At 43.0% G+C, this 57,027-nt stretch carries 58 protein-coding genes, 3 tRNA genes and 1 pseudogene (2 of these 62 cut by a window edge); 50 read left to right on the top strand and 12 right to left on the bottom strand.

All coding sequences use genetic code 11. The features are described from left to right. From DW738_RS02075 to DW738_RS02105, 7 genes are all read left to right on the top strand, one after another. Positions 1-352: the 3' end of a phosphopentomutase gene (locus DW738_RS02075; RefSeq protein WP_123160199.1), read on the top strand. It extends 860 nt beyond the left edge of the window; 352 of the gene's 1,212 nt are visible here — the last part of the coding sequence; its start codon lies beyond the left edge, outside the window; its stop codon occupies positions 350-352. A gap of 1 nt (position 353) precedes the next feature. Then, positions 354-896 (top strand): DUF1697 domain-containing protein, encoded by a 543-nt coding sequence (locus DW738_RS02080; protein WP_123159245.1) that lies wholly within the window; start codon positions 354-356, stop codon positions 894-896. Between the two features lie 13 nt (positions 897-909). After that, the gene (locus DW738_RS02085; protein ID WP_123159244.1) at positions 910-1,719 is read left to right on the top strand and encodes a purine-nucleoside phosphorylase; all 810 of its coding nucleotides are present in this window, start codon (positions 910-912) and stop codon (positions 1,717-1,719) included. 5 nt (positions 1,720-1,724) lie between these two features. Continuing rightward, positions 1,725-3,005 carry a chloride channel protein gene (locus DW738_RS02090; RefSeq protein ID WP_207801595.1) on the top strand — a complete coding sequence of 427 codons (1,281 nt, stop codon included), beginning with the start codon at positions 1,725-1,727 and terminating at the stop codon, positions 3,003-3,005. Positions 3,006-3,361: 356 nt separating this feature from the next. Beyond that, positions 3,362-4,072, top strand: a complete 711-nt coding sequence (deoD, locus tag DW738_RS02095; RefSeq protein ID WP_042507506.1) for a purine-nucleoside phosphorylase — start codon at positions 3,362-3,364, stop codon at positions 4,070-4,072. Next, positions 4,072-4,830 (top strand): hypothetical protein, encoded by a 759-nt coding sequence (locus DW738_RS02100; RefSeq protein ID WP_123159242.1) that lies wholly within the window; start codon positions 4,072-4,074, stop codon positions 4,828-4,830. The genes deoD and DW738_RS02100 overlap by 1 nt, the downstream gene beginning before the upstream one ends. A gap of 10 nt (positions 4,831-4,840) precedes the next feature. Next, positions 4,841-5,572 carry an NAD-dependent protein deacylase gene (locus tag DW738_RS02105; protein ID WP_123159241.1) on the top strand — a complete coding sequence of 244 codons (732 nt, stop codon included), beginning with the start codon at positions 4,841-4,843 and terminating at the stop codon, positions 5,570-5,572. Between the two features lie 72 nt (positions 5,573-5,644). On the opposite strand, the gene DW738_RS02110 is transcribed toward DW738_RS02105, so the two are convergent. Continuing rightward, the gene (locus DW738_RS02110) at positions 5,645-6,553 is read right to left on the bottom strand and encodes a LysR family transcriptional regulator (protein ID WP_120701981.1); all 909 of its coding nucleotides are present in this window, start codon (positions 6,551-6,553) and stop codon (positions 5,645-5,647) included. 142 nt (positions 6,554-6,695) lie between these two features. Between DW738_RS02110 and DW738_RS02115 the strand changes: the two genes are divergently transcribed. The 20 genes from DW738_RS02115 (at position 6,696) to DW738_RS02210 (ending at position 25,775) form a co-directional block, all read left to right on the top strand. Continuing rightward, positions 6,696-8,063 (top strand): DUF6688 family protein, encoded by a 1,368-nt coding sequence (locus DW738_RS02115; protein WP_123160506.1) that lies wholly within the window; start codon positions 6,696-6,698, stop codon positions 8,061-8,063. Positions 8,064-8,249: 186 nt separating this feature from the next. Then, on the top strand, positions 8,250-9,056 hold the full coding sequence (locus DW738_RS02120; RefSeq protein WP_123160200.1) for a dihydroorotate dehydrogenase electron transfer subunit: 807 nt from the start codon (positions 8,250-8,252) through the stop codon (positions 9,054-9,056). A gap of 10 nt (positions 9,057-9,066) precedes the next feature. Continuing rightward, positions 9,067-10,005 (top strand): dihydroorotate dehydrogenase, encoded by a 939-nt coding sequence (locus DW738_RS02125; RefSeq protein ID WP_123160201.1) that lies wholly within the window; start codon positions 9,067-9,069, stop codon positions 10,003-10,005. A 376-nt stretch (positions 10,006-10,381) separates the two neighbouring features. Continuing rightward, positions 10,382-11,074, top strand: a complete 693-nt coding sequence (gene pyrF, locus DW738_RS02130) for an orotidine-5'-phosphate decarboxylase (RefSeq protein ID WP_023023089.1) — start codon at positions 10,382-10,384, stop codon at positions 11,072-11,074. A 439-nt stretch (positions 11,075-11,513) separates the two neighbouring features. Continuing rightward, on the top strand, positions 11,514-12,146 hold the full coding sequence (gene pyrE / locus DW738_RS02135) for an orotate phosphoribosyltransferase (RefSeq protein ID WP_023023091.1): 633 nt from the start codon (positions 11,514-11,516) through the stop codon (positions 12,144-12,146). Positions 12,147-12,279: 133 nt separating this feature from the next. Continuing rightward, positions 12,280-12,657: a hypothetical protein gene (locus DW738_RS02140; protein WP_243634241.1), complete on the top strand. Its 378-nt coding sequence runs from the start codon at positions 12,280-12,282 to the stop codon at positions 12,655-12,657. 407 nt (positions 12,658-13,064) lie between these two features. Then, positions 13,065-14,570 (top strand): glycosyltransferase family 39 protein, encoded by a 1,506-nt coding sequence (locus tag DW738_RS02145; protein WP_123160202.1) that lies wholly within the window; start codon positions 13,065-13,067, stop codon positions 14,568-14,570. A gap of 129 nt (positions 14,571-14,699) precedes the next feature. Continuing rightward, complete coding sequence (locus DW738_RS02150; protein ID WP_123159236.1) at positions 14,700-15,353, top strand: uracil-DNA glycosylase; 654 nt, start codon at positions 14,700-14,702, stop codon at positions 15,351-15,353. A 9-nt stretch (positions 15,354-15,362) separates the two neighbouring features. Then, the gene (locus tag DW738_RS02155) at positions 15,363-15,827 is read left to right on the top strand and encodes an 8-oxo-dGTP diphosphatase (RefSeq protein WP_123159235.1); all 465 of its coding nucleotides are present in this window, start codon (positions 15,363-15,365) and stop codon (positions 15,825-15,827) included. Between the two features lie 11 nt (positions 15,828-15,838). Beyond that, the gene (locus DW738_RS02160) at positions 15,839-17,107 is read left to right on the top strand and encodes a dihydroorotase (RefSeq protein WP_123159234.1); all 1,269 of its coding nucleotides are present in this window, start codon (positions 15,839-15,841) and stop codon (positions 17,105-17,107) included. Positions 17,108-17,164: 57 nt separating this feature from the next. Continuing rightward, positions 17,165-18,004, top strand: a complete 840-nt coding sequence (locus DW738_RS02165) for an SGNH/GDSL hydrolase family protein (RefSeq protein ID WP_123160203.1) — start codon at positions 17,165-17,167, stop codon at positions 18,002-18,004. Further along, positions 17,976-18,632, top strand: a complete 657-nt coding sequence (locus tag DW738_RS02170; protein WP_023026764.1) for a YpmS family protein — start codon at positions 17,976-17,978, stop codon at positions 18,630-18,632. The genes DW738_RS02165 and DW738_RS02170 overlap by 29 nt, the downstream gene beginning before the upstream one ends. A 314-nt stretch (positions 18,633-18,946) precedes the next feature. Then, positions 18,947-20,509, top strand: a complete 1,563-nt coding sequence (locus DW738_RS02175) for a 2-isopropylmalate synthase (RefSeq protein WP_023026765.1) — start codon at positions 18,947-18,949, stop codon at positions 20,507-20,509. Between the two features lie 11 nt (positions 20,510-20,520). Further along, positions 20,521-21,558 carry a 3-isopropylmalate dehydrogenase gene (leuB, locus tag DW738_RS02180; RefSeq protein WP_023026766.1) on the top strand — a complete coding sequence of 346 codons (1,038 nt, stop codon included), beginning with the start codon at positions 20,521-20,523 and terminating at the stop codon, positions 21,556-21,558. Further along, on the top strand, positions 21,555-21,824 hold the full coding sequence (locus DW738_RS02185; protein ID WP_023026767.1) for a DUF1294 domain-containing protein: 270 nt from the start codon (positions 21,555-21,557) through the stop codon (positions 21,822-21,824). Before leuB ends, DW738_RS02185 begins: the two co-directional genes overlap by 4 nt. Before the next feature lie 2 nt (positions 21,825-21,826). Continuing rightward, the gene (leuC, locus tag DW738_RS02190; protein WP_123160204.1) at positions 21,827-23,209 is read left to right on the top strand and encodes a 3-isopropylmalate dehydratase large subunit; all 1,383 of its coding nucleotides are present in this window, start codon (positions 21,827-21,829) and stop codon (positions 23,207-23,209) included. Between the two features lie 10 nt (positions 23,210-23,219). Then, on the top strand, positions 23,220-23,810 hold the full coding sequence (leuD, locus tag DW738_RS02195; RefSeq protein WP_123160205.1) for a 3-isopropylmalate dehydratase small subunit: 591 nt from the start codon (positions 23,220-23,222) through the stop codon (positions 23,808-23,810). Between the two features lie 95 nt (positions 23,811-23,905). Then, positions 23,906-24,691 (top strand): Sua5/YciO/YrdC/YwlC family protein, encoded by a 786-nt coding sequence (locus DW738_RS02200; RefSeq protein WP_123160206.1) that lies wholly within the window; start codon positions 23,906-23,908, stop codon positions 24,689-24,691. Positions 24,692-24,942: 251 nt separating this feature from the next. Continuing rightward, a complete protein-coding gene (locus DW738_RS02205) occupies positions 24,943-25,308 on the top strand; it encodes a hypothetical protein (protein ID WP_123160207.1) in 366 nt (121 codons plus the stop codon). Positions 25,309-25,364: 56 nt separating this feature from the next. Beyond that, complete coding sequence (locus tag DW738_RS02210) at positions 25,365-25,775, top strand: hypothetical protein (RefSeq protein ID WP_042507507.1); 411 nt, start codon at positions 25,365-25,367, stop codon at positions 25,773-25,775. A 610-nt stretch (positions 25,776-26,385) separates the two neighbouring features. On the opposite strand, the gene DW738_RS02215 is transcribed toward DW738_RS02210, so the two are convergent. Together DW738_RS02215 and DW738_RS02220 are read right to left on the bottom strand one after the other, a co-directional pair. After that, positions 26,386-27,018 carry a DUF421 domain-containing protein gene (locus DW738_RS02215; protein ID WP_123160208.1) on the bottom strand — a complete coding sequence of 211 codons (633 nt, stop codon included), beginning with the start codon at positions 27,016-27,018 and terminating at the stop codon, positions 26,386-26,388. Then, entirely contained in the window at positions 27,015-27,467 is a 453-nt protein-coding gene (locus DW738_RS02220) for a DUF3290 family protein (RefSeq protein ID WP_023023123.1), read from the bottom strand. Before DW738_RS02220 ends, DW738_RS02215 begins: the two co-directional genes overlap by 4 nt. Before the next feature lie 164 nt (positions 27,468-27,631). On the opposite strand from DW738_RS02220, the gene DW738_RS02225 reads away from it, so the two are divergent. The 4 genes from DW738_RS02225 to DW738_RS02240 are packed head-to-tail and all read left to right on the top strand — an operon-like array spanning position 27,632 to position 31,442. Beyond that, positions 27,632-28,408 (top strand): SDR family NAD(P)-dependent oxidoreductase, encoded by a 777-nt coding sequence (locus DW738_RS02225; protein WP_123160507.1) that lies wholly within the window; start codon positions 27,632-27,634, stop codon positions 28,406-28,408. Further along, entirely contained in the window at positions 28,408-29,550 is a 1,143-nt protein-coding gene (locus DW738_RS02230) for a glycosyltransferase (protein WP_123160508.1), read from the top strand. The genes DW738_RS02225 and DW738_RS02230 overlap by 1 nt, the downstream gene beginning before the upstream one ends. Continuing rightward, positions 29,543-30,199 carry a hypothetical protein gene (locus DW738_RS02235; protein ID WP_123160209.1) on the top strand — a complete coding sequence of 219 codons (657 nt, stop codon included), beginning with the start codon at positions 29,543-29,545 and terminating at the stop codon, positions 30,197-30,199. The genes DW738_RS02230 and DW738_RS02235 overlap by 8 nt, the downstream gene beginning before the upstream one ends. After that, entirely contained in the window at positions 30,159-31,442 is a 1,284-nt protein-coding gene (locus DW738_RS02240; protein WP_123160210.1) for a glycosyltransferase, read from the top strand. Before DW738_RS02235 ends, DW738_RS02240 begins: the two co-directional genes overlap by 41 nt. Positions 31,443-31,670: 228 nt before the next feature. Here DW738_RS02240 and plsY read toward each other — a convergent pair whose 3' ends face one another. Beyond that, positions 31,671-32,315, bottom strand: a complete 645-nt coding sequence (gene plsY / locus DW738_RS02245; RefSeq protein WP_174705356.1) for a glycerol-3-phosphate 1-O-acyltransferase PlsY — start codon at positions 32,313-32,315, stop codon at positions 31,671-31,673. Positions 32,316-32,503: 188 nt separating this feature from the next. Here plsY and parE point away from each other — a divergent pair, with 188 nt between their 5' ends. From parE to DW738_RS02300, 10 genes and pseudogenes are all read left to right on the top strand, one after another. Further along, entirely contained in the window at positions 32,504-34,453 is a 1,950-nt protein-coding gene (gene parE, locus DW738_RS02250; RefSeq protein WP_117744216.1) for a DNA topoisomerase IV subunit B, read from the top strand. Between the two features lie 53 nt (positions 34,454-34,506). Then, positions 34,507-34,911: a YkvA family protein gene (locus tag DW738_RS02255; RefSeq protein ID WP_023023138.1), complete on the top strand. Its 405-nt coding sequence runs from the start codon at positions 34,507-34,509 to the stop codon at positions 34,909-34,911. 122 nt (positions 34,912-35,033) lie between these two features. Beyond that, the gene (locus DW738_RS02260) at positions 35,034-35,852 is read left to right on the top strand and encodes an aminoglycoside 6-adenylyltransferase (RefSeq protein WP_123160211.1); all 819 of its coding nucleotides are present in this window, start codon (positions 35,034-35,036) and stop codon (positions 35,850-35,852) included. A gap of 218 nt (positions 35,853-36,070) precedes the next feature. Next, positions 36,071-38,524 (top strand): DNA topoisomerase IV subunit A, encoded by a 2,454-nt coding sequence (gene parC / locus DW738_RS02265; RefSeq protein ID WP_123160212.1) that lies wholly within the window; start codon positions 36,071-36,073, stop codon positions 38,522-38,524. A 169-nt stretch (positions 38,525-38,693) separates the two neighbouring features. Beyond that, positions 38,694-39,722, top strand: a pseudogene (locus DW738_RS02270) (branched-chain amino acid aminotransferase); the annotation flags it as partial. Positions 39,723-40,027: 305 nt separating this feature from the next. Further along, a complete protein-coding gene (locus tag DW738_RS02280) occupies positions 40,028-40,258 on the top strand; it encodes a DUF2969 domain-containing protein (RefSeq protein WP_123160214.1) in 231 nt (76 codons plus the stop codon). Positions 40,259-40,310: 52 nt separating this feature from the next. Further along, positions 40,311-40,391: transfer RNA gene (locus tag DW738_RS02285), tRNA-Tyr, on the top strand. Between the two features lie 9 nt (positions 40,392-40,400). Continuing rightward, positions 40,401-40,472 (top strand) — tRNA-Gln (locus DW738_RS02290). A gap of 167 nt (positions 40,473-40,639) precedes the next feature. Beyond that, positions 40,640-41,839, top strand: coding sequence for a 30S ribosomal protein S1 (gene rpsA / locus DW738_RS02295; protein ID WP_006596419.1), 1,200 nt, complete (start codon positions 40,640-40,642; stop codon positions 41,837-41,839). 76 nt (positions 41,840-41,915) lie between these two features. Next, a tRNA-Arg gene (locus DW738_RS02300) sits at positions 41,916-41,987 on the top strand. A gap of 144 nt (positions 41,988-42,131) precedes the next feature. On the opposite strand, the gene DW738_RS02305 is transcribed toward DW738_RS02300, so the two are convergent. After that, positions 42,132-43,118: an L-lactate dehydrogenase gene (locus DW738_RS02305; protein WP_061563935.1), complete on the bottom strand. Its 987-nt coding sequence runs from the start codon at positions 43,116-43,118 to the stop codon at positions 42,132-42,134. A 194-nt stretch (positions 43,119-43,312) separates the two neighbouring features. Between DW738_RS02305 and gyrA the strand changes: the two genes are divergently transcribed. From gyrA to radC, 4 genes are all read left to right on the top strand, one after another. Then, entirely contained in the window at positions 43,313-45,769 is a 2,457-nt protein-coding gene (gene gyrA / locus DW738_RS02310; protein WP_123160215.1) for a DNA gyrase subunit A, read from the top strand. 8 nt (positions 45,770-45,777) lie between these two features. After that, positions 45,778-46,524 carry a class A sortase gene (locus DW738_RS02315; protein ID WP_023023150.1) on the top strand — a complete coding sequence of 249 codons (747 nt, stop codon included), beginning with the start codon at positions 45,778-45,780 and terminating at the stop codon, positions 46,522-46,524. Between the two features lie 153 nt (positions 46,525-46,677). Then, complete coding sequence (locus DW738_RS02320) at positions 46,678-46,956, top strand: hypothetical protein (protein ID WP_023023152.1); 279 nt, start codon at positions 46,678-46,680, stop codon at positions 46,954-46,956. Between the two features lie 62 nt (positions 46,957-47,018). Next, complete coding sequence (gene radC / locus DW738_RS02325) at positions 47,019-47,702, top strand: DNA repair protein RadC (RefSeq protein ID WP_023023154.1); 684 nt, start codon at positions 47,019-47,021, stop codon at positions 47,700-47,702. Positions 47,703-47,890: 188 nt separating this feature from the next. Here the strand turns inward: radC and DW738_RS02330 are convergent, their stop codons facing one another. From DW738_RS02330 to DW738_RS02355, 6 genes are all read right to left on the bottom strand, one after another. Further along, a complete protein-coding gene (locus tag DW738_RS02330) occupies positions 47,891-48,535 on the bottom strand; it encodes a redox-sensing transcriptional repressor Rex (protein ID WP_123160216.1) in 645 nt (214 codons plus the stop codon). 92 nt (positions 48,536-48,627) lie between these two features. Beyond that, positions 48,628-48,864, bottom strand: a complete 237-nt coding sequence (locus tag DW738_RS02335; protein WP_048689995.1) for a DUF4649 family protein — start codon at positions 48,862-48,864, stop codon at positions 48,628-48,630. Then, positions 48,864-49,211: a DUF1831 domain-containing protein gene (locus DW738_RS02340; protein ID WP_023023159.1), complete on the bottom strand. Its 348-nt coding sequence runs from the start codon at positions 49,209-49,211 to the stop codon at positions 48,864-48,866. The genes DW738_RS02335 and DW738_RS02340 overlap by 1 nt, the downstream gene beginning before the upstream one ends. Continuing rightward, on the bottom strand, positions 49,201-50,328 hold the full coding sequence (locus tag DW738_RS02345; protein ID WP_023023161.1) for a cysteine desulfurase family protein: 1,128 nt from the start codon (positions 50,326-50,328) through the stop codon (positions 49,201-49,203). Before DW738_RS02345 ends, DW738_RS02340 begins: the two co-directional genes overlap by 11 nt. A gap of 9 nt (positions 50,329-50,337) precedes the next feature. Further along, entirely contained in the window at positions 50,338-51,294 is a 957-nt protein-coding gene (locus DW738_RS02350; protein ID WP_023023163.1) for a ribose-phosphate diphosphokinase, read from the bottom strand. Between the two features lie 62 nt (positions 51,295-51,356). Next, positions 51,357-51,923 carry a CYTH domain-containing protein gene (locus DW738_RS02355; RefSeq protein ID WP_042507450.1) on the bottom strand — a complete coding sequence of 189 codons (567 nt, stop codon included), beginning with the start codon at positions 51,921-51,923 and terminating at the stop codon, positions 51,357-51,359. A gap of 95 nt (positions 51,924-52,018) precedes the next feature. Here DW738_RS02355 and DW738_RS02360 point away from each other — a divergent pair, with 95 nt between their 5' ends. The 5 genes from DW738_RS02360 (at position 52,019) to mutY (ending at position 56,778) form a co-directional block, all read left to right on the top strand. Further along, a complete protein-coding gene (locus DW738_RS02360) occupies positions 52,019-52,690 on the top strand; it encodes a GTP pyrophosphokinase family protein (RefSeq protein WP_048690012.1) in 672 nt (223 codons plus the stop codon). Beyond that, a complete protein-coding gene (locus DW738_RS02365; RefSeq protein ID WP_006597238.1) occupies positions 52,674-53,492 on the top strand; it encodes an NAD kinase in 819 nt (272 codons plus the stop codon). Before DW738_RS02360 ends, DW738_RS02365 begins: the two co-directional genes overlap by 17 nt. Beyond that, positions 53,489-54,379, top strand: a complete 891-nt coding sequence (locus tag DW738_RS02370) for an RluA family pseudouridine synthase (RefSeq protein ID WP_123159216.1) — start codon at positions 53,489-53,491, stop codon at positions 54,377-54,379. The genes DW738_RS02365 and DW738_RS02370 overlap by 4 nt, the downstream gene beginning before the upstream one ends. Positions 54,380-54,400: 21 nt before the next feature. After that, a complete protein-coding gene (gene pta / locus DW738_RS02375) occupies positions 54,401-55,375 on the top strand; it encodes a phosphate acetyltransferase (protein WP_117744223.1) in 975 nt (324 codons plus the stop codon). A 248-nt stretch (positions 55,376-55,623) separates the two neighbouring features. Beyond that, positions 55,624-56,778 (top strand): A/G-specific adenine glycosylase, encoded by a 1,155-nt coding sequence (gene mutY / locus DW738_RS02380; protein ID WP_042507452.1) that lies wholly within the window; start codon positions 55,624-55,626, stop codon positions 56,776-56,778. Positions 56,779-56,960: 182 nt separating this feature from the next. On the opposite strand, the gene DW738_RS02390 is transcribed toward mutY, so the two are convergent. Beyond that, positions 56,961-57,027: the 3' portion of a thiol reductase thioredoxin gene (locus tag DW738_RS02390; protein ID WP_023026789.1), read on the bottom strand. The gene runs 281 nt beyond the window's last position; 67 of the gene's 348 nt are visible here — the last part of the coding sequence; its start codon lies off the right edge, out of view — the gene reads right to left on this strand; it ends in the stop codon at positions 56,961-56,963.

Below are 57,027 nucleotides of genomic sequence, written 5' to 3' on the forward strand. Positions count from 1 at the left end.
TGGTTTCTCATTCACTAACTTGGTGGACTTTGATGCTCTTTACGGTCACCGTCGTGATCCACATGGTTACCGTGATTGCTTGCATGAGTTCGATGAGCGCTTGCCAGAAATCATCGCAGCCATGCGCGAAGATGACCTCTTGATGATTACGGCTGACCATGGGAATGACCCAACTTACGCTGGTACTGACCATACGCGTGAATACATCCCATTCTTGGCTTACAGCCCATCCTTTAAAGGTAGTGGCTTGCTTCCAGTTGGACACTTCGCCGACATCTCAGCAACAATTGCGGACAACTTCGGTGTTGAGAAAGCCATGATCGGTGAAAGTTTCTTAGATAAATTGGTCTAAGATGACGCGTTTTGCCTTACTCGTAAGAGGAATCAATATTGGTGGCAAGAACAAGGTGGTCATGGCTCAACTTCGTCAAGAATTGACGGAGCTGGGATTGGAACAAGTGGAAACCTACATCAACAGTGGCAATATCTTCTTTACGACAGGTCTTTCTCGATCTCAGTTATTAGAGTGCCTGTCGACCTTCTTTGAAACACATTATCCCTTTATTGAACGCTTTTCTCTGCTGAGTCGAAAAGACTATGAAGCAGAATGTGCAAACTTACCGCAATGGTGGACAGAAGAGATGGCTCGCAAGGATGTGCTCTTTTACACCGAGGGCTTGGATAGGGAATCCCTAGAAGAGAAGTTGCTTGCTTTGAAGCTAGGGGATGAAGTGCTCCACTTTGGCAAGCTAGCTGTTTTCTGGGGGAAATTCTCAGAAGCAAGCTACGCTAAAACCGCCTACCACAAACATCTGATGAAGATGCCTTTCTATCGTGAGATCACTATTCGCAACGCTAACACCTTTGACAAAATTGGTAGATTACTTAAGAAATAAAAGGAGAAACACAATGACATTATTAGCAAAAATCAATGAAACAGCAGCATTTTTGAAGGGCAAAGGAATCGAAGCTCCTGAGTTCGGATTGATCCTTGGTTCAGGTCTTGGAGAATTGGCTGAAGAAATCGAAAATGCAGTCGTAGTAGACTACTCTGACATTCCAAACTGGGGTCAATCCACAGTAGTCGGACACGCTGGTAAATTGGTTTATGGTGATCTTGCTGGACGTAAAGTCTTGGCTCTTCAAGGTCGTTTCCACTTCTACGAAGGAAACCCATTGGAAGTGGTGACTTTCCCAGTTCGTGTCATGAAAGTTTTGGGATGTGAAGGAGTGCTTGTAACCAACGCTGCTGGAGGTATCGGCTTCGGTCCTGGTACCTTGATGGCTATTACTGACCACATCAATATGACAGGTCAAAACCCATTGATCGGTGAAAACTTGGATGACTTTGGTCCACGTTTCCCTGATATGTCGAAAGCTTACACTCCAGAATACCGTGAGACTGCTCATCAAGTAGCAGACAAATTGGGCATTAAACTGGATGATGGGGTTTATATCGGTGTGACAGGTCCAACTTATGAAACTCCAGCTGAAATCCGTGCATATAAGACTCTTGGTGCAGATGCTGTCGGTATGTCAACTGTTCCTGAAGTCATCATTGCGGCTCACTCTGGTTTGAAAGTTCTTGGTATTTCATGTATTACCAACTTTGCGGCTGGTTTCCAAGAAGAGCTTAACCACGAAGAAGTAGTGGAAGTGACGGAGCGCGTCAAAGGAGACTTCAAAGGATTGCTGAAAGCGATTCTTGCTGAATTGTAATAAAGATGGAAAGAATTGTGAGAACCATCCAAGCAATTCCCTATAAATTGAGAATGGTCCTAGTAGCTTGTCTGCTAGGGCTTGTTTCGGGTTTAGCGGGTATTTTTCTTCATTTCCTTTTAGAATTAGTGGAAGGATTGGCCTTTGGTCAATCAGAGCATCAGTCTGACTTTTTGACGGATGGAGTTCCTCCTTATCGGATAGGGATCAGTTTACTAATTGTAGGTCTTACCTCGGCCTTAGTCTGGTATTTCTTACAACGAAAGGGGAAGCTCCTCTCCATCAAGGGTCAGATGAAGGAGGAGGATTCCCGTTCCGCCCTTCATTTCAGGAAACAGTTGCTCCATTCTAGCTGGCAAATCGTTGCCGTAGGAGCTGGGGCCCCTATCGGAAAAGAAGGAGCGCCCCGAGAGATTGGCGCCTTGTTGGCAGGGCCTCTTGCGAAAGGTTTTGACCTATCTCTGACAGATCGTATTTTCCTAATCGCTTGTGGGGCGGGGGCAGGTTTGGCTGCGGTTTACCAAGTCCCATTAACGAGTGTGTTTTTTATATTTGAAACCTTAGGCATTGCATTTTCACTTAAACGCTTTGTCCTAGCAGGGGTCACGACCTATATAGCTGCTTTTGTAGCAGGTTGGGTGATTTCAGATCATGCACTCTACAAGATGCTGGATACGACTTGGTCACTACAGGTATTGTGGATGATGCCGATCTTAGTCTTGGTCTTAACGCCCCTAGCTTATGGATTTGCGCGCTTGACCAAGCAAGCCACTGCTCATCGGATCAAAGACCAGCGTATTTTTCTGACTCTTCCACTGGCATTTCTTTTCTTAGCTTTCCTAGCTCAGAACCTCCCCCACCTTCTAGGAAATGGACGAATGGTCGCTCAGGAGGTCATCAATGGCATTCCATGGAAGACGGCATTAGTCTTATTTGTCCTAAAAGCACTCGTCGTTTTGCTTACTCTCTGGGCGGGGGCTTACGGAGGGACTCTGACACCTTCCTTTGCACTGGGAATGGCAGGAGCGTCACTTATAACTCTAGCTTTTGGATTTGAGGGTCTATCTACCCTACTACTGATTGGCGCTGTTTGCTTTTTGACCGTGACCCTAAATGCTCCCTTTTCTGCTACAGGGCTAGTAATCGGCTTTACGGGTCAAGGGTTAGAAGCTCTGCCTTATCTTTTGCTAGCCGCTTTTCTAGCTCATGCACTTGGAAGGGCCTTGGATCGGATTTCATGGAAAGGGTTGATCAGACCAAAAGTGAGAGCGTCAGAAGATGGTTAAGGGTCGGAAGAATTACATACTAGCCTTTTAACCTATCCATTAGATGAATCCTATCTTCTTATGGTATAATTTAAGTAGGCATAAAGGAAACAGGCTCATTCGGGTTAAGAATAACCCTCTTTTTGGTGCCTGCCCTCTATTATGAAAACAGAAAGCATGAAACCTGTGTTCAAATTTGAGTACAAGTGGAAAGCTTTTCTAAACAAAAAATACACACAGAAAGGAAGGGTTAACCGTATTCGCTGAACTGAATACGGGCGGAGAACTGTGAAAAAAAGATAAACTGCCTAGCATCTGCGATGCGTCGTCAGTTTCCTATTTTTCCTTTGTTCTCTGTCGCCCTTTATATCTTAAACATGTCTATCCATATTGCTGCTAAGCAAGGTGAAATTGCTGATAAAATTCTCCTCCCTGGAGATCCTCTTCGTGCGAAATTTATCGCTGAGAACTTTTTAGAAGACGCTGTTTGCTTCAACGAAGTTCGGAACATGTTTGGTTACACGGGTACTTACAAAGGTCATCGTGTATCTGTCATGGGTACTGGAATGGGGATGCCATCGATCTCTATCTATGCGCGTGAGTTGATCGTAGACTACGGTGTGAAGAAGCTCATCCGTGTGGGTACCGCTGGTTCTTTGAATGGCGATGTCCATGTCCGTGAATTGGTCTTGGCCCAAGCAGCAGCCACCAACTCAAACATCATCCGCAATGATTGGCCTATGTATGATTTCCCACAAATCGCTAGCTTTGATTTGTTAGATAAAGCCTACCACATTGCCAAAGACCTTGGCATGACGACGCATGTCGGCAATGTCTTGTCTTCTGATGTCTTCTATTCAAACTACTTTGAAAAGAACTTAGAGCTTGGTAAATGGGGCGTAAAAGCTGTAGAAATGGAAGCGGCAGCGCTTTACTATCTTGCCGCTCAACACCATGTTGATGCCCTTGCCATCATGACCATTTCTGATAGCTTGGTCAATCCAGAAGAAGATACGACAGCTGAAGAACGTCAAAATACTTTCACAGATATGATGAAAGTTGGTCTTGAAACCTTGATTGCAGACTAATGACAGAATATCTTCATGATGAGTGGCTTTACGACCTTCAGACCTACCAGTATGGTCGGGCCCTCCGCTCTGCTAAGAAGCAGAAGGAAGTGCCAGAGCTGGTCTTGACCTTATTGGACTTAATGGCCGAGCGTCGAGAGCTTAATATCCAGCCAATCATGAACCAAAAGTTGAGAACCAAGTTGCTGGATGCAACAGGTTTTCAGCTTTTTTGGCATGAGGATCCAGAAGAGGAACAGCTAGCTAACTACCTTTATGACTTAGAAGCTAAGCTCCGCAACGATCAGATGATTGACTTCATTCGTGCGGTGAGTCCTGCTATTTACCGGATCTTTATGCGCTTGATTGAAATGCAGATCCCTGATATTGCAGACTACATTCACAACTCCAAGGAGTCTAGCTATGACCATTGGAAGTTTGACAAAATTCGGTCATCTGACCATCCAGCCTTGCAGAATTTCCATAGCGAGAGTGCAGTCAATTCGTCCAGTTTGACGGAGTTGATTTTACTTTTAGACTTGCCGGATTCCACCATGGATGCGGCCAAGCAACTGCGGGAGTTGGAAAAATCTGTCCGCAATCCTTTGGCCCATTTGATCAAACCCTTTGATGAGGAAAAATTGCACCGGACGACAGGTTTCTCTTCTCAACATTTTATGGAGCTCTTAGTGAGCTTGGCCCAGGAGACGGGGATTGTTTATCAACGAGAACCTTTTTATTTCGACCAGGCCAATGCCCTTATCGAGGCTCTCTTGTGAGGAGGAAGACATGGATAAACTAAAAGAGTTGCAGGACGTGATTGACCGTAGTCAGAATATTGTCTTTTTTGGTGGAGCAGGTGTCTCTACAGAGTCCAATATTCCAGATTTTCGTAGCTCAGATGGCGTCTATAGTGTCACCTTAGGTCGTCATTTTACAGCTGAGCAATTGGTCTCTCATACCATGTTTGAGCGCTATCCAGAGGATTTTTTCGACTTTTATAAGAAATACCTGCTCTATCCTGATGCCAAACCCAATGTAGCCCATCGTTATCTTGCTTGGCTGGAGCAGACAGGGAAGCTTAAGGCAGTGGTGACGCAAAATATTGATAGTCTCCATGAGATGGCAGGATCTAAAAAAGTCTTGAAACTCCATGGTAGTGCCGATCGCAATTACTGTACGGGCTGTCAGCGCTTTTATGATCTGGAGGCCTTTCTAGCTTTGGCAGGGACTATTCCTCATTGCCTCGACTGTGGCAAGGTGGTCAAGCCGGATGTGACCCTTTACGAGGAACCCCTCGATATGGACGTCTTTAGCCAAGCAGCTCGAGCTATCCAAGAGGCTGACCTTCTCATCATCGGTGGAACTTCCCTTGTGGTCTATCCAGCAGCCAGCTTGATACAATATTTCCAAGGGAAGAATCTTGTCGTGATCAACAAAACCAGTATCCAGCAAGACAAGCAGGCGGACCTGGTTATTGAAGGGAAGATTGGCCAAGTGTTTTCTAAATTAAGACAATAAAAGAACACCTGAAGGAAGTAGAAGGCTACTTGTTTCAGGTGTTTTTATTGGGCTTGTGTAGATGGTTAGTCCTTATTTATCAAATCGGACTTCCTCAAGTAAGTATTCGATAAATTTCTCACCCATCTTGGAGAGGCTAGCTTTCTCATGTTGGATATAGACCAGCTCGATTGGGTCATCAATATCTAGTGGGATGGAGACGATATTGTCTCCGTTGAGGTTGCTATTGAGGATACCGGTCGCAATAGTGTAGCCGTCCAGACCAATCAAGAGATTGAAGAGGGTGGCACGGTCGCTGACCACGATAGACTTTTTGTGATGCTCTTGGGAGAGGATCTCTTCTGAGAAGTAGAAGGAGTTGTGGGTCCCTTGGTCATAGCTGAGATAAGGGAAGTCTTCTAGGTCTTCTAGCTTGACCACATCTTTGTTTGCCAACGGATTGGACTTGCTGACGAAGATGTGGGGCTGGGCTGTGAAGAGGTGGGTTGCCTTGAGGTGGCTATCATCTAGCATTTTTGAGAGGACATCCCGGTTGTACCCATTCAGGAAGAGGACACCAATCTCACTTCGGAAGTTCTTGACGTCATCGATGATTTCCCAGGTTCTAGTCTCCCGTAGGAAGAGCTCGTATTTCTCCATATCGCTTTTCTTGAGGAGAGAGACGAAGGCTTCGACCACGAAAGCATAGTGCTGGGATGATACGCTAAAGAGCTCCCGATTGGCTACTGGATTTTTATAGCGTTCTTCTAAGAGTTGGGTCTGCTCCACGACTTGACGGGCATAAGAAAGGAACTCCATCCCATCCTTGGTCAGAGTGATACCTTTGGGATTACGGATGAAGATGTCAATCCCCATTTCTTTTTCCAAGTCCCGCACAGCATTAGACAAACTTGGCTGGGTAATGAAGAGTTGTTTGGATGCCTCATTCATAGAGCCTGTTTCGACGATTTTGATAATGTAATGTAATTGTTGGATTCTCATGCTTATATTTTAACATACTTTTCGCAGAAAATCCTAGCTGGTATCAGTCTCTAGAAGGATTTTTCCCTATAAATCAGGTTTAGAATTGAAGGAATGTTAACACCTTGGTAGAATGATGGAAAAGATAAGCTTTGGAGGCCTTATGAAAAAAATTGCTAACTGGTACAAAAAATGGAACCAGGAACTGGAGACTAAATTTTTAGCCAGTGTATTAAAGATGAACTTTATGACCAACTTCCTGATATTTATTAGTTTGTCTGCTTTTCTAATTGTCGGGAGTTTGCCAGGAAATATCCAATCTTTGGGTTTCTGGAATGCTATTTTTGGAGTTGCAGTTTACAGTGTTACAATTCTTGTTCATGCCCTAGGGGTCAGTTATTTTGTTCCTAATATCTTTGTGATTCTGTATGTTATTTCTAGATGGTCTACGATACAGGCCCAGACCTTGGAAAAGGAGCTGGTCGGTGTCTATGACGAGAAAGAAGAGGAAAAAATTAAACGAAGGGTCAACAATCGCAAGTACTTTGTGATCCTTTGGATTGGAGTCTTTGGCTGTATCCTAGAATCTTTCATTATCTATCAGGTAAAGGATCTGACCGGTTATGATTGGACGAAACAGCTCATTAATGAGCAGAAGCATACCATGATTTGGACAGAGGCTCTGCCAACTATCATTACCTTGGCTCTTATTTCCCTCTTGGCTCTGGTTATCTATTCCTACCGGGATGCTAATTCTTTGTCTCCACTTTTGAATATCTTTTGTATCAGTGGGATATTGATGGGTTTGGTGCTAGTAGGATTGTTTGACATCCAGTTGCAAGTTATCGGTTGTCACACGGTTTTCTGGTTAGTTTATTCCATTAGTCTCTTAAGGACCAGGATGAAGGAGTGGCAGGGAGAGTCTGATCCTAATAGGGTCTATGACAATCCCATTCTCCAGCGCTTTCACACCATCCTCCACCAATCCAAACACTGGCCTTGGCTGGCGGTCGTCTTTGCCCTCCCCTTATTAGCGCTATTGGTCATGGTTCTGATGCTTTTTGGTCAGCGACCTGATAGCTTGGTCAAGGCCTGGACCAATACGGCAGATTGGACTTTCTCGGAAAAGATTCCTCCTCAGAATCTTATCATAGATGAGCATTATCTCTGTACGGTCGCAGCAGGTGGCCATGAAAAGGTGGTCAAGCCCCAGCGGATGGGAGTCCGGCATGGTCATCCAGTGGTCGTCAATCGCCAGCTCTGCATTGCCAATGCCTTTGAGCAAGTACTGGAAGAAAAGACGCCACGTTTCCATCGCTTCTTACGTCGCAATTATGACCGCTATGGCTATCCTTTTGCTAAACATATCAAAAAGAAATGGGCTATGGATGTCATTTACTATCTGATGAAGCCTCTGGAATGGGTCTTTTTACTGGTACTTTATCTAGTTGATCACAAGCCTGAGAATCGCATCGCTTTGCAGTATATCCCGCCGGTACCAGAGGATTTTGACCTCAAGAAAGCTTCTTAAGTCGTCGATTTCTACTTGACAAGCATCTAGTAGCGCGATATAATGAGACAAATTTAACCTTTAAGGGGTCCAGAGAGGCCTGCAAGGAAAGACAGAAAAAAAGATCAGCGGACTGAGTCTAGCTGATCATTTGTAGGACCTTGCTTTTGCGAGGTCTTTTTTGCTGGAAGAAAGAAGAGGAAACCAATGGTCAGTGACAGCTGTAAAAAACGGTTTGGAAAAATCATGATGGAAGACATGGAGTTAATCGCTCAAGAAGAGATTGCGCCACGGATTTTTTCAATGGTCTTGAAGGGGGAAATGGTCGAGCAGATGCTAGCTGGGCAGTTTCTCCATATCCGTGTACCGGATGACTCTAAGCTCCTTCGTCGTCCCATTTCTATCTCAGAGATTGATCCAGACAGCCATACCTGTCGCCTCATCTATCGGGTAGAAGGAGGCGGAACGGCCATCTTTTCTCAGCTGCCTATTGGTAGTTTCCTAAGCGTCATGGGTCCTCAAGGAAATGGCTTTGACTTAAAGGAGCTTGGTCAAGGGGCGCGTGCCTTGATCATCGGTGGCGGGATTGGAGTACCTCCCTTGGTCCAAGTGGCTAAACAGCTACATGAGCAAGGAGTAGAAGTCCATTCTGTCCTTGGATTTGCAAATAAAGAAGCGGTTATCCTTGAAGAAGAGTTGAAGCAGTATGGGCAAGTGACCATTACAACTGATGATGGGACTTATGGTACCAAGGGGTATGTCTCAACCATCGTTGATCAGATTGACAAGGAGTTTGATGCCATCTATTCCTGTGGGGCCCCTGGTATGCTCAAATACGTCAACAGCAAGTTCTATGACCACCCTCGGGCCTATATTTCAATGGAATCCCGTATGGCCTGTGGGATGGGAGTTTGCTATGCCTGTGTCGTTCATCTGGAAAATGCAAGCCAAGCAGCCAATAAACGCGTGTGTGAAGATGGTCCAGTCTTTGAAACTGGTACGATTGTGATGTAGGGAGGAAAGTATGACTAGTAATCGATTAGCTGTATCCTTACCAGGATTAGACTTGAAAAATCCCATTATTCCTGCCTCCGGCTGTTTTGGTTTTGGCCAAGAATATGCCAAATACTATGACTTGGACTTATTAGGATCCATTATGATCAAGGCGACAACCGCAGAGGCTCGTTTTGGCAATCCGACACCACGTGTCGCAGAGACTCCTGCAGGAATGCTCAATGCCATTGGTCTCCAAAATCCAGGTGTCGATGTCGTTCTCGCAGAGAAACTCCCTTGGTTAGCCCAGCATTATCCAGATCTACCGATTATCGCCAATGTAGCTGGCTTCTCCAATGAAGAGTATGCGACGGTTTCTAGAAAAATCTCCCAGGCACCAAATGTCAAAGCCATTGAGCTCAATATCTCCTGTCCCAATGTGGACCATGGGAATAACGGGCTTTTGATTGGTCAGGTTCCTGAATTGGCTTATGCAGCCGTGAAAACAGCAGTGGAAGCTTCCTCCGTTCCTGTCTATGTCAAACTGACCCCGAGCGTAGCAGATATCACCCAGGTAGCCAAGGCTGCCGAAGATGCGGGCGCTAGTGGCTTGACCATGATCAACACTTTGGTCGGGATGCGCTTCGACCTCAAGACTGGTAAGCCTATTATTGCCAATGGTACGGGAGGTATGTCAGGACCAGCTATCTTCCCAGTAGCCTTAAAGTTAATTCGCCAAGTAGCCCAATTCACTAAACTTCCAATTATAGGAATGGGGGGTGTAGATTCAGCAGAAGCAGCGATTGAAATGATGATTGCTGGCGCTTCTGCGATCGGTGTCGGAACTGCCAATTTCACCGATCCTTATGCTTGTCCAACGATCATCGAAGACCTGCCACAGGTCATGGATCGATATAGCATTGACACTCTTGAGAACTTACGAAAACATGTCCGAGAAAATCTATTATAAGGATTATCATGAAAATAAAAAATGCCTGCTGGCTACAACCCCAACAGGCTACTGAGTAAGCTACAACTGAAACAACCCTTACTCAGCATAGCAAAAATTTTACAGGAAAAACGTTTATTCGTCAATCTTTTAACATGTTTATGAATCTTTCCTAGTCGAAAGATGAAAAAGACAGATGGAATCCGAACGTTTTATGATTATTTCTTGACTTTTCTTTAATATCGTACTACAATGTAGAAAAACCTTTAAAGTGGTCCAGAGAGGCTCCTAAGGTCTAGACGGTGAATCAGGGTAGATACTACCTAATTTTCGTGTAACCTTGCCTCGGGCAAGGTTTTTTTGTGGAAAAAATGTCACCCATTAAAAGGAGAAACCCATGCGTGAAGAACGTCCCATCATCGCCCTTGACTTTCCAGCTTTTGAAGATGTAAAAAACTTTTTAGAACATTTCCCAGAAGATGAAAAACTTTTTGTAAAAATAGGAATGGAATTTTTCTATGCAGTTGGACCAGAAATTGTCCACTATCTGAAAGGTCGTGGCCACAGTATTTTCTTGGATCTAAAATTGCACGACATCCCAAATACGGTTAAGTCAGCAATGTCTGTCCTTGGCACCTTTGGTGTGGATATGGTGACAGTTCATGCGGCTGGCGGTGTAGAGATGATGCGCGAAGCTAAAAAAGCACTTGGGCCAGGAGCCAAGTTGGTGGCGGTGACTCAGTTGACTTCTACCAGTGAAGAAGACATGCGTGATTGCCAAAACATCCAAACCACTGTCCAAGAATCAGTAGTTAATTATGCCCGAAAAGCACAAGAAGCTGGTTTGGACGGAGTTGTTTGTTCAGCCCATGAAGTTGATTTGATCAAGAAGGCTACATCAGAAGAGTTTGTCTGTGTAACCCCAGGTATCCGTCCTGCGGGAGCAGAAATTGGTGACCAAAAACGGGTCATGACCCCACAAGAAGCCCACGCCATCGGTTCAGACTACATTGTCGTTGGACGTCCGATCATCCAAGCAGAAAACCCATGGGATGCTTATCATGAGATTAAGAGACAGTGGAACTCGTAAGAGCTACTAAAAGTGAAACTTTTGTAGCTCTACGGGAAGTCCGATAGGATCTTCCCTAACGAGTTCACTAGATTAGAAGAAAGAAAAATATCGTTTCTTTCTTCTAATCGTCGGAATAATCGGAGCCCGATGGGGCCTTCCCTAAACTATTCACTAACTTGTTTGAAAGAAAATTATCGTTTCTTTCAAACAAGTGTCGGAACTCTGGAAAGTCCGATGGGACTTTTCCTAACGCATTCACTAGATTAACTAAGAGAAAAAAATCGTTTCTTTCTTCTAATCGTCGGAATAATATGGTCTACTAAAAGTGAAACTTTTGTAGCTCTACGGGAAGTCCGATAGGACCTTCCCTAACGCATTCACCAACCTATACTGTTATTGTTTAAAATTATTTCCTATTTAATTCGTATTCGATTAAAATCGTAAAAAAGGAGTTATCATGTCATTAGCTAAAGATATTGCCAGCCATCTTCTAAAAATTGAAGCCGTTTATTTGAAACCAGAAGAGCCTTTTACTTGGGCTTCAGGGATCAAGTCCCCTATTTATACAGATAACCGTGTGACCCTCGCTTATCCTGAAACTCGTACCTTGATTGAGAATGGATTTGTGGACAAAATTAAGGAAGCTTTCCCTGAAGTAGAAGTGATTGCTGGAACAGCAACTGCGGGGATTCCTCACGGTGCCATTATCGCTGATAAGATGAATCTGCCTTTTGCCTACATCCGTAGCAAACCAAAAGATCATGGTGCTGGGAACCAAATCGAAGGCCGTGTACCACAAGGTCAAAAGATGGTAGTGGTGGAAGATTTGATTTCTACTGGTGGGTCTGTTCTGGATGCTGTCGCAGCTGCGAAACGTGAAGGAGCAGATGTCCTTGGTGTGGTGGCTATCTTCACCTACCAATTGGAAAAAGCCGATAAGAAATTTGCAGAAGCTGGTGTTCAACTCGAAACCTTGTCTAACTACACAGAATTGATCCATTTGGCAGAAGAACAAGGTTATATTACCTCTGAAGGTTTGGAAATGTTGCGCCGTTTCAAGGAAAACCAAGAAACTTGGCAAAATAACTAATCGTACAGAAGCGTTTCTTGCGCTTCTTTTTTATCCTTTTTTCACTAGTGTTAGCTAACTTGAAATACATAGAATAATCCTGTATGATAATGTTAATTGTTTTAAGATATAAGCGATCTTAAGGGAGAAGCACATGACAAAAGAAAAGTATTTGGAAACGAAAAAGCAGGCGAGAGTTTGGTTTACCGTTAATATCCTCATCAGCTTGATTGCTATTACAGGTGGAAGTTTAGTGATCATCAGTCAATCACGCCATATTCCGTTTTTGCTAATGTCCCTGGGTGCAATCACCTTGATGAATCGAGTCTTGATTACACCTGCTTTTAATGCTAAAAAAGAGGCTGAGGAGCAACACCCAGAGTGGAAGGACTTGTCCACGAAAGGTACTAAAATACCTGTTGAAGATTTCCAGAAAGGGTTTCTCATATCGGTTGCCGCTCTTCTGATTGTTCTTTATGTTCTATCGTCCTCTGCCAAAAGCAGACCATACCGTTTCGAATTTGACCTCTAAGGATGTTCAAATCTTACAAGAATTGGAAGAAGATATTGAATCCAACACCCCCTCGAATTCAAATTCATTGGATATCGATAAAGCAAAAGATTTAGCAGAAAAAGCACAGCGTGAAAATTGGTTGAAAAGAGAAGAGTAAGAACTCTTTTTAGGGAATTTGGAAGTAGCTAGTCTATGTGGAAGGGTATAAAAACGCAAATGACAGGAACAACATTTTGGCTTGTTTTTGGCATTGAATTTATTTCTAATTGTGATCCTATTTTACAGAGGACTTGCATTCACAGAGTTGCGAGAAGTCAAGCTTGATTTCAAGGAATATTGCAAATAGTGAAGATCATTCCTCGGTCTAAATGATTTCGTACCAGTCACAAACAGCAGAAATGCTGTTTTTTTGATATAATGGATTTATGTTATCGAAAAGTAAACGTATTCTATTTGGGATGCTTCATGGTATCATGTTGCTAGTGATGATCCACTGGTTCTTGATCAGTGTGACCTATCTGAGAGAGATTTCATGGCTAGCCATTTTAGGTGCTGGATTGCTATTTCTGCTAGGCTGGTTGAAACGCGATGGGGTCAAAAGAGCCCTTGCTTGGTTGACCCAGCACAAAAAAGGCTTCTTGCTTGGTGCAATCGTCTTTCAGCTGATTGTCATGGTTTGTGCGGAACTTTTGATCCGTCGGGATGCTGCGGTGGTTTTTAAGGGTGCTTTTGAGCTTCTGAAGCAATCTTCCATCACCAACTATCTCAGCCGCAATCCGAATAACATTCCGCTCTTTCTCTATGAAAAGTTTTTCTATGTGTTGTTTGGCTCTAGTGGTCTGTGGGTCATGCAACTTCTCAATATGCTCTATGTCAATCTGGGGGCCGTCCTCTTGTACAAACTGTCACAGAAGCATTTTAATCAAAAAACGGCTGATTTAGTCTATCTCTTTTATGTGAGCTTGATCTGTTACTCGCCTTATTTCTATTCCATGTATACGGACATTCCGCCACTTCCTTTAATTGCTCTGCAATTATGGTGGGCCTTGGATCTCTTGAAGGAAAACCAAGCAGGGATCTCCTGGAAGAAGATGTTTGGTTTAGGGATTTTATCTGGTGTAACAATGCTGATTCGTCCAACGACAATTATTGTCATGATCGCCTTTTGGGCTGTACTCTTCTTTAGAGGAAACTGGAAGGTCTTTGGCAAGATTGCTACGGTGACCGTTATGACGACAGGATTTGTCTTTGCAGGATTGAATACAGCGGTCAATCATCAAAGGGTCGTGCCGATTCTGAAAGAAGAAGGGCTGGCCAAAGGACCACTCTTGTTTATCAATCTAGGCTTGACGGATATGGGGCATAACCAAGAAGATATGAAAGAGGGCTTGCTGGCTTATATCGATGAGGACAAGCGCTCAGACTACAACAATGGTCTCTTCAAGAAGGAAAATGTCATTAAAGAAATCAAGCGCCGTCTCAAGGAGTATGGACCTTTCGGTTTGATCGGTCATATCTACTACAAGCAATCCTTGACGGTAGCAGAAGGCACCCTGGGTTGGCTTTACCGAGATGTAGAGTATGAGAAGACGCCTTATATCAATCCTCTCTATGCAACACTCACAAAAAATAATGGATTTGCTAAATGGGTGCGGACCTATTTCCTCAGCACGGATCGGCCACAGTACAAGAATTATGAATTTATCAAGCAGGTGATCTGGATCGTCCTGTCGGCTGGCTTGCTTGGGGCTTATCTCAAGCGTCGAGATACGGATGCCTTTAACTTCCTTTCCTTATCGGTTTTTGGTGGTTTGCTCTTCTTAACCATCTTTGAAGGCGGGAAGACCCGTTACCTCATCCAATTCTTACCGCAAATTTTGCTAGTGGCTTCGATTGGTTTAGCAGGATTTACTAAGAAAGAAAACAACTAAAGCTCTCGCTTATTGAACAGGCAGAAACAGAGGTTGGATAAACTTGTCCAGCCTCTTTTTTATCCAGTGGATCTGTGTCAAATGTGGTATAATGAAAGGTAAGAATTTATTGGATAGCGGAGAGTTTCCATGCAACATTCCCCCTGGCACGAAGCCATCAAATCCCATCTTCCGGAAGGGTATTTTCATCAGATCAATGACTTTATGAATGAGGTTTATAGCCAAGGAGTGGTCTATCCACCACGTGATAAGGTCTTTAAGGCCCTACAGACAACGGGGATGGATCAGGTCAAGGTCTTGATCTTAGGCCAAGATCCCTACCACGGACCGGATCAAGCACAAGGCTTAAGTTTTTCTGTCCCGGATCATGTACCAGCACCGCCTTCTTTGCAAAATATTCTCAAAGAATTGCGCTCAGACATTGGTGAGAAGCGGTCGCATGATCTGACTACTTGGGCTGAACAAGGGGTGCTCTTGCTCAATGCCTGCTTGACGGTGCCCGCTGGGCAGGCCAATGGCCATGCTGGAAAAATTTGGGAGCCGTTTACAGATGCTGTGATCAAGGTGGTTAATGAGTTGGAGGAGCCAGTCGTCTTTATCCTCTGGGGATCTTACGCTCGTAAGAAAAAGCCTTTGATTACCCACGATCGACATTTGGTCCTTGAATCAGCTCATCCAAGTCCCTTATCGGCCTACCGAGGATTCTTTGGTTCCCAGCCCTTTTCAAAAACCAATCAATTTTTGGAAAAAGCGGGACGCGAGCCGATTGATTGGTTAAGATAGGAGAAAGAAATGCCACAATTAGCAACGATTTGTTATATCGACAATGGGAAAGAATTTCTCATGTTGCATCGCAATAAAAAGCCCAATGATGTCCATGAAGGCAAATGGATTGGAGTTGGTGGAAAATTAGAACGCGGAGAAACTCCTCAAGAGTGTGCTGCGCGTGAAATTTTTGAGGAGACGGGCCTTAGAGCCAAGCCAGTCTTGAAAGGGATCATTACCTTCCCTGAATTTACTCCAGATCTGGACTGGTACACCTATGTCTTCAAGGTGACCGATTTTGAAGGAGAGCTCATCGAGTGTAACGAAGGGACATTGGAGTGGGTGCCTTATGATCAAGTCCTCTCAAAACCTACTTGGGAAGGGGACCACACCTTTGTCGAGTGGCTCTTGGAAGATAGACCCTTCTTTTCAGCAATGTTTCGCTATGATGGGGATCGCTTACTAGAGACCCATGTCGATTTCTATGAATAAAGGAGTAGAAGATGTTAGTCATTAAAAATGGTCGTGTCATGGATCCAAAAACTGGTTTGGATCAAGTGTGTGATCTCTTGGTAGATCAGGGTAAAATTGTTGAAATAGGCCCATCTCTTTCTTACGAGCAAGCCCAAGTCATTGATGCAAGTGGCAAGGTGGTAGCGCCAGGTTTAGTGGACATTCATGTTCACTTCCGTGAACCTGGTCAGACCCACAAGGAAGATATTCACACCGGAGCTCTGGCAGCCGCAGCGGGTGGTTTTACGACAGTTGTCATGATGGCCAATACCACTCCAACTATTTCGGATGTCGAGACCTTAAATGAAGTCTTGGATTCTGCTGCCAAGGAAGCCATTCATGTCAAGACAGTTGCGACGGTTACCAAGAACTTTGATGGCCAACATTTGACCGACTTTGAAGGCTTGTTACAAGCTGGGGCTGTCGGTTTCTCTGATGATGGGATACCTTTGCAAAGTACCAAAGTAGTGCGTCAAGCTTTGGAAGAAGCCAAGCGTCTAGGTACCTTTATTAGTCTGCATGAAGAAGATCCAGAATTGAATGGCATTCTGGGACTCAATGAGCACATTGCCCGAGAACACTTCAAGGTTTGTGGAGCGACAGGTGTAGCTGAATACTCTATGGCAGCGCGTGATGCCATGATTGCTCATGCGACAGGTGGTCACCTCCACATCCAGCACCTTTCTAAAGCTGAGAGTGTGAAGGTAGTTGAGTTTGCTCAAGCAATCGGCGCTCCAGTCACAGCAGAAGTAGCTCCTCAGCATTTCTCTAAGACAGAAGATCTTTTGCTGTCTAAGGGAAGCAATGCCAAGATGAATCCTCCCCTTCGTCGGGAAGAGGATCGCCGTGCAGTGATCGAAGGCTTGAAGTCAGGAGTTATTTCTGTGATTGCAACGGACCACGCGCCTCATCATGCGGATGAAAAGAACGTGGCCGATATCACCAAAGCTCCTTCCGGCATGACAGGATTAGAAACCTCTCTATCGCTTGGTTTGACCTATTTGGTTCACGCTGGAGAGCTTAGTTTAATGGAGCTCTTAGAAAAAATGACTTATAATCCTGCAAAACTCTATCACTTTGAAGCAGGCTATTTAGAAGTTGGTGGACCAGCAGATATTGTGATCTTTGACCCAGAGGCTGACCGTTTGGTATCTGATCATTTTGCCTCTAAGGCAGCCAATTCCCCATTTGTTGGAGAATCCCTCAAGGGACAGGTAGCTTATACCATCTGCCAGGGGAACATTGTCTACCAAGCCTGAACGGAACTAAAAGACAATCAAGAAATCTAAATTAAAGGCTGGACGAATGAGGAGTATATGAATAGTAGAAAAATACTAGAAATGATCTTGTATTGTTTGGTCACTTTTCTGGTCTGCTTTTTCCTGGTCAATTGGCTCCTTCCTTCGGCAGAACCAGTGATGACCAAACCATCAACAAGCGCCCCAAAAAAGACAGTCACCTATGTAGCGATTGGGGATTCTTTGACGAAAGGCGTAGGAGATAGCACCAATCAAGGAGGCTTTGTTCCTCTTCTTGCTCAGAGTTTGACCAATGAAACAGGTCTTGAATTCAAAGCGATTAACTATGGTGTAGCTGGCAATACCAGCAGTCAAATTTTGACACGTATGCAGGAGAAAAAGGAGATTCGAAAGGATTTGAAGCAGGCTCAGTTACTGACCATCACTGTCGGGGGCAATGATCTGCGAAAGGCCATTCTTGAGGATACCAGCAACTTAGATCTGGATCGCTTTGATAAGCCGTCTAAGACTTACGTGAAAAATCTTAAACAGATCATCGAATTGGCCCGCAAAGACAATCCTGATTTGCCTATTTACGTAGTGGGGATCTATAATCCCTTGTATCTCAACTTCCCCGATTTAACGGAATTGCAGACGCTTGTGGATCAATGGAACCAAAGAACGGAGGAGACCCTCTCTGCTTATCAGGGCGTCTATTTTGTTCCGATCAACGACCTTCTCTATAAGGGCATTGATGGTAAGAGTGGGGTGACAGAGAACGAATTAGGAAAAGAAACTGTGACCAACGATGCCTTGTATGACGAGGATAGTTTTCATCCCAATAATACAGGATATGAAATTATGAAAGAAGCCGTACTGGAGAAAATACATGCAACTAAGAAAAAATGGTTTGAGTGAAAAGAAGGTCAAGCCACCAACCACAGGGCCTCATTTTAAGGAGAGACGAGAGAAAACCCCGATAAATATCTGGAAATGGCTCTTTCTTAGCTTGGTCAGTTTCTTATTAGCAACCAGTCTAGTCGTATGGACTCGCTTCTCAACGGTTCGAGAGGATGTCCGTCAACTACAGACTCCTAACCAAAAAGGAGATGTTAAGATTGGCAGTATGACAACGACAAGAGCTCAACTTAATGAAACCATCAAGGTCATGCTGAAAAGTTATCATTTGAGTGATTATCAACTTTATGCAGACAATCAACAGATGTTACTGGAGGGGAAACTGAACTTTTTAGGAAAGGAGTACCCCCTCTATATCTATTTCCAGCCGAGTAAGCTAGAGGATGGGAGCATCCTCTTGACTCTCAAGGATTTTTCAGTTGGGACCTTGAAACTTCCTAAGAAGACCGTGATGCAGATGCTATCTACAAACAAGGATTTACCTGACTTTGTAAGCATTGATAGCAAAGAGGCGACGATAAAGATCGAGCTTGCCAAGATCAAAAATGAGATGAATTTTTATGTCAAAGCAAATACCATTGATCTATACAATGATCAAATCATCTTTGATCTCTACAGAAAAAAATAAGAATAAGAGGCGAAAGCAAAAAGAGGCTTTCGCCTTTATTTTGCTTCTATTCAAAAAATTCAGAATATTATAGAAAATTCTTGACATTCAATTTTCCCTGTGCTAAAATACTAAACAAGACATCAGACAAAGGAGAAAAGTCAAACATGAAAACAGCTAAGTTTATTCAATTTGCTTTGTTGTTGAGGTATTCGGGCTAGTGCAAAAGCATTAGTCCTGTTTGGCTTACCAAGCGGGAGTAACAAAACATCTCGCTTAGGTAACTGGCGAGATGTTTTTATTTTATTCACTATGTTTAGAAAAGAGGAGACCCTATGCGTAAAGTTGAATTTTTAGATACCAGTCTTCGGGATGGCGAACAGACTCCTGGAGTCAATTTCTCCATCAAAGAAAAGATTGCCATTGCCAAGCAATTGGAGAAGTGGGGCATTTCTGCTATCGAAGCAGGTTTTCCAGCAGCCAGTCCCGATTCTTTCACAGCTGTGCAGGAAATTGCAAAGACCTTGACCAAGACTGCTGTGACGGGTTTGGCTCGCTCGGTCAAATCCGATATTGATGCTTGTTATGAAGCCTTGAAAGATGCTAAGTATCCGCAAGTTCACGTCTTTATCGCAACCAGTCCGATTCACCGGGAGTTTAAACTCAACAAGACCAAGGAAGAAATTCTTGAGGCTATCAAAGAGCACGTCTCTTACGCACGTTCTAAGTTTGAGATTGTGGAGTTCTCACCGGAAGATGCGACTCGGACGGAATTGGATTTCCTCTTGCAAGTCGTTCAAACTGCAGTCGATGCAGGGGCTAGCTATATCAATATTCCTGATACGGTCGGCTTCACGACACCAGCAGAATATGGCGCGATTTTCAAATACTTGATTGACCATGTCAAAACAGACCGCGAGATCATCTATTCTCCTCATTGCCATGATGATCTAGGGATGGCAGTTGCTAATAGCCTCGCCGCTGTCAAGAATGGAGCTGGTCGTGTCGAAGGAACCATCAATGGAATCGGTGAACGGGCTGGAAATGCTGCGCTTGAAGAAGTGGCGGTTGCCCTCAATATCCGGGAAGACTATTACCAGGTTGACAGTCCGATTGTGCTCAATGAAACCATCAACACTTCTGAGTTGGTCTCTCGTTACTCTGGTATTCCAATTCCTAAAAACAAGGCAGTTGTTGGTGGCAATGCCTTCTCACACGAGTCTGGGATTCACCAAGACGGCGTTCTTAAAAATCCTCTTACCTATGAAATCATCACGCCTGAGTTGGTGGGTGTCAAGAGCAATAGCCTTCCTCTTGGGAAATTGTCAGGGCGGCACGCCTTTGTCGAAAAACTGCATGAGTTGGGATTGGAATTCACAGAAGAAGACATCCAGCCATTGTTTGCGAAATTCAAATCTCTGGCAGATAAGAAACACGAGATCACAGACGCTGATATCCGCGCCCTTGTTGCCGGTACAGCAGTGGAAAATCCAGAAGGCTTCCATTTTGATGATCTTCGCCTCACAACGAACGAAGATGAAAGCATCACTGCAACAGTCAGCCTGAAAAATGAAGATGGTGAAGTTCTTGAATATCTTGCCAAAGGTCAAGGTTCAGTGGAAGCAATCTTTAACGCTATTGATCAATTCTTCCACCAAGAAGTTCGTCTGACCTCTTACAGCATTGATGCGGTGACAGATGGGATTGATGCCCAAGCGCGTGTGCTGGTTACTGTTGAGAATGAAGCGACAGATACCATCTTTAACGCTTCTGGTTTAGACTTTGACGTATTGAAGGCCTCAGCAATTGCCTATATCAATGCTAATACCTTGGTGCAAAAAGAGAATGCTGGAGAGATTGGCCACATTGTATCCTATCGTGATCTGCCCGATGCCTAAAGGAGAACACTATGACGAAGAAAATTGTCGCCCTTGCAGGAGACGGAATAGGACCAGAGATTATGGAGGCTGGCCTGTCCGTACTGAAAGCAGTGGCAAAAAAAACAAATTTTGACTATTCAGTCCAAGCGCATCCATTTGGTGGAGCTGGGATTGATGCGGCTGGTCATCCTCTACCAGCTTCTACTCTAGAAGCTAGCAAGGAAGCTGATGCTATTCTCTTAGCAGCTATCGGAAGTCCCCAGTATGACCAAGCACCGATTCGTCCGGAACAAGGTTTGTTGGCCCTTCGTAAGGAGCTCAACCTCTATGCTAACATACGTCCGGTTAAAATTTATGATGCCCTCAAGCACTTGTCACCTTTGAAGGAGGATCGCATTCAAGGTGTGGATTTCGTAGTGGTTCGTGAGCTTACAGGCGGGATTTACTTTGGAGATCATATCTTAGAAGAAGATCAAGCACGGGATATCAATGACTACTCTCTTGAAGAAGTGGAGCGTATCGTACGTAAGGCTTTTGAGATTGCGCGTGGACGCCGTAAGAAAGTCACTAGCATTGATAAGCAAAATGTCCTCGCAACCTCTAAACTATGGAGAAGAGTTGCAGATCGAGTGGCTCAAGACTTCCCGGATGTGACCTTGGAGCACCAGTTGGTAGACTCAGCAGCCATGCTCATGATTACTAATCCGTCACGCTTTGATGTCATCGTGACGGAAAACCTTTTCGGAGATATTCTTTCTGATGAGTCCAGTGTCTTATCTGGAACTCTTGGCGTCATGCCATCGGCTAGTCATTCGGAGTCAGGGCCAAGTATGTATGAGCCTATTCATGGATCAGCTCCAGATATTGCGGGTCAGGGCGTGGCGAATCCAGTCTCGATGATCCTCTCTGTTGCCATGATGATGCGAGAAAGTTTTGATCGAGAAGAAGACGCTAGACGAATTGAAGAAGCCGTAGAGGCGACTCTTGCTGCAGGGATCTTTACTAGAGACCTAGGAGGCAGAGCTTCGACAAAAGAAATGACAGAAGAAATTATAAAACGATTATGAGTGTAAAAGGAATGATTACGGGCTTGATCCTTCTATGGAATCTCTTCGTAGGGATCCTCTACGGAGTTGATAAGGAAAAGGCTAAACGAAATGACTGGCGGATACCAGAAAAGACCTTGCTCTTTTATGCTTTTGCAGTTGGGGGGCTAGGGGCTTGGACTGGAGGGCTCCTCTTTCATCACAAAACACAGAAATGGTATTTTAAAGTTACCTGGCTCTTAGGAACGCTTCTCACCCTATACACACTCTACGCTTTATGGAGGTAAGGATGGCAGGAAAATCAATTTTTGATAAAATCTGGGAACGGCATGTAGTGACCGGTGAGCAAGGCCAGCCCCAACTCATGTATGTGGACCAACACTATATCCACGAGGTCACCAGTCCCCAAGCCTTTCAGGGATTACGGGATGCAGGACGCAAGGTTCGACGGCCAGATTTAACCTTTGGAACCTTTGACCACAATGTCCCAACGGTTAACATTTATGATATCCGGGATGTGATTTCCAAGGCTCAGATTGATAAATTAGCTGAAAACGTTAAAGATTTTGGAATTGATCATGCGGCTCACGGTTCAGAAAAACAAGGAATCGTTCATATGGTGGGCCCTGAAACTGGACGAACTCAGCCTGGAAAGTTCATTGTCTGTGGAGACAGCCATACCGCAACCCATGGCGCTTTCGGTGCAATTGCCTTTGGAATTGGAACCAGTGAGGTAGAGCATGTCTTTGCCACCCAGACCATCTGGCAGGTCAAACCCAAGAAGATGTTGGTCGAATTCACCGGAACCCCGCAAAAAGGGATCTATTCAAAGGATTACATCCTAGCTTTGATAGCGCGTTACGGTGTTGCCTGCGGCGTTGGCTATGTCGTAGAGTATCGGGGCGAAGCGATTGATCGCTTGACCATGGAAGAGCGGATGACCATCTGCAATATGTCCATTGAATTTGGATCTAAGATGGGAATCATGAATCCAGACCAAAAGACCTTTGATTACCTAGAAGGTCGTGAATGTGTGCCACAAGATTTTGAAGCTGCAGTAGCGGACTGGAAGACCTTGGTCAGTGATGACGATGCCGTATATGACAAGGTCATCCGTATGGATGTATCTGACTTAGCTCCGATGGTGACTTGGGGGACCAATCCTTCCATGGGAGTGGACTTTGAAACTTCCTTTCCAGAGATTCGTGACATGAATGATGAGCGGGCCTATCATTATATGGATCTAGAACCTGGCCAAAAACCAGCAGACATTGAATTAGGCTATATCTTTATCGGATCTTGTACCAACGCGCGTCTCAGCGATTTGGAGTTGGCAGCCAAGTTTGTGAAAGGCAAAAAGATTGCGCCCAACTTAACAGCCATTGTCGTACCTGGTTCTCGTCCGGTTAAGCAGGCTGCTGAAAAGTTAGGCTTGGACAAGATCTTTATAGATGCAGGCTTTGAATGGCGTGATCCAGGTTGCTCTATGTGTCTAGGAATGAATCCAGATAAGGTTCCAGATGGGGTCCACTGTGCCTCTACCAGCAACCGAAATTTTGAAGACCGCCAAGGGTTTGGGGCCAAGACCCATCTCTGTAGCCCTGCTATGGCAGCTGCAGCGGCAATAGCAGGACGCTTTGTCGATGTGCGCCAAATGCCCGAAGTCCAGTAAAGGAGGAATCATGGAGAAATTTACCATTTATACGGGGACAACCGTTCCCTTAATGAACGATAATATCGATACCGACCAAATCCTCCCCAAGCAATTCTTAAAGCTGATTGATAAAAAAGGCTTTGGCAAATACCTCATGTATGCTTGGCGCTATTTGGACGATCACTATACCGAGGATCCAACATTTATCTTTAATAAGCTGGAATACCGCAAGGCAACCATTTTGATCACTGGTGACAATTTTGGGGCAGGTTCCTCTCGGGAACATGCAGCCTGGGCCTTGGCTGATTATGGCTTTAAAGTCGTCATCGCCGGATCCTTCGGAGATATCCATTACAATAATGAACTCAATAATGGGATGCTTCCGATTGTTCAGCCCTTAGAGGTTCGACAAAAACTAGCCAGCTTGAAGCCGACAGATCCAGTGACGGTGGATTTAGAAGAGCAAAAGATTATCTCGCCAGTTGGAGAGTTTCGATTTGAGATCGATGGTGATTGGAAGCACAAACTGCTCAATGGTCTAGATGACATTGGCATTACACTTCAATATGAGGACTTGATTGCCGCTTATGAAAAGCAACGGCCAGTTTATTGGCAATAAAATTGTATAGTTAATTAAGAATTTTCAGAAAATATATTGAAGCTTTTTGGTAATTTTGATAGAATAGAAAAAAAGAATAGAAGAGGACGAAATTTATGACAAAACACATTCAATGGGACGGAACACTTTCACAAGAAGGATTTGACATTCTTAAAGGAGCGGGAGGTTGTATCGTCTGCCCTACAAAAGTCGGTTACATTATTATGACCAGTGACAAGGCCGGCTTGGAACGGAAGTTCGAAGCTAAAGAACGCAACCGCAACAAACCAGGTGTCGTTCTTTGTGGAAGCATGGATGAACTCCGCGCCCTTGCACAATTGAACCCTGAAATCGATGCCTTCTACCAAAAACATTGGGACGAAGATATCTTGCTTGGTTGTATCCTTCCTTGGCGTGAAGATGCCTATGCAAAATTACAAGCCTTCGGAGATGGACGCGAAGAACTCATGACAGACGTTCGTGGAACCAGCTGTTTTGTCATCAAATTTGGTAAAGCTGGTGAGCAAATCGCCAAAGAAATGTGGGAAAAAGAAGGCAAGATGGTTTACGCCTCTTCAGCTAACCCTTCAGGCAAAGGAAACCGTGGGAAGGTCCAAGGAATCGGTGAGCGTATCGAAGGTGCTGTGGATTTGGTCATCGAAGCCGATGACTATGTAGCCTCTATCCAACCAGACAAGACCATTGAAACGCGTTATGAACAAGGGGTGATGGTATCAATGGTGGATGCAGAAGGAAACCTCATCCCAGAACAAGGAGCAGGTAGCCGCTCTGTCAATACTTGTCCAGTCGTGATCCGTAAAGGATTGGATATCGATAAGATCATGATGCACTTGTCCGATCATTTCAACTCTTGGAACTACCGTCAAGGGGAGTACTATTAAGAAATAGAGTAAAGAGTGGGACAGAAATCGGTAATTCGATAGAATTCGATTTCGTCGTCCCACCTCCGCACAGTTGAGTAGGGCTGTAAAAGCTGATGAAATCAGCGTAGTAGATCCCACTCAACCACTGCGTCTTGCTCGACAATCCAAAGACAATTGAGAGGCTGGGACTTTTGTCCCAGCCTCTTTTTGTGAAACAATAAAAGATGGTATAATAGAGTCAAAAGCTATTCCAAAGAAGGGGAATTAGTATGATTTCTAGAAAAGCATTTATAGATAAAGTGAATCTGGAAGGCTTTTCATTCAATACCCAAATCCCATGGTGGGGATATAATGACTTCAAGTCATTGGTTCGAAGAAAAAAGCTCTCTGAAGAGCAGCTTTATCAGATATTTCTTTCACTTTGTAGGGAGATAGAAGACCGGCAAATGCATGAATTAGAGCTGAAGGGTAAGTATAATACCGGATTTTATGTAGTCGAATCAAATGGTCGGGAGTTCCGGTTTGAGTTTGTTTTCAAAAAGAATCAACAACTAAGAGTTTATAATCTATTTGAGACAGTCAATGGTCGTAAGAAACTCACCTTGATGGATCTGCTTGATTTCATTATGGAATGACTAGGTATAGAAATAATAATGGTATACTACAGATTGAAAAAAGAGAAAGTGGTTCTATGATTACAAGAGATGAATTTTTAGAAAGAATCAATCAAGAGGGATTTTCATTTAGCATTGAAATCCCGCGCAGAATTTTTTGGGATTTTAAATCATTAGTTTTTAGAAGAAGAATTTCGGAAGAAGACCTCTATCAGATGTTTTATAACTATTGTCGGGAGTTAGAAAACTGTCTGAAAGAAGCCGGAGAGAAACGCCGTTTGCTCTTTAATAAATTTCCAGTTAGTCCCATTCATGATAAATATAAAACAGAATTTGATACAACGGCACCAAACGGCCGTAATTTTCGTTTTGAGTTTGTCTTCGGTACTGACAATCGTTTAAAAGTTTATAATATCGTTGAAACCGTTAATGGTCGTAAGAAAAGCAAACCTATGGAGATTATTAAGGATATAGTCGATTCCTTATAAGGCATATTTATTTCAAAACAAAAAACAAGGTATTTATACTGAGGCTAAAGTATAGATAACAAGCCAGCGCTTGATGAATTCGATTTTCTCCTTGTTCAGAGTTAAAGTGGTTGGCTCGTCATAAACCTCTCAAAGAGGGAGCTGTTTTACTTGCTATCATCCCTAAAGGAATCTTATTAGTTAGCTATTTCTGCTTGATTCCATTGGCCTAGTGACTTTGATGAATGAGTTTAACAAAGCTGCAGATAGGCTCGTGTTCCTTTGCTTGTTCGCTCTGACTTTTTTAATGTTGCTACTATTTGTAATCATCACAGTTGCAGTAGTTTTTAAACCGACCTTTCCTATTTGATCGCTTAACAGCAAGTAGTTATAGAAGTACGGTTGGGAAATAGACAGAAGATAAAAGAGAGTGGGACAGAAATCGGTAATTCGTTAGAATTCTATTTCGTCGTCCCACCTCCGTACAATTGAGTAGGGCTGTAAAAGCTGATGAAATCAGCGTAGTAGAGTCCACTCAACCACTGCGTCTTGCTCGACAATCCAAAGACAATTGAGAGGCTGGGACTTTTGTCCCAGCCTCTTTTGATTGAGTAGGAGTTGAAGTAACTTTTTAATAAGTCACGACATTAATCTCACCCTTGTCATACTCAGCGATAAAGATATCATCGACATTTACAAATCCTTTTTTATTCAGTTCGGCCATAAGCCATTCTTCAGTTTTACCGATGGTCTCTAAGATCTCTAGTTGGACCACACCATCTGTAATAATTGGGTACTTGGGATTTTCATCTCCCATTCGCACAATAATGAGTTGGCCATTTTGCTCGATGACGGCTCTTTTAACTTCTTTCAATTGGAAAATCCCTTGAGAACGCAACTTAAGAGCGACGTCAGAAGCAGAAAGCCCTTTTGAACGACATGCTTCTGGATCTAATTTTCCGTTTTTAATGATAATGGTTGGTTTTCCATCAATCAGATGTTTGATGAAGGATACATTGGTATTAAGCCATTTGAGTGACAGAATCAAAATCGTCCAGATGATGAGGATGACGACATATTGAAGAATGGGAATAGAACTATTGTAGATAACCCCACCAATAATACCCCCAAGCACAAAGTTCTGTATTTGGTCTACTGCAGAACTTGGTGCTAGATTTCCTTTACCTGTTACATTGATAACAAAAACAAGAGACAGAAGCCCCAAGGCCAATTTAATCGCAATTGTAGCAAAAAAGCTTATCATTTTTCAACCTCCACCAGTTCGACATCTGTTTTATATAAATCCATTTTTTCAAGCAAATAGCTATCTGGCTCCGTTCCACTAATGGCACGGTAGAATTGGTCACCTACCTTAATAATGGCTCCATCGGTTGTAGCTGAAGTATTAACATAGACCTCTTCTTTATCAACACCCAATTCCTTTGAAACAACCTCGATAAAGTGCAAGGACGTACGGAACTGATTGTCATTGGACTCTTTGTTTTGGAAGTTTGAAATACTAATCAAAACAAAGGCTACTAAGATTAACACAGAAATGATAGATAATTCACGGAACTTACTTCCACGTTTATCCTTATAAGCCTTAAAGGCGAAAAAAGCCGTTACTAAGACTAAGAGGATAGACATAATAACAATGACCCAATTTTGCTGGCTAATCTGACTTAGTACATAGTCGTAGGAATAGAATTTCATAAAAATCCCTCTCTTTTAATAATTCAAGACATTATAAACTATTTCAATCCCTATTTCAATGATTAAAAGTGAAATTCTCATTTTTTAAGGTATGGATTGTAGCTTAAAGGTTGGAAATGGCAGTAGGAGTTTCCTATCTAATCGAAATTTGGTACACTAGAGCTATGAAGATGGAAGATACAATAAAAAAAGCGATCATTTTAGGGGCTACAGGAGGAATTGGCCGGCAACTAGCGAAAGAACTAGCGAGAAGTCTGGATCAACTGGTCTTAGTAGGTCGTGATTCAGACAAACTCTCCCAAGTCCAAGAGGAACTAACTGGGAGCAAGGCGCAGCTGTCAATCCTAACATTAGATATGCTAGATCAGATGGATCTTGAAGCTTTTGTAGAGAACCTAGATGCAGATCTTCTTGTCAATTGTGCAGGGGTAGCCTATTTTTCCCTAGGCAGCTATCTAGCCACAGCAGATGAGCAAGATCTCTGGCAAATCAATTACCATGCTCCTGTCAAGTTAATCAAAAAGTTAGTGCAGAAAAATCAGAAGATCCAGCTGGTCCAGCTGTCATCTCTGGCAGCTCTTTTTCCTCATCCCTATCTAGCAGCCTACAGTTCCAGCAAGGCTGCCTTGCAGACCTATACTCTTGCTCTCCAGGAGGAACTAAGGCAATCAGATTCTCCGGTCCAGCTAGGTCTCTATATTCTTGGACCAGTCCAAACAGCTATTTTTCCTCCTAAACTAGTAGAAGCATTGGGAGGCAGTTGCTTGCAGATGAAGCCTGAGAAAGTCGCTCAACAGTTGATCCGATTCATCGAAAGGAATAGTTCCTATGCTGTTATCGGTCTTCGCTATCGCTTGCTAGTTTGGCTTGGTCGGCTACTTCCAAACAGATGGATCATTCGTCTCCTTGCAAGGTATTTAAGAAAGGGACTTAATAGATGATGAATTTTATAGTTATACTTTTAGGCGTTGCTTATCTTCTCTTATTTCTCATCCGTTGGTTGCTGTCCTTCACTTATTATAAAAAAGGTCAGGCTCATCTTGCGGACTTCCCAGAAGAGCTTTTTACGGTGGTCCAACCCATCCTCTCTGGGGATCCTCGTTTAGAGAGTGATTTGCGGGCCAATCTCCAGCAAACAGAAGCAGTAGAATTCTACTGGTTGATTGACCAGTCTGATACAGAAGCCCAGCGAGTAGCAGATCAGATTTGTCAAGATGCTTCATTTGACAAACGCATTCGAATCTTTCTCATTGAAGACGTCCCTCAAGGGATTAATCCAAAGAGTTATAAGATTGAGCAGGTTGTAGAGGAGCTGACCCGGCCTTACCTGATTGTTTTGGACGATGATAGTGTGATTGATTTTTCTAAAATGGGTGAGCTGACTACCTATCTGGGTCAAGAGGTCATTCTGACAGGTATTCCCTATAACCAAGAAAGAAGTAATTTCTGGTCCAAGCTGGTTGCAGCATTCGTCAATGGCAATTCCTTTATTACCTATTTTACCATGGCAGAAGTTGAGGCGAATCACTCCATCAACGGGATGTTTTATATCCTACCGGTAGAACTTGCAAAAGAGCAGGGGCTCTTCACAGCGATTAAGGATTATCTATGTGATGATTTAGCTGTGGCCGATTTTTTAAGGAGTAAAGGAGTATCCATTATCCAAACGCGTGTCACCTGCAATGTTCGAACCACTATTAAGGACGCCAAGCAATACTTGCTTCAGATGAAGCGTTGGCTTCTCTTTAGCTCTATCTATCTCAAAGAACACCTGGATTGGAAGGTCTTTTGCCTCATTGGCTTACCGAGTTTTCTGCCTCTTCCAGGCTTCATCCTAAGTCTGTTTTTAGGTTGGCCTTATCTTCTTCTAGGCTTGAGTTTACTACTATTCAAGGCAGTATGGATGCTCCTCTATCGACAAAGCATTCTACCCAATCGCCTACACTTGGATGAAGTCACCTACGAAGTACTAAATGATCTCCTGCTTCCTTGGCTCTTTGTCTATGTTCTAGTGACTCCTCCTGTGATTAATTGGCGGGGGCGGAAGATTCGTGTGACGGATGGAAAAATTCGTTATGAGTAAGATGAAGTCCTATCTAGACCGTTTGTCTGCTTTGTCTCTTGATCAGACCATGCTAGACTCTGATCGCTTGGTCCTCTTTCTTAGTGGGAGCAGTGATATCACTTGTGCTGGGCTGACAGCTGGGCAACTAGACCTCCTCCATGCAATTTGTCCATCTGGCTATTCAGTGGTAGCCAGTAATTTCCCCTTCAATCAAGATTTTGAACATATAAAGTCTCCACAAGTATCCCTCTTGTCAGCTTCTGCATCCAATATCATCTACTATTGGCATACGATTTTGAACCTTCGTTTCCAAAAGTTGTTACAGGAGCACTTGTCTCCCTTGTTGGAAGCGCAGGAAGTAGTTCTTGTTTGTAAGAGTTCAGGTGTCAATATGCTGACCCAGTGGTTCAGAAGTTTAGGGAATCAGGTCACCCTTCCAAGATTGCGTGTGATAGCGCTTGGCCCGGTTTCCCATCTTCTCTTAAATCAAAAAGAACTAGAGCTACTGGTCATCAAAGGAAAGAAAGATCCTTATTCACGTATTCTGGATCGCCACTCAGCGGATATTCAAGTGGATACGGATCATTATAGCTATGAGTACAGAGAAGATGTGAAAGGAATCATCTATGACTGGATTAGAAAAAGTGATAAAAATCGATGTGATTAGCGTCCCCTTTAGTGGCCATTTGTTTCCAACCTTGACCCTGGTGAAACCCTTGCTGGAGGATCCGCGTTTTCAGATCCGTGTTATTACAGGTTTTCAGAAAAAGTCATTGGTTGAGCGGATTGGTTTTGACTGCCTTGCCTTGTTTCCTGATCGTCCGACAGTGATGGAAGATATAGCGAATACGTCAAAGCAAGCAAATCTATTTATCATGTACCAACAATTAATGGCCAATAGCAGACTGGTCCCTGAAGTTTTCGACGAAATAAATCGAATTTGGGACTCTGAGGGAAGCCCTGACTTGGTTATTGCAGATTTTGTAGCAGCTCCTGCTGGAGTTTTAGCAGATCGTTTGGGCATTCCCTGGATTACGACCATTCCAAGTCCAGTAGCGATTGAGAGTCGCACGACTACCCCTGCTTATCTAGGTGGCTGGAAACCACACCAGGGAATCTTCTACAAGTGGAGAGATGCAATGGGCAGGAAAGTTATCCGTCTGGCAAAGAAAGTTGGACTTGCGCTAGTTAAGAAGAATCTCGTTACCCTAGCGGATTTCAAATTGTACCGTGAAGACGGGTCAGAAGCAGTCTATTCTCCCTACTCAATCTTAGCTCTGGGGATGAAAGAGTTGGAGTTTCGAGACGATTTTCCACCCCAGCTCAAATGGGTTGGTTATCGCTGTCTATCTTTTGACCGACTTTCTCAAGAACAGAAGCAGTATCTTACTAGCTCTAAAAAGCGTGTCTTCGTTACTTGCGGGACTCATTTAAAATGGGAAAAAGAGCGGATGGTGGAGTTGGCAAAGATATTGAGCAAAGAACATCCTGACTATGTCTTTTACGTAACCTTAGGCGACTCTAGTGGTTTGGAGCATCCACCAAGAATCTTATCGGAGAATCTTCTGATCTTTAATTACCTCCCTTATTCAGATGTTTTGGAACAGATGGATTTTGCTATTCATCATGCAGGTGCAGGGATCCTGATGGGTTGTATTGAGCAGGGCATTCCAAGTCTGATTTTGCCCCAGGACTATGACCAGTTTGACAATGCGGTTCGGGCTGAGTTATTCCAAGTAGGATTAGTTTCTCGTAAAAAGACGGAATCTGAAGTCTTGGGCTTATTTAATGAATTGGTTTCTCGGGAAGATTGGTCACACTTAAAGGCTCTTGCTCAGAAAAGCAAAGGCTACCAGCCAACAAAGATTCTTTATCAAGAAATAGAGAGACTATTGAAAGTGAAGTTATAGAAGAAGTGGAGGGGGGGACTCCTCTTTGCTTTCATCTAAAGACCTTCTATTATTGAACATAAAAAAGAGGCTGGGCATAAAGTGTCCAGTCTCTTATATATGGTAGTTATAACTGAAAGACGCAGTAGCTGATTGGCATCTTTGTTCGCCTTTTAAGCTCCAAAGATGACCTAATCAGCCTTGCGGGGGTGGGCCAACGAACGATTTTTATTCAAAATTCGTTCTGTCCTACTCCCCTTTTTGTTTTTGGTGGGTGATGTTTTTGCCCCAAGTGACGATGTTTTCATTCTTGTTGAGGATTCGTTTGATGTTGTCCTTGTGGCGGATGATAATCAAGGTTGCCAGTGCGAGGACGACGATGGTGAAAATCAGGTCGTAGCTCGGGAGGATCCAACCAGTCAGAGGCAGGATCAGGACTCCAATACTAGCCAGAATAGCGACCGTCACACTTGAAAAGGAAATCATACTTGTCAAGTAGAGGCTAGTAAAGAAATAAATAGCTAAGATAAATAGAAAGAGAGGGGAGAAGCCGATGAGGACCCCTGCACTGGTCGCTACTGCCTTGCCTCCTTTAAAGCCTGCAAAAATCGGGAAGGTGTGCCCAAGGACCGCTAAAAGACCGAAGACCATAGGAGAAATTCCTGAAACCCCAAAAATGGTCGGCAATAAAACAGCCAAGGTTCCCTTGAGGAAATCAACAGCAAAGACGACCAGACCTGCCTTCGTCCCTAAAATGCGAAAGGTATTGGTGGTCCCTGTATTTCCAGAACCGTGTTCCCGTAGATTGATGTTAAAGAAGGCTTTCCCAATCCACAAACCAGAAGGGATAGAGCCTAATAAGTAGGCTAATACGAGTAAAAGAATTGTTTTCATCATAGTTTCATTATATCAAAATTACTTTGAATGAAAAAGAAATTTTTGTCCATAACTGTCACATCGGATAGTCGGTTAAAGCTAATCGCACTTAAATGGGCTACTGAAAGGGAGGGAAGAAAGAAAAATTTTGCAAAATTTCCTAAAAAGCTGTAATATAGAAAAGATGAACAAACAGGAGGTTCCTTGTGTCTAAAAAGGAAATCAACATTAATAATTACAATGACGATGCCATTCAGGTACTAGAAGGGTTGGATGCGGTCCGTAAACGTCCAGGGATGTATATCGGATCGACAGATGGAAATGGTCTCCACCATTTGGTCTGGGAAATTGTCGACAATGCCGTCGATGAAGCTCTATCAGGTTTTGGTTCTCAAATTGATGTCACCATCAATAAAGACGGGTCCTTATCTGTAGCTGACCAAGGTCGGGGGATGCCGACAGGGATGCATGCCATGGGCAAACCAACCGTTGAGGTTATCTTTACGGTCCTTCACGCAGGTGGGAAGTTTGGTCAAGGTGGCTATAAGACCTCTGGTGGTCTCCATGGGGTGGGATCTTCCGTCGTGAATGCTCTCTCTAGCTGGCTTGAGGTTGAGATAACTCGTGATGGAGCGGTCTACAAGCAACGCTTTGAAGATGGCGGTAAGCCTGTTACCACTCTTGAGAAGATAGGAACGGCTCCTAAGTCTAAGACAGGGACCAAGGTTACCTTTATGCCGGATCCAACTATTTTCTCAACGACGGATTTCAAGTTTAATACCATTGCTGAGCGGATCAAAGAATCAGCTTTCTTGCTTAAAGACGTAACGCTGACGCTGACAGATCTACGTAAGGAAGAAGACAACTATGTGGCCTTCCATTACGAGAATGGGGTTCAGGATTTCGTTGAGTACTTAAATGAAGATAAGGAAACCTTGACGCCGGTTCTTTACTTTAATGGAGAATCAGAAGGCTTCCAAGTAGAAGTCGCTCTCCAATACAATGATGGCTATTCTGACAACATCTTGTCCTTTGTTAATAATGTCCGCACTAAGGATGGGGGAACCCACGAGACCGGTCTTAAGACAGCCATTACCAAGGCCATGAACGACTATGCAAGAAAGACAGGTCTCCTCAAAGAAAAAGACAAGAACCTAGAGGGATCAGACTATCGTGAAGGCCTTTCCGCTGTTCTTTCGATCTTGGTTCCAGAGGCCCATTTGCAGTTTGAAGGGCAAACCAAGGACAAACTAGGAAGCCCCCTTGCTCGACCAGTCGTTGATGGGATTGTCGCAGACAAATTGACCTTCTTCCTCATGGAAAATGGGGAACTAGCTTCCAATCTGATTCGCAAGGCTATCAAGGCCCGGGATGCGCGTGAAGCAGCTCGGAAGGCGCGTGATGAGAGTCGAAATGGCAAGAAGAACAAGAAGGACAAGGGACTCTTATCTGGGAAATTGACCCCGGCTCAGTCCAAGAATGCCTCCAAGAATGAACTCTATCTAGTCGAAGGAGACTCAGCCGGTGGATCGGCCAAGCAAGGTCGAGACCGTAAGTTCCAGGCCATCCTTCCACTTCGAGGGAAGGTTCTGAATACTGAGAAGGCCAATATGAGCGATATCCTCAAAAACGAAGAAATCAATACCATGATCTATACCATCGGTGCTGGAGTAGGGGCTGACTTTACGATTGAAGATGCCAACTATGACAAGATCATCATCATGACCGATGCGGATACGGATGGGGCACACATTCAGACCTTGCTCCTCACTTTCTTCTATCGCTATATGCGTCCTTTGGTTGAAGCAGGACGGGTCTATATCGCCATGCCTCCTCTTTACAAGATGTCTAAGGGCAAAGGGAAGAAAGAAGAAGTGGCTTATGCCTGGACAGATAGTGAATTGGAAGACCTACGCCGGACCTTTGGCCGTGGGGCAACCCTCCAACGCTACAAAGGGTTGGGGGAAATGAATGCGGACCAACTTTGGGAAACTACCATGAACCCAGAAACCCGCACCTTAATCCGCGTCACCATTGACGACTTGGCGCGTGCAGAACGTCGCGTCTCGGTCCTAATGGGTGATAAGGCTGCACCTCGCCGCCAATGGATCGAAGATAACGTTAAGTTTACCTTGGAAGAAACGACAGCGTTTTAAAGATTCTATTTTTATTTAATTGATTTGTTAATAAATTAGTGGAGAAATATCCTATGGCAAATAGTATGAATAAAGAGCAGGTAAAGCAAGCTCTTGAGAGTGGGTACGGAAGGTCTAAAGCCTTATTAAATGATAAAGATAAATTAGATAAATTTTTGCGCGGGTTAGAGACAAAGATTGAAGAAATTCCAATGATTGGAAAGGAGTTGTCTATTATTCCAGTCATGATATCTTTAGTAAAAAATTTTGCAGAAGGAAAATATACTTCTGTCCCCTATGGAACCATTTTAGCTGTTACTAGTGCGCTTATTTATTTTGCGTCTCCAATTGATCTTATTCCTGACTTTATTCCAGGTGTTGGATATGTAGATGACATGGCAGTTGTTTCGTTTTGTTTGTCTATGGTAAAAAAAGACATAGAGTCCTATAAAGAATGGCGTCAATCAAATGACAAGTGATAAGAGTGGAGATTATAATTCACTTTATTCAGCTGTCTAAGTTTCTAAAAAATACAATCATAAAAATAATCTAAATAGATTTTTAATTTAAAATGTAGGTTCAACTATAAAAAGGTATTAAAATGAGAACTGATACAGAAATGATGAAACTGATTGTGCAAATTGCTGAATCTCTGAAAGTAGAAGCAGTAGCCTTTTCTGGATCGCGGACTACTTCACATTCCCCAAAAGATGAGTTTCAAGATTATGATGTGGTTTATATTGTTGAGGATCTAGAAGACCTGATTTCAGATTTATCTTGGCTAAACCGGTTTGGTAACCGTCTGATTGAACAGCACAATTTACTTGGTCATCGATACCTTTATCTCATGCTCTTTGAAGATGGCAACCGCATCGATTTGACTCTCTGTCCCAAGGAGCACATTCAAGAGTGGGTGGATAGTGAATCAAATTTTGAAATTATAAAAGACGACAAAGGTTTGTTTGAAGATTATCTGCCTAATGCCAAGCGCTACTGGATTTGTCCGCCTACCGAAGAGGAATTTGCAGCATCCTGCAATGAATTTTGGTGGGTATCGACTTATGTCGTCAAAGGGATTCGTAGAAATCAGCTTATTTATGCTACCGATCACCTCTATGGCATTTGCCAGCAAGAATTCCTCAAGGTCTTAGCTTGGCAGGTGACAAGCGATAGGGGAGCAATTGATATCGGAAAGAACTACAAGTACCTCTTCCAGTATCTACAAGCTGAGCAAGAGAAGGAGTTCTCAGCACTTCTTGATCTATCTAGTTTAGAGAAGGTTAGTCAATCCTTATTTGCTACCATGAAGCTATTCGATTGTGAAGCGCAAAAATTGGCTAAAAAGATGGGATTTGCCTATGATCAGGAAGTGGCTGAGAAGATGATGACTTATGCTGAAGAGGAACTCTCGAATCATTGATTATTCGACTTATTTTAAACACTTCAAACTAGAGAAGGGATAGTTTGGTTTCAGAATGTAACTGAACACCTTCCTCTATAAAGAAACTACTCTACATTCTTTGAAAGGAGTTGAACACGCCCTAAATACTGTGTGAAAAAGATAAACTCTCTTGTGAGCATCGCTCACTGCAAGAATTTCCTATTTTCACTTTGTATTTTACGGGCTTTGTATCTTATATGAGTAATATTCAAATCATGTCCCTGGAGGACATCATGGGAGAGCGCTTTGGTCGCTACTCCAAATACATTATTCAAGAACGGGCTCTTCCTGATATTCGGGATGGCTTGAAACCTGTTCAACGGCGGATTCTTTATTCTATGAATAAGGATGGCAATACCCATGACAAGGGCTACCGCAAGTCTGCCAAGTCTGTCGGAAATATCATGGGGAATTTCCACCCTCACGGGGATATTTCCATCTATGATGCCATGGTCCGTATGTCTCAAGACTGGAAAAACCGTGAAATTCTAGTCGAAATGCACGGAAATAATGGTTCCATGGATGGGGATCCACCAGCTGCCATGCGTTATACTGAAGCCCGTCTATCTGAAATTGCTGGTTATCTCCTTCAAGATATCGAAAAGAACACCGTTCCGTTTGCCTGGAACTTTGATGATACAGAAAAAGAGCCAACCGTTTTGCCTGCTGCCTTTCCAAACCTTTTGGTCAATGGGGCAACAGGGATTTCAGCTGGTTACGCGACAGATATTCCGCCTCATAACCTTGCTGAAGTCATCGATGCTGTGGTCTACATGATCGACCATCCATCTGCTAAGGTAGACAAACTCATGGAATTTTTGCCTGGGCCTGATTTCCCGACAGGTGCCATTATTCAAGGTCGCGATGAGATCAAGAAAGCCTATGAAACAGGTAAGGGACGGGTGGTTGTTCGTTCTAAGACAGAAATAGAGCAACTCAAAGGCGGCAAGCAACAAATCATCGTCACTGAGATCCCTTATGAAATCAATAAGGCTGTCTTGGTCAAGAAGATTGACGATGTTCGCGTTAACAACAAGGTGGCCGGTATTGCTGAGGTTCGGGATGAGTCTGACCGGGATGGTCTTCGCATTGCCATTGAGTTGAAGAAAGATGCCAATGCAGACTTGATCTTGAACTACTTGTTCAAGTATACAGATTTGCAGGTTAACTACAACTTCAATATGGTGGCAATCGACAACTATACCCCTCGTCAAGTGGGGATTGTGCCGATTTTGTCTAGCTACATCTCTCACCGTCGAGATATCATTGTCGCTCGCTCTCGCTTTGACAAGGAAAAGGCGGAACGACGCCTCCACATCGTAGAGGGCTTGATCCGCGTCATTTCTATCCTTGATGAAGTCATCGCTCTGATCCGTGCTTCTGATAACAAGGCGGATGCCAAGGAAAACCTCAAAGTCAGCTACGATTTCACGGAAGAACAAGCAGAAGCCATTGTTACCTTGCAATTGTACCGCTTGACCAATACAGATATCGTGACCTTGGAAGAAGAGCATGCTAACCTCAAGGAGCAAATTGCGACTTTGGCAGCCATCATTGGGGATGAACGGACCATGTTCAATCTCATGAAGAAGGAATTGCGTGAAGTTAAGAAACTCTTTGGCAATCCGCGTCGCAGTGAGTTGCAAGACACCGCTAAGACGATCGAGATTGATACAGCTAGTCTCATTGTCGAAGAAGAAACCTTCGTTAGCGTAACCCGTGCTGGTTATATCAAACGAACCTCTCCTCGTTCTTTCAATGCATCTACAGTGGAAGAAGTCGGTAAGAGGGACGACGATGAATTGATTTTTGTAGAGCCTGCTAAGACTACCCAGCATCTCTTACTCTTTACCAACTTGGGAAATGCCATTTATCGACCTGTTCATGAATTAGCGGATACCAAGTGGAAGGACATCGGCGAACACCTCAGTCAGACCTTGACCAATTTCGAGCAGGAAGAAGAAATTATTTTTGCGGAGATTGTGGATCAGTTTGAGGGCGTGACCTACTTCGCAGCTACCCAACAGGGACAAATCAAGCGCTTTGAACGCAAGGAATTGAGCCCATGGCGGACCTATCGTTCCAAATCAACGAAGTATGCTAAGCTGAAAGATGATGCGGATCGCATTGTCGCTGTAGCGCCAGTTGTTCTGGAAGACATCATGATCATTACCCAAAATGGTTATGGTCTGCGCTTCAATATTGAAGAAGTCCCAGTGGTTGGGGCTAAAGCAGCAGGGGTTAAAGCCATCAACCTCAAAGATGGGGATCAGGTGGTAGCCGTCTTTAAGTCTACAACACCAAGTATGTATATTCTGACCCAACGAGGCAGTCTCAAACGGATGTCGCAAGACGATATTCCTGTGACCAGCCGCGCTAAACGTGGACTTCAAGTCTTACGTGAGCTGAAGTCTAAGCCACACCGCGTCTTCAAGGCAGGTCCAGTCTTTACAGACCAAGGCGATTTCGATCTCTTTACGAGCCAGGAAGAAGTAGTAGAGCAAGATCAGATCCTTCAAATCACCTCGACAACAGGTCAAGTGACAGAAGTGGATCTTACCCAGCTCAGCTTGTCAGAACGAACCAGCAATGGTTCCTTTATCAACGATCAAATCTCTGATCAAGAAGTCTTTACTGCTAGAGTAAAATAAGATAAAAGTCAGCTCATTTGTGGCTGACTTTTTTGATAGATAAATTTTCTGAAAATTGCAAACATCACTTGAAATTCTCATGAAATGGTGTAAAATAGAGTACATGAATAAAGTCATCCCTTGTGGTGGCTCTTGCTAGTTAGCAAGTCTTGAATGGAAGAAGGAAAACAAAATGACAGTATCACTTGATTGGGAAAACCTTGGATTTTCTTATATGAAATTACCTTACCGTTATATCGCCTATTACCGTAATGGAGCCTGGGAGAAGGGAGAGCTATCTGAAGATGCTACTCTTCATATCTCTGAATCTTCCCCAAGTTTGCACTATGGGCAGCAAGCTTTTGAAGGCTTGAAGGCTTATCGGACAAAGGATGGCAGTGTTCAATTGTTCCGTCCAGATGAAAATGCCAAACGCCTGCAACGGACGGCAGATCGTCTTTTGATGCCTCAAGTACCAACGGATATGTTTGTGGAAGCTTGTAAAGCAGTAGTTCGTGCCAATGAAGAATATGTCCCACCGTATGGGACTGGTGGAACTCTCTATCTTCGCCCCTTGTTGATTGGGGTAGGGGATATCATTGGGGTGAAACCAGCAGAAGAATACATTTTTACCATCTTTGCAATGCCAGTAGGAAACTACTTCAAGGGTGGCTTGGTCCCAACCAACTTCCTGATTCAAGATGAGTATGATCGAGCAGCTCCTCATGGGACAGGTGCAGCGAAAGTTGGTGGAAACTATGCCGCTAGCCTCTTACCTGGTAAATTAGCCAAGACTCGGAATTTCTCAGACGTGATTTACTTGGATCCAGCGACCCATACCAAGATTGAGGAAGTCGGATCTGCTAACTTCTTTGGTATCACTGCTGATAATGAGTTTGTCACTCCACTGAGTCCTTCCATCTTGCCATCAATTACCAAATATTCCTTGCTCTATCTAGCAGAGCATCGTCTTGGTTTGACACCAATCGAAGGGGATGTGCCAATTGATCATCTAGACCGCTTTGTTGAAGCAGGTGCTTGTGGAACAGCAGCAGTCATTTCTCCTATTGGTGGAGTTCAACATGGAGATGACTTCCATGTCTTCTATTCAGAAACAGAAGTAGGACCAATTACCCGGAAGCTTTATGATGAATTAACAGGCATCCAGTTTGGTGATATTGAAGCGCCAGAAGGATGGATTTTCAAGGTAACTGAATAAACCAAGTATGAGAGAGGCTAGGACAAAAGTCCTAGCCTCTCAATTATTTTTGGATTGTCGAGCAAGACGCAGTGGTTGAGTGGGCTCTACTACGCTGATTTCATCAGCTTTTACAGCCCTACTCAACTGTGCGGAGTTTGGACGACGAAATCGAATTCTAACGAATTACCTATTTCTGTCCCACTCTCTCTTTTTTTGCCAGAAGCAGATAGCTGCGAAATGAAATAATTTAATCATTAAACATTTTCGGCTTGCAAGCATGTGAAAAATTTTGTAAAATAAAGGGGTTGAAATGAGGTGGAAGAATGAGTAAGAAAGATAAAAAAATTGAAATTCAAATTGCAGATAGTAAAGTGGTTGTTGGTAAGGAAACCTTTGATGGATACCAATTAACGATTGGAAAAAAGGCTATTGCTCAGATTGCTGATATGGGTGCTCAGTTTGCTCTTGTGAAAAACGGATCCGTAGATAGTCTTTTTAAATCCCTTGAAAAAGCAGTAGAAACTGCCATCGAAAATTATAATTTGAACAAATAAGGGGTTGCATTTTCATTTAATCAATGGTATAATTGTGTCTGTTGATTTGCTTGGAGAGATAGCGAAGAGGCTAAACGCGGCGGACTGTAAATCCGCTCCTTCGGGTTCGGGGGTTCGAATCCCTCTCTCTCCATTCTATGTTTGGGGTATAGCCAAGCGGTAAGGCAAGGGACTTTGACTCCCTCATGCGTTGGTTCGAATCCAGCTACCCCAGTTCTAGGTAATATCAGATAAGGTGGTAAAATATCTACTCAGGTATTTTATTTCTTTATATGAAGAAGTCGTTGTAGATCATTTTGATTTCGTTGCGAGTGCTTGCTTAGGAAAAATAATTATAAGTATGTCAAGTTTAGAAAACTTGATTGTTGGAGGATTTTTTAGATGAATGAATTTGAAGATTTGCTAAACAGTGTTAGCCAAGTTGAGCCAGGTGATGTTGTTACTGCTGAAGTTTTGACAGTTGACGCTACACAAGCTAACGTTGCAATCTCTGGAACTGGTGTCGAAGGTGTCTTGACTCTTCGCGAATTGACAAACGATCGTGATGCTGACATCAATGACTTGGTTAAACCAGGTGAAACACTTGAATTGCTTGTTCTTCGTCAAGTAGTTGGTAAAGATACTGATACAGTAACTTACCTTGTATCTAAAAAACGTTTGGAAGCTCGCAAAGCATGGGACAAATTGGTCGGACGTGAAGAAGAAGTTGTTACTGTTAAAGGAACTCGCGCTGTTAAGGGCGGACTTTCAGTAGAATTTGAAGGACTTCGTGGATTTATTCCAGCTTCAATGCTTGATACTCGTTTTGTACGTAACACTGAACGTTTCGTAGGTCAAGAATTTGATGCTAAAATCAAAGAAGTTGACGCAAAAGAAAACCGCTTCATCCTTTCTCGTCGTGAAGTTGTTGAAGCTGCATCAGCTGCAGCTCGCGCTGAAGTATTTGGTAAATTGAACGTTGGCGATGTTGTAACTGGTAAAGTTGCTCGTATCACTAGCTTCGGTGCTTTCATCGACCTTGGTGGTGTTGATGGATTGGTTCACTTGACTGAATTGTCACACGAACGCAACGTTTCACCTAAATCAGTTGTAACTGTTGGTGAAGAAATCGAAGTGAAAGTTCTTGACTTGAACGAAGAAGAAGGTCGTGTATCACTTTCATTGAAAGCTACAACACCTGGCCCATGGGATGGCGTTGAACAAAAATTGGCTGCTGGTGATGTAATCGAAGGAACTGTTAAACGTTTGACTGACTTCGGTGCATTCGTTGAAGTATTGCCTGGTATCGATGGACTTGTTCACATCTCACAAATTTCACACAAACGTGTTGAAAATCCAAAAGATGTGCTTAAAGTTGGACAAGAAGTAACTGTTAAAGTTCTTGAAGTGAATGCTGCTGATGAACGTGTATCACTTTCTATCAAAGCTCTTGAAGAACGTCCAGCTCAAGAAGAAGGCGAAAAACAAGAAAAACGTCAACAACGTCCACGTCGTCCAAAACAAGAAAAACGTGACTTTGAACTTCCAGAAACTCAAACTGGATTCTCAATGGCTGACTTGTTTGGTGACATTGAATTGTAATCATACTAAAAAGCTTGCTTGGGCAAGCTTTTTTTTCTTGTAAAATGATCGATTTTTTGATATACTATCATAGTTGCCACCCTTAGTGTAATGGATATCACGTAAGATTCCGGTTCTTGAGATGGGAGTTCGATTCTCTCAGGGTGGATGACGATAGGAGAGCTGAGAGGCTCTCTTTTTTGTTTCTAGGCAAGAAGGAATTTAAAAAGTAGGAGCAGGCCTTCGGGTCTCCTTTTTAATGTTTATAAGATAAAAAAACACCATGTCCTAGACATGGTGTTTGATTATTTGCTTAGTTTTTAGAAGCTGCTTGGAATTCTGGATTCTTCCATGCTTCATCGATAATTGCTTGCAATTCTTTTGCAGATGCTTGCATTTTTTGTGTTTCAGCGTCGTTCAATGGAATATTTACTGGTCGAACGATACCGTGGGCACCAACGATAGCTGGTTGACCGATAAAGACGTTTTCGACTCCGTATTGGCCTTCTTGGAAGACTGAAAGTGGAAGTACGGCATTCTCGTCATCAAGGATGGCACGAGTGATACGAGCAAGGGCAACGGCGATACCGTAGTAAGTAGCCCCTTTCTTGTTGATGATTGAGTAAGCAGCATCACGGACAGAGATGAAGAGATCTACAAGGTCAGCTTCGTCCAAGTCACGGTTAGCTTGCAACCATTGTTCCAATTTCACACCGGCAACGTTAGCGTGTGACCAAACAGCGAACTCTGAGTCACCGTGTTCACCCATGATGTAGGCGTGAACTGAACGAGCATCAACGCCGATTTTTTCAGCAAGTGCTTGACGGAAACGAGCTGAGTCAAGTGAAGTACCTGAACCGATAACACGTTCTTTAGGGAAACCTGAGAATTTCCAAGTTGAGTAAGTCAAAACGTCAACTGGGTTAGCAGCAACAAGGAAGATACCGTCGAAACCAGAAGCAACAACTTGTTCAACGATTGATTTGTTGATGGCAAGGTTTTTACCAACGAGGTCAAGACGAGTTTCGCCTGGTTTTTGAGGAGCGCCAGCTGTAATAACAACTAAGTCCGCATCCGCACAGTCTTCGTACTTAGCAGCATAGATCTTCTTAGGTGAAGTGAAGGCAAGGGCATGGCTAAGGTCTTCTGCATCACCAACCGCTTTTTCAAATAATTGAGGGATTTCGATGATACCAAGTTCTTGTGCGATTCCTTGAGTAACAAGTGCAAAAGCGTAAGATGAACCTACCGCACCATCACCAACAAGGATAACTTTTTTATGTTGTTTAGTTAAAGTCATTTTCTAAACGTCTCCTTCATTTTTTTTGGGCTTTCCCCATTCGGTTTTATTCTACCACTTTTGCATTTTTTTGTCACGGAATTACGACCATTTTGCCTATGTAAACGTTTTTATGAATGTGTTAGAAACCAGAAAAATAAGGCAGAATATGTTATAATAGTAGAGTGAATTAATTAAAGAGAGGCATTGTTTTAATGCAGGATAATAATTTAATTGATGTTAATTTAACATCAGAAATGAAGACCAGTTTTATCGATTACGCTATGAGTGTTATCGTGTCTCGGGCTCTTCCTGACGTGCGGGATGGTTTAAAGCCAGTTCATCGTCGGATCCTTTATGGAATGAATGAACTTGGGGTTACTCCAGATAAACCACATAAGAAATCTGCCCGTATTACTGGGGATGTTATGGGTAAGTACCATCCACACGGGGACTTCTCTATTTATGAGGCTATGGTTCGGATGGCTCAATGGTGGAGCTATCGTTATATGCTTGTAGATGGGCATGGGAACTTTGGTTCAATGGATGGTGATGGAGCCGCGGCCCAACGGTATACAGAAGCTCGTATGAGCAAGATTGCTCTTGAAATGCTTCGGGATATCAACAAGAATACAGTTGATTTCACAGATAACTATGATGCCAGTGAACGCGAACCAAACGTCCTTCCAGCTCGCTTCCCTAACTTGTTAGTCAATGGGGCTACAGGGATTGCGGTAGGGATGGCGACAAATATTCCTCCACACAACCTCGGTGAGTCTATTGATGCTGTCAAGCTAATGATGGACAATCCTGATGTGACCACACGTGAGCTGATGGAGGTGCTTCCTGGACCAGATTTCCCTACCGGAGCCTTGGTCATGGGCAAATCGGGTATTCATAAGGCCTATGAAACAGGAAAAGGCTCGATTGTCTTGCGGTCTCGGACGGAAATTGAAGAGACCAAGACAGGCCGTGAACGCATTGTCGTTACAGAATTTCCTTATATGGTCAACAAGACCAAAGTGCATGAGCATATCGTTCGTTTGGTTCAAGAAAAACGAATCGATGGGATTACAGCAGTTCGGGATGAGTCTAACCGGGAAGGGGTTCGTTTCGTCATCGAAGTCCGTCGCGATGCTTCAGCCAATGTTATCTTAAACAACCTCTTCAAGATGACCCAAATGCAAACCAACTTTGGTTTCAACATGTTGGCTATCCAAAATGGTGTCCCTAAGATTCTCTCTCTTCGTGAGATTTTAGGATCTTATATTGAGCACCAAAAAGAAGTGGTGACTCGTCGGACCATCTTTGATAAAGAGAAGGCGGAAGCTCGTGCCCATATCTTGGAAGGTCTCTTAATCGCTCTTGATCACATCGATGAAGTGATTAAAATCATCCGTAATAGCCAGACAGATGCAGAAGCACAAGCAGAATTGATGAGTAAGTTCAAGCTTTCTGAGCGTCAAAGCCAAGCTATCTTGGATATGCGTCTTCGTCGTTTGACTGGTTTGGAACGTGACAAGATTCAAAGCGAATACGATGATCTCGTTGCCTTGATTGCTGATCTTGCTGATATTTTAGCCAAGCCAGAGCGTGTAGTTGCGATTATCAAGGAAGAATTGGACGAGGTCAAACGGAAGTTTGGAGATCCACGTCGGACAGAATTGATGGTAGGAGAAGTTCTATCACTAGAAGACGAAGATTTGATCGAAGAAAGCAATGTCTTGATTACTCTCTCTAACAAGGGTTACATCAAACGATTGGATCAAGATGAATTTACTGCTCAAAAACGTGGGGGACGTGGTGTTCAAGGTACAGGAGTCAAAGATGATGACTTTGTCCGTGAATTGGTTTCTACCAGCACCCATGATCGTTTGCTCTTCTTTACCAATAAGGGACGGGTTTACCGTCTGAAAGGCTATGAAATCCCTGAATACGGCCGTACAGCTAAGGGACTTCCAATTGTCAACTTGCTCAAGTTAGATGACGGAGAATCCATTCAGACCATTATTAACGTCGCTCAGGATCGTAGTGAAGACTCCTATCTCTTCTTTACAACGCGTTCTGGACTAGTTAAACGGACCAGTGTGGCCGAGTTTGCCAACATCCGTCAAAATGGCTTGAAAGCTCTTAACCTCAAAGATGAGGATGAGCTAATCAACGTCTTCCTTACTGATGGGAATGCTGACGTTATCATTGGGACTAAATTTGGGTATTCTGTTCGTTTCAAAGAGTCTGTTGTTCGGAATATGGGACGTTCAGCAACTGGTGTCCGAGGTGTCAACCTTCGTCCGGGGGATCAAGTGGTCGGTGCAAGCGTGATTACAGATCAAGATGAAGTATTGATTATCACTGAAAAGGGATATGGTAAACGCACGCGTGCTGATGAGTATCCAACCAAAGGACGTGGTGGTAAAGGGATTAAAACTGCGAATGTGGCTGAGAAAAATGGTCCTCTTGCCGGTCTCATGACTGTCAAAGGAGATGAGGATTTGATGATTATCACCAATACAGGCGTCATGATTCGTACAAGCGTCGCGAATATTTCTCAAACTGGACGTTCGACTATGGGTGTGAAAGTCATGCGTCTGGATCAAGATGCCCAAATCGTAACCTTTACAACGGTTCAAGCTGACGAAAAAGATGAGTCAGAAACTGAAAGTGAAGGGTAGGGTGAACAATGGCTTCAAGAAGAAAAAAGAAGAAAACAAGCTTACGCAATCGCTTGATTAATATCTTTGCTACCTTGCTGATCCTTTTGTCTATCGCTCTGATTTTTAATGCTCCGATTCGGAACATGATCATGGTTTGGCATACCAATCAGTACCAGGTCAACAAGGTATCGAAAAAGACCATCGATAAGAATAAAGAGGCTAAGACTAGCTTTGATTTTAAAGAAGTCAAATCGCTGTCTACAGAATCTGTCATCAATGCCCAATGGCAGGCACAAAAGTTACCTGTTATTGGAGGAATTGCAATTCCAGAATTGAAGATGAACCTTCCGATTTTTAAAGGCTTAGATAATGTGGGGCTTTATTATGGAGCAGGTACCATGAAAGAGGACCAGGTTATGGGGCAAAGGAATTACTCCTTAGCTAGTCACCATGTCTTTGGTTTGACTGGGGCAAATGAAATGCTCTTTTCCCCATTAGAACATGCCAAAGCTGGAATGAAAATCTATATCACTGATAAGGAAAAGGTCTATACCTATGTCATCAATTCTGTTGAGACAGTAACGCCAGATCGGGTCGATGTCATTGCAGATCGAGAAGGGGTAAATGAAATTACCTTGGTGACCTGTGAGGATGCCGCAGCAACTTATCGTACGATTGTAAAAGGTACTTTGGAAACTTCAGTAGATTACTCAAAAGCACCAAAAGATATCCTAGAAGCTTTCACAAAATCTTATAATCAAATGCAATTATAATCAACAAAAAAAGAGGTCCTTGACCTCTTTTTTTCTGTTAATTTTCTGCCAATTTGTAAGAGGATAGTCATAAAATGTTACCTGACTGACATATTTTTGCATGCTTTCTATTTTATAATAGAAGAGTGATAGAAAGAAGCTTGGAGGAACCGAATGCCTACAGAAGATATCTATACTCTGCTAAGAAATTTCTACGGCTTACTGGTCAATGATTTTCCAAAAACGGGACTCATTACCAAGGGAATCTACGAAGTTGAACAGGTCTTTAAAACCATTGAAAACCTTCCTGATGATCAAGAACACTTAATTCGATACGAAATTCGTCAATTCCTAAGGACCTTGGAACAAGTGCAAGAAGGCTATAGAATTAACTTCTCAAATGAAGAAACTCGAATCCTTGAAAACCTAAGAGAAGTAGTTTGTCCTATATAAATTTTATACAGACTCATCCATTTTCCTCCTCAATTGCGAATTATTAATTGAGGAGGTTTTTTATGTATCATATTGTATTTCAAGAAGCTAGTCTTTTACCTAGAGAACGCTTGCTTACAGAAGGCCCTGATAAGCTCAGTAATCAAGAATTGCTGTCCATCTTATTACGGACGGGGAACAAAAATAAAACAGTCTACGAGATCGCACAGGAGCTCTTAGGCTCACTAAAGAGCTTAAAGGAATTGGCTAGTATGAGCTTTCAGGAGCTACAGGAAGTTCCAGGGATTGGGAAAGTAAAGGCAATTGAGCTGTTAGCTGCTATTGAACTTGGGAAACGAATCCAGACTTCCCAAGTGATTGAAACAGAACAAATTATGAGTAGTCAGAAGCTTGCAAAGATGATGCAGCAAAAGATCGGCCATGAGAAACAAGAGCATTTACTGGCCTTGTATCTGAATACCCAGAACCAAATTATCCATCAGCAAGTGATTTTTATCGGAACAGTCAATCGTAGCATTGCAGAACCTCGAGAGATCTTGCATTATGCCATCAAGCATATGGCGACGTCTTTAATCCTTGTTCACAACCATCCATCTGGAATCATTCATCCGAGTAAGAATGATGATGGTGTCACCCAACAAATGATTGAAGCCTGTAATTGTCTTGGAATTGTTTTTCTTGACCATCTGATTGTCTCAACTGATGATTATTATAGCTACCGAGAGGAGACAGACTTATTGGTATAGACAGAAAGAGAGTGGGATAGAAATCGGTCATTCGTTAGAATTCGATTTCGTCGTCCAACCACCGCACAGTTGAGTAGGGCTATAAAAGCTGATGAACTCAGCGTAGTAGAGCCCACTCAAGCACTGCGTCTTGCTCGACAATCCAAAGACAATTGAGAGGCTAGGACTTTTGTCCTAGCCTCATTTTGTCATGTATTTTTGCGCATAAAGTAGAGAAGGGTTTGCAGTTCGCTGGTTAGATCAACATATTGAACAACCACATCCTTTGGAACTGTTAGGTGTACTGGAGAAAAGCTAAGGATTCCCTTGATACCAGCTTCAACCAGTAAATCTGCAACTTCTTGAGATTTTACACTTGGAACGGTTAAAATAGCTGTTTGAATCTCTTGTCCCTCTAGTTTTTCTTTTAGTGTGGAGATGCCGTAAATCGGAATGTTATCTTTACTTTTAGTACCGACTAAGTCATGATCATCCGTATCAAATGCCATAACAATTTTCATTTTGTTTCGCTCATGGAAGCGATAGTGAAGCAGGGCACTTCCCATATTTCCAATCCCGACGATAGCAACATTGGTGATGGAGTTATCATTTAAGAGATCTGCGAAGAAGTTCATTAACTTTTTGACATCATAACCAAAACCACGTCGTCCTAACTCTCCGAAGTAGGAGAAGTCGCGACGAACAGTCGCGGAGTCGATACCGATGGCTTCAGCAATCTGTTTTGAATTTGCTCGCTCGATCTTCTCTGCATTAAAGCGTTTAAAAATGCGGTAATACAGGGAGAGTCGTTTGGCAGTAGCACGAGGAATTGGATTAGTCTTATCTTGTTTCACAATATCACAACCTTTCAAATCTATTGTATAAAAAGTTTGTGAATAAAGCAACTATCTTCTACTAAAAAAACACCAAAATGGTGTTTTCTTTGTTAATTGGAATTTCTTAAACTCTGGTCAAACTGAATCAGATAGCGATAGAAGTCACCGATTCTTCCAGTGAAAGGTAAGGTTTGCCCCTTGTAGGTCACAGAAACAACCTGATAAGAATCTGGAATGGTCACACAGCCTGAGAAGGCTAATAGACAGTGATCTATGTTATCGTAGCTAACCTGACGTTCCTTTTGGTATGCATCCAAATAGGTGAGGACTACAGGACCATTTGTCATTACTTTTCAATCCTTTCAAAGATCTCACGTTCAACTAAACTATCCATAAGGAAGTAGAATTTTTGTTGGATAATTTTGTTTTCTGGATTTTTAAAAATATTTACCAAACGAAGGCCTGACTTGTCAGTAATGTTAATTTTAAATCCTGTTAAATCCTTATTGATAATAATTTTTAGCTTAAAGCCATCTCCGCTATTTGGGACAGCTTCTAATAGACGATTTAATTCGTAGTTTCCAACCTTTGTTTGGGCAAAAGTATTGTCGCGTAGGGTATATTTTTTAATATTTGGATGGATTGCGTATGTGTAATCGCAGTTTGGTAATGAGACAGATGTTTCAAATGCCATGTAATTCTCCTAAAATTTTGTGAATGGTTGTTATAAAAGTATCGACCTCAGCGGTCGTATTGAATTCGGATAAACTAATGCGAATAGATTCCTTCAATCGATGAGAATCTTCGCCATAATAAGCTGCAAGAACGTGGCTTGGTTGAACAGTTCCTGCTGTACAAGCAGAGCCGGTTGAGACTGAAATCCCTGCCATGTCTAAACGAAGCAGTAAGATATCATTGCTGATACCTGGAAAGCCGATATTTAAGACATGAGGAAGTTTGGAGTCTGTGCTATTCAGATAGAAATCTAAATCTTCTAGGCCAGTTAGGATACGATCAGATAAGCTCTGAATGTACTGATAATTTGCGTCTAACTGATCAGTTGCTTCTTTAAGGGCTTGAGCCATTCCAGCAATTGAAATCAAGTTCTCTGTGCTAGCTCGACGTTTGTCTTCTTGGTCACCCCCGTGTAAGAGATTGAAGAAGTCAGGCTTTTTAGCATAGAGAAGACCAACTCCCTTAGGCCCGTGAAATTTATGGGCCGATGCGGTTAGAAAATCAACTCCTAGCTCTTCAGGGGCTACAGCAAGTTTACCAACGGCTTGAACAGCATCAACATGAAAAGCAGCAGGATGGTCTTTTAAAAGGTCAGAAATTGCCTTGATAGGCAAGAGATCACCCGTTTCGTTGTTGGCATACATGGTGGATACTAAAATTGTATCGGGACGAAGTGCAGCTCGAATATCTTCAGGTCGAATTTTTTGATCTACTGGTTGAATGATGGTTACTTCAAATCCATATTCTTGGACCAAATACTCAATCGGTTCCAGAACGGCATGGTGTTCGATAGCCGTGGTGATAATATGCTTGCCTTTCTGTCTGTGTTTGAGACAGTAGCCCTTTATAACAGTGTTATTGCTTTCGGTTCCCCCAGAAGTGAAGGTAATTTGTTGACTAGAGGTTTTTAAACAAGATGCAACGCATTCCCTAGCATCTCTAAGAATCTTTTTTGCTTGGCGACCGTGGGAGTGGAGACTGGATGGATTTCCGAAACTGGATTCCATCGTTTCTGTCATCACCTTGATTACTCCAGGGCTTAGAGGAGTTGTTGCTGCATTGTCAAAATAAATCACGCCATCACCTTATTTCTTGTGGTATGCAAAGAGTGGACTAACAGGTTTACGCTCTTGGATACGAACAAGGGCATCTCCAATCAATTCGCTTGCAGTAATGTATTTTACATTTTGGGGTTTTTGCTCTTTGGTTGCTACAGAGTCTGTAACCAAAATTTCTTTAATCGGTGCTTGGTCTAGTAATTCTGCAGCTCCCTTAACGAAAAGTCCGTGACTAGAAACGGCATAAATCTCAGTAGCGCCGTCGCGTTGAACAATTTTTGCAGCCTCAGAGAAGGTTTTTCCTGTATTCAAAATATCATCGATCAGGATTGCTTTTTTACCTTTAACATCCCCGATGATGTAGCCCTCGTCACGGCTAGAGTCGTCTTGGGCGTAGTCGATGATAGCAATTGGGGCATCTAGATATTCTGCAAGATTGCGTGCGCGTTTCACTCCAGAATTTTTAGGGCTGACAACCACTACATCTGAACCGGTTAAACCTTGTTTGATATAGTGATCAGCAAATAGAGGAATCGTGAACAAGTTGTCTACTGGGATATCGAAGAAGCCTTGTACTTGAACCGCATGAAGATCGAGGGTTACAACACGGTCTACCCCTGCCTTGACAAGCATGTTGGCAACTAATTTTGCTGTAATTGGTTCGCGAGGAGCAGCAGTGCGGTCTTGACGAGCATACCCAAAGTATGGAAGGACCACGTTTACGGTATGGGCACTTGCTCGTTGGCAAGCATCTACCATGATTAACAATTCCATTAAGTGATTGTTCACTGGGAAGCTAGTAGATTGGATGATGTAAATATCATATCCACGCACACTTTCTTCGATATTAATTTGGATTTCACCATCTGAGAATTGACGTGAAGAAAGCTTTCCGAGTGGGATGCCAGCAACTTCCGAAATTTTTTGTGCAATTTCTTGGTTGGAGTTGAGTGCGAAGAGCTTCATATTGTTTTTTTCTGACATGTATTTGATCCTCATTTAGATATTTTTGTCTAGTCTTATTTTAGCAAAAAAATTCAGTAATTTCAGCTTTTTAGCAAACTTTGAGCCAATCTGGCCACTTTACTTTTTGCTGGCTTATATTCAATTTGTTTTTCCTTGAGAAATTCGTGAAAATAAGTTTCATCTGAGGCAGCATCTACCTCCATTTCCAACTCATAGTCCTCAATAGAATTATAACGACTACGGTCAAAGGCTAATAAACCTTTAGGGATTCTTTTCTCACGTCTCTCTGTTTCCAGACTACCCCAGACATCTAAGGCAACTAGTGGAATTCCTAAATCAGTGAGAAAGCTGGCAATCTCACCTTGAGGGAGTTTTTTCTTGGATAGAAAGTCTTCTACCTGATCAAATGTAAGAGCTTGGTTGTATTCAAAATGTCCCGCTTCTTGCGGTACTTTAAGGGTTAGCTCAGCCCGATCAGCTAAGGTACGAATTCGCAAGGCCATCTGATGATTCCGGATGGCTTGGTCGGGCGTATCGATATAGTGATTGGTTTGTCGGATAGGAGGTTGTTCCTTGAAAAAATCCTTAAGAGAGTCGTATTCTTCCTTGGTTAGTAAGGTTTTAAATTCAATTTCTAAATGATTCATAGCCACGTCCTTTTCTTTCGTTTGCAAGCTCTTTATGATATAATAATAGATGTGTTTATTTTATACAAAAAACTTTGAGATGACAAGGTGATTCAATGGCGATTGATTGGGAAAATTTTTTAGATCCCTATATCCAAGCAGTTGGTGAGTTGAAGATTAAGCTTCGTGGGATAAGAAAGCAGTATCGCAAACAACAAAAGCATTCCCCAATCGAGTTTGTGACCGGTCGTGTGAAGCCGATTGAGAGTATTCTCGAAAAAATGGAACGCAGAAGTATTTCTGAAGAGAACCTGGCTCAAGATATGCAAGATATTGCTGGTCTGAGGATCATGGTTCAATTTGTAGATGACGTAGACGAAGTCCTAGAAGTTCTTCGTAAGCGTCAGGATATGCGCGTGGTGCAAGAAAGAGATTATATTCGTCACAAAAAGTCGAGTGGCTATCGAAGCTACCACGTAGTAGTAGAGTATCCAGTAGATACCATTAATGGCTATGAAACGATTTTGGCAGAGATTCAGATTCGTACTTTGTCTATGAATTTCTGGGCCACCATTGAACACTCATTAAATTACAAATATAAAGGAGATTTTCCGGACGAGATTAAGAAGCGTCTTGAAGTCACCGCGAATTTGGCTTATCAACTCGATGAGGAAATGGGTGCCATTCGTGATGCCATTCAGGAGGCGCAAGCTCTTTTTGATCCAATGCATCGTAAATTAAACGATGGCGTCGGAAATAGTGATGATACAGATGAGGACTACAGGTAAGAAGGTTTCGATTATTCGAAATCGAAAACGCCAGAGCGAAGAGGTTTTTCAACAACTTCGTTATAAATTAAAAAAGAATAATTTTATCTTGACTGAGAAGCATCCGGATATCGTGATCTCTATCGGTGGGGATGGCATGTTGCTTTCGGCTTTTCATAAGTACGAGAGTCAATTGGATCGGGTTCGTTTTGTTGGGGTGCATACGGGGCATCTTGGATTTTATACGGATTATCTAGATGATGAGATTGACAAATTAGTGGAAAATCTTAAGTACGATACGGGTGCCAAGGTGTCTTATCCAATCCTGAATGTCAAAGTGACCTTTGAAAATGGGGATACTAAGATTATGCGAGCCCTTAATGAAGCGACTATCAAACGGAGCGATCGGACGATGGTAGCTGACTTAACCATCAATGGTGTTCATTTTGAGCGCTTCAGAGGGGACGGGATTACCGTTTCGACCCCTACAGGTAGTACGGCTTATAACAAATCTTTGGGAGGAGCTGTTCTTCACCCGACCATCGAAGCACTTCAAATTGCTGAAATCGCTAGTCTGAATAATCGTGTCTATCGAACTTTGGGGTCATCGATTATTGTTCCCAAAAAAGATAAGATTGAAATCACTCCTAGCCGGCCAGGTTTTCACATTCTCTCTGTTGATAATTCAACCTATTCCTATCGAAATATCGCCCATATCGAGTACCAGATTGATAACCACAAGATCAATTTCGTAGCGAGCCCAAGTCATACCAGTTTCTGGAATCGGGTCAAGGATGCTTTTATTGGAGATATTGACGAATGAGGTTCGAGTTTATTGCAGACGAACACGTCAAGGTCAAAACATTCCTGAAGAAGCACCAGGTTTCAAAGGGGTTATTGGCCAAGATCAAGTTTTCTGGAGGCCAGATTTTAGTAAATGGCATTGAACAAAATGCCATTTATCTTCTCGATATAGGAGATAAGGTAACGATTGATATTCCCTCTGAGGAAGGCTATGAAGCCTTGGAGGCCATTGATCGCGATTTGGAAATCTTGTATGAAGACGATCATTTCTTAGTCCTCAACAAACCGGCAGGAGTGGCATCCATTCCTAGCTCTCTTCATTCCAATACCATTGCAAACTTTGTCAAGGGTTACTACGTTCGAAACCAGTATGAAAACCAGCTGGTTCATATTGTCACCCGTTTAGACAAAGATACCAGTGGGATTATGCTCTTTGCTAAACATGGTTATGCCCATGCCCGATTGGATAAACAACTTCAGGCTAAGACCATTCAAAAACGTTACTTTGCATTGGTAAAGGGGACGGGTGAGTTGGCAAGCAAGGGTGACATCATTGCCCCCATTGCGCGTGATGAAGATTCGATCATTACCCGAAAAGTAGCAAAAGGTGGCAAGTATGCTCATACCAGCTACCAAGTTGTCCAGTCTTTCGGTGATATTCATCTGGTGGATATCCAATTGCATACAGGCCGGACCCATCAGATTCGCGTTCATTTTTCTCATATTGGTTATCCGCTTTTGGGAGATGATCTTTATGGTGGTTCCTTAGAAGACGGGATACTTCGACAAGCCTTACATTGCCATTCCTTGGCTTTCTGTCATCCTTTTTTGGAAGAAGAACTCCGAATTGAAAGTTCTTTGCCAGATGATTTTAGCCAGGTCTTAAAACAGTTAACAAATATTTAATTTTTTTCAAAGGAGAAACTCATGGAAGTTTTTGAAAACCTCAAAGCCAACCTGGTTGGTAAGAATGCACGTATTGTATTACCAGAAGGTGAAGAACCACGTATTCTTCAAGCAGCAAAACGAATTGTGAAAGAAACAGACGTAACCCCTGTCTTGCTTGGGAATCCGGATAAGATTGGCATTTACCTTGAAATTGAAGGTGTTTTGGAAGGATACGAAGTCATCGATCCGCATTCTTACTCAGGTTTTGAAGAGATGGTAACTTCCTTAGTTGAACGTCGCAAGGGTAAAATGACAGAAGAAGAAGCACGCCAAATTTTGCTAGATGATGTCAACTACTTTGGTGTCATGTTGGTACATCTTGGAATTGTTGATGGAATGGTGTCAGGTGCGATTCACTCAACAGCAGCAACCGTTCGTCCAGCTCTTCAAATTATCAAAACTCGTCCAAATGTTAAACGGACTTCAGGTGCCTTTATCATGGTTCGCGGATCTGAACGCTACTTGTTTGGGGACTGCGCTATTAATATCAATCCAGATGCTGAAGGCTTGGCTGAAATTGCCATCAACTCTGCTATCACAGCGAAGATGTTTGGGATTGATCCAAAAATCGCCATGTTGAGCTATTCAACAAAAGGTTCAGGTTTTGGTGAAAGTGTTGATAAAGTAGTTGAAGCAACAAAAATCGCTCATGAGCTTCGTCCAGATCTTGAAATTGATGGGGAATTGCAATTTGACGCAGCCTTTGTACCTGAAACAGCAGCATTGAAAGCTCCAGGAAGCAAGGTAGCAGGTCAAGCCAATGTCTTTATCTTCCCTGGTATCGAAGCTGGTAACATTGGTTACAAGATGGCAGAACGTCTTGGTGGCTTTGCGGCGGTAGGTCCGGTCTTGCAAGGATTGAACAAGCCAGTGAACGACCTTTCCCGCGGATGTAATGCAGATGACGTTTACAAGTTGACCTTGATCACAGCGGCTCAAGCTGTTGAACAATAAGAATAATTTAAAGGAGAGTGGGACAGAAATCGGTAATTGGTTAGAATTCAATTTCGTCGTCCCACCTTTGCACAGTTGAGTAGGGCTGTAAAAGCTGATGAAGTCAGCGTAGTAGAGGCCACTCAACCACTGCGTCTTGCTCGACAATCCAAAGAAAATTGAGAGGCTGGGACTTTTGTCCCAGCCTCTTTTTATTGATAAAGTCAGAATTGTAAAAGTAAAAGTCCATTCTGTGGTATACTAGGAATATGATGGATTTAAAAGATTACGGGATTACCATGTGGGAGGAGAAAAAAATTGCTTCTTTCCGAAGAAAAATATTAGCATGGTATGATGCCAATAAACGGGATCTTCCCTGGAGAAGGACGCAGGATCCTTATAAAATTTGGATCTCAGAGATTATGCTCCAGCAGACACGCGTCGATACGGTTATTCCTTATTATGAGCGTTTTCTTGACTGGTTTCCGACGATTGAGGATTTGGCTAAGGCGCCAGAAGAGAAACTCTTGAAAGCTTGGGAAGGTTTGGGTTATTACTCACGGGTTCGCAATATGCAGAAAGCTGCTCAGCAGATGATGGAAGACTACGGAGGTTTATTTCCATCAACCTATGAGGCTATCTCAAAACTTAAGGGAATTGGACCTTATACAGCCGGTGCTATAGCTAGTATTGCTTTTGGCTTGCCAGAACCAGCAGTGGATGGCAATGTCATGCGGGTCCTAGCCCGCTTGTTTGAGGTGGACTATGATATCGGAATCCCGACCAATCGTAAAATTTTTCAAGCCATGATGGAAATCTTAATCGATCCGGACCGTCCTGGCGACTTTAATCAAGCCTTAATGGATTTAGGCTCTGATATCGAATCACCAGTCAATCCAAGGCCGGAGGAGAGTCCTGTTAAGGAATTTAGTGCGGCTTATCAGCATGGAACCATGGATCGTTATCCCATCAAGGCTCCTAAAAAGAAACCAGTGCCAGTTTATTTAACAGCCTTTATTATAAAGGATAGTCAAGGGCGCTATTTGCTGGAGAAAAATGAACGAGAAGGCCTATTATCTGGTTTTTGGCATTTTCCCTTGATTGAAGTGGATAATCTATCGGAGAACTTGGGGCAGTTGTCTCTACTGGATGGAAAGGGGCAAGCAGGAGACCTTCCGGAAATACTTTCCTTTGAACAGGATTATGACTTGGTCATTGATTGGCAAGAGAAATCTTATCCCATCGTCCAGCATGTCTTTTCACATCGCAAATGGCAGGTTCAACTTCGTTACGGCTTGGTAAAAGAAGGAGAGCAGCCAACAAGTGAATCGACTGTTTGGTTAAGACCAGAAGAATTTTCGGCCTATCCTTTTGCCAAACCCCAGCAAAAGATTTGGACGACTTTTACAGAAAACGAAAAATGAGAGTGGGACAGAAATCGGTAATTGGTTAGAATTCTATTTCGTCGTCCCACCTCCGCACAGTTGAGTAGGGCTGTAAAAGCTGATGAAATCAGCGTAGTAGAGCCCACTCAACCACTGAGTCTTGCTCGACAATCCAAAGATAATTAAGAGGCTAGGACTTTTGTCCCAGCCTCAATTTTTTCTTATAGATGAGCGAATGCTTTAATTTCTTCTTCTGACATAGAAGAGTCACAACGAACCGTTACTTCA

This window comes from Streptococcus sp. AM28-20, assembly GCF_003603595.1.
GTDB classification, from domain to species: domain Bacteria; phylum Bacillota; class Bacilli; order Lactobacillales; family Streptococcaceae; genus Streptococcus; species Streptococcus ilei.

Bases quoted from the DNA above. Each gene is read 5' to 3' on its own strand.
- DW738_RS02080 (WP_123159245.1), top strand. From the start codon at position 354: ATGACGCGTTTTGCCTTACTCGTAAGAGGAATCAATATTGGTGGCAAG.
- DW738_RS02085 (WP_123159244.1), top strand. From the start codon at position 910: ATGACATTATTAGCAAAAATCAATGAAACAGCAGCATTTTTGAAGGGC.
- DW738_RS02090 (WP_207801595.1), top strand. From the start codon at position 1,725: ATGGAAAGAATTGTGAGAACCATCCAAGCAATTCCCTATAAATTGAGA.
- deoD (WP_042507506.1), top strand. From the start codon at position 3,362: ATGTCTATCCATATTGCTGCTAAGCAAGGTGAAATTGCTGATAAAATT.
- DW738_RS02100 (WP_123159242.1), top strand. From the start codon at position 4,072: ATGACAGAATATCTTCATGATGAGTGGCTTTACGACCTTCAGACCTAC.
- DW738_RS02105 (WP_123159241.1), top strand. From the start codon at position 4,841: ATGGATAAACTAAAAGAGTTGCAGGACGTGATTGACCGTAGTCAGAAT.
- DW738_RS02110 (WP_120701981.1), bottom strand. From the start codon at position 6,553: ATGAGAATCCAACAATTACATTACATTATCAAAATCGTCGAAACAGGC.
- DW738_RS02115 (WP_123160506.1), top strand. From the start codon at position 6,696: ATGAAAAAAATTGCTAACTGGTACAAAAAATGGAACCAGGAACTGGAG.
- DW738_RS02120 (WP_123160200.1), top strand. From the start codon at position 8,250: ATGGTCAGTGACAGCTGTAAAAAACGGTTTGGAAAAATCATGATGGAA.
- DW738_RS02125 (WP_123160201.1), top strand. From the start codon at position 9,067: ATGACTAGTAATCGATTAGCTGTATCCTTACCAGGATTAGACTTGAAA.
- pyrF (WP_023023089.1), top strand. From the start codon at position 10,382: ATGCGTGAAGAACGTCCCATCATCGCCCTTGACTTTCCAGCTTTTGAA.
- pyrE (WP_023023091.1), top strand. From the start codon at position 11,514: ATGTCATTAGCTAAAGATATTGCCAGCCATCTTCTAAAAATTGAAGCC.
- DW738_RS02140 (WP_243634241.1), top strand. From the start codon at position 12,280: ATGACAAAAGAAAAGTATTTGGAAACGAAAAAGCAGGCGAGAGTTTGG.
- DW738_RS02145 (WP_123160202.1), top strand. From the start codon at position 13,065: ATGTTATCGAAAAGTAAACGTATTCTATTTGGGATGCTTCATGGTATC.
- DW738_RS02150 (WP_123159236.1), top strand. From the start codon at position 14,700: ATGCAACATTCCCCCTGGCACGAAGCCATCAAATCCCATCTTCCGGAA.
- DW738_RS02155 (WP_123159235.1), top strand. From the start codon at position 15,363: ATGCCACAATTAGCAACGATTTGTTATATCGACAATGGGAAAGAATTT.
- DW738_RS02160 (WP_123159234.1), top strand. From the start codon at position 15,839: ATGTTAGTCATTAAAAATGGTCGTGTCATGGATCCAAAAACTGGTTTG.
- DW738_RS02165 (WP_123160203.1), top strand. From the start codon at position 17,165: ATGAATAGTAGAAAAATACTAGAAATGATCTTGTATTGTTTGGTCACT.
- DW738_RS02170 (WP_023026764.1), top strand. From the start codon at position 17,976: ATGCAACTAAGAAAAAATGGTTTGAGTGAAAAGAAGGTCAAGCCACCA.
- DW738_RS02175 (WP_023026765.1), top strand. From the start codon at position 18,947: ATGCGTAAAGTTGAATTTTTAGATACCAGTCTTCGGGATGGCGAACAG.
- leuB (WP_023026766.1), top strand. From the start codon at position 20,521: ATGACGAAGAAAATTGTCGCCCTTGCAGGAGACGGAATAGGACCAGAG.
- DW738_RS02185 (WP_023026767.1), top strand. From the start codon at position 21,555: ATGAGTGTAAAAGGAATGATTACGGGCTTGATCCTTCTATGGAATCTC.
- leuC (WP_123160204.1), top strand. From the start codon at position 21,827: ATGGCAGGAAAATCAATTTTTGATAAAATCTGGGAACGGCATGTAGTG.
- leuD (WP_123160205.1), top strand. From the start codon at position 23,220: ATGGAGAAATTTACCATTTATACGGGGACAACCGTTCCCTTAATGAAC.
- DW738_RS02200 (WP_123160206.1), top strand. From the start codon at position 23,906: ATGACAAAACACATTCAATGGGACGGAACACTTTCACAAGAAGGATTT.
- DW738_RS02205 (WP_123160207.1), top strand. From the start codon at position 24,943: ATGATTTCTAGAAAAGCATTTATAGATAAAGTGAATCTGGAAGGCTTT.
- DW738_RS02210 (WP_042507507.1), top strand. From the start codon at position 25,365: ATGATTACAAGAGATGAATTTTTAGAAAGAATCAATCAAGAGGGATTT.
- DW738_RS02215 (WP_123160208.1), bottom strand. From the start codon at position 27,018: ATGATAAGCTTTTTTGCTACAATTGCGATTAAATTGGCCTTGGGGCTT.
- DW738_RS02220 (WP_023023123.1), bottom strand. From the start codon at position 27,467: ATGAAATTCTATTCCTACGACTATGTACTAAGTCAGATTAGCCAGCAA.
- DW738_RS02225 (WP_123160507.1), top strand. From the start codon at position 27,632: ATGAAGATGGAAGATACAATAAAAAAAGCGATCATTTTAGGGGCTACA.
- DW738_RS02230 (WP_123160508.1), top strand. From the start codon at position 28,408: ATGAATTTTATAGTTATACTTTTAGGCGTTGCTTATCTTCTCTTATTT.
- DW738_RS02235 (WP_123160209.1), top strand. From the start codon at position 29,543: ATGAGTAAGATGAAGTCCTATCTAGACCGTTTGTCTGCTTTGTCTCTT.
- DW738_RS02240 (WP_123160210.1), top strand. From the start codon at position 30,159: ATGACTGGATTAGAAAAAGTGATAAAAATCGATGTGATTAGCGTCCCC.
- plsY (WP_174705356.1), bottom strand. From the start codon at position 32,315: ATGAAAACAATTCTTTTACTCGTATTAGCCTACTTATTAGGCTCTATC.
- DW738_RS02255 (WP_023023138.1), top strand. From the start codon at position 34,507: ATGGCAAATAGTATGAATAAAGAGCAGGTAAAGCAAGCTCTTGAGAGT.
- DW738_RS02260 (WP_123160211.1), top strand. From the start codon at position 35,034: ATGAGAACTGATACAGAAATGATGAAACTGATTGTGCAAATTGCTGAA.
- parC (WP_123160212.1), top strand. From the start codon at position 36,071: ATGAGTAATATTCAAATCATGTCCCTGGAGGACATCATGGGAGAGCGC.
- DW738_RS02280 (WP_123160214.1), top strand. From the start codon at position 40,028: ATGAGTAAGAAAGATAAAAAAATTGAAATTCAAATTGCAGATAGTAAA.
- rpsA (WP_006596419.1), top strand. From the start codon at position 40,640: ATGAATGAATTTGAAGATTTGCTAAACAGTGTTAGCCAAGTTGAGCCA.
- DW738_RS02305 (WP_061563935.1), bottom strand. From the start codon at position 43,118: ATGACTTTAACTAAACAACATAAAAAAGTTATCCTTGTTGGTGATGGT.
- gyrA (WP_123160215.1), top strand. From the start codon at position 43,313: ATGCAGGATAATAATTTAATTGATGTTAATTTAACATCAGAAATGAAG.
- DW738_RS02315 (WP_023023150.1), top strand. From the start codon at position 45,778: ATGGCTTCAAGAAGAAAAAAGAAGAAAACAAGCTTACGCAATCGCTTG.
- DW738_RS02320 (WP_023023152.1), top strand. From the start codon at position 46,678: ATGCCTACAGAAGATATCTATACTCTGCTAAGAAATTTCTACGGCTTA.
- radC (WP_023023154.1), top strand. From the start codon at position 47,019: ATGTATCATATTGTATTTCAAGAAGCTAGTCTTTTACCTAGAGAACGC.
- DW738_RS02335 (WP_048689995.1), bottom strand. From the start codon at position 48,864: ATGACAAATGGTCCTGTAGTCCTCACCTATTTGGATGCATACCAAAAG.
- DW738_RS02340 (WP_023023159.1), bottom strand. From the start codon at position 49,211: ATGGCATTTGAAACATCTGTCTCATTACCAAACTGCGATTACACATAC.
- DW738_RS02350 (WP_023023163.1), bottom strand. From the start codon at position 51,294: ATGTCAGAAAAAAACAATATGAAGCTCTTCGCACTCAACTCCAACCAA.
- DW738_RS02355 (WP_042507450.1), bottom strand. From the start codon at position 51,923: ATGAATCATTTAGAAATTGAATTTAAAACCTTACTAACCAAGGAAGAA.
- DW738_RS02360 (WP_048690012.1), top strand. From the start codon at position 52,019: ATGGCGATTGATTGGGAAAATTTTTTAGATCCCTATATCCAAGCAGTT.
- DW738_RS02365 (WP_006597238.1), top strand. From the start codon at position 52,674: ATGAGGACTACAGGTAAGAAGGTTTCGATTATTCGAAATCGAAAACGC.
- DW738_RS02370 (WP_123159216.1), top strand. From the start codon at position 53,489: ATGAGGTTCGAGTTTATTGCAGACGAACACGTCAAGGTCAAAACATTC.
- pta (WP_117744223.1), top strand. From the start codon at position 54,401: ATGGAAGTTTTTGAAAACCTCAAAGCCAACCTGGTTGGTAAGAATGCA.
- mutY (WP_042507452.1), top strand. From the start codon at position 55,624: ATGATGGATTTAAAAGATTACGGGATTACCATGTGGGAGGAGAAAAAA.